The sequence below is a fragment of the Bradyrhizobium sp. SRS-191 genome (assembly GCF_024586915.1).
GTDB lineage: Bacteria > Pseudomonadota > Alphaproteobacteria > Rhizobiales > Xanthobacteraceae > Bradyrhizobium.
In genome coordinates, this window is sequence record NZ_JANBVS010000005.1 from 340526 (window position 1) to 398196 (window position 57671).

The window sequence follows — 57671 nt, forward strand, 5'->3', positions numbered from 1 at the left end:
TGGCGCTGGCGTTCGGCGCAGGCATCATCGGCTACACGACGCGACAGGAGCACGTCTCGCTCGCCGACATCTTCAACAAATGGCAGCGCCGTCACATCAGGACGGAGTTCGACGAGATCGACCGGGAAAACGTGCCGATCCAGTTCAAGAAGGCGCTGGTCGTCATCGGCACGAGCGTGCTGCACGCAGCCGCCCACATCGTCACCGCGCTGGCGGCCGCCATCTTCTTCAGGGAGATCAATGGCGATCCCTTTCCCGCGGGTCATCCCTGGTACAGCGTCTGGACATGGCTCGGCCTGCTCGCATTGGAAATGGGCGCGGTCGGCTCCGTGCTCGGCAGCAGCTATTTCGGCCTCAACATGCTCATCACCTGCCGCTGGCTGCGGATGAACCGCAACGACGCCTTCAGCGCGCTGCGCATCGGCCACTACAACAATTTCCTCCGGCTGCGCATCGAAGGCGACGACGTCCAGGTCCACGCCATCGGCCTCGAGCGCGTGCCTGCGCGTCATGAATGGAGGGCGAACCCCGCCTGCCAGGCCGGCAATCCTGCACAGCCGCAATGGATTGCGGCGACTCCCTTGCAGCCGCACCTGATCGAAAAATTCGTGGTCTCCGGCAGATCCGGGCCTGCGACGCGCCCCGAAGCCTGACCATGTCAAGGGCAATGGGACGAAATCAGCATGACGGCCGGCCCATCCCGCTCTATGCTGTGGCCGCTGCCGGTGGTAGCCGCGAGTTACGACTTATCTGTTCCGTGCTACGGCATGGAATACCGGCGCGCCGGCAGCACTTTAGTTTGTCTTGCGAGGTCGCGTCCCGACGGGGCGAGGTCGGCAAGAGGACGCCGCAGCGGCAAGCGGAGTGCGGTCCGCAGTTCCGTGACGGCATCCGGTTCGAGCGACCGGTCCGTGTAGCGGCAGTGCGCGAAGCCCTTCGTCACCCGGAGCTTCACATCCTTGATCCACTCGCCGAAGCATGGCCGCAGCGGACCGGCGATCGGGTCGCCCGCGATCAGCCCCGTATAGGGAAAGTACAGGTTCGTCCAGCGCGTCAGAGCGAACAGCCCGCCATGATGCGGCACCTGAACTGACCGGGTCCGACGCGGGCTTTGCTCGTCCTTGTAGGCATGGGTGAACGTGAACACCTTCCGAAAGATCCCTGCCGCCGGACTTGGAATTTGTTCGGTCTGCGGAGGACAGGTGGGAAAGGAACGCTCGCGAACAAGGTCGGCGAATTCGGTGGCCGCATCCAGGTTCAGCAGCCAGCGGGCATGCGCGAGCGGCGAGCCCGCGGTGACGAAATCGCTGACGCGCCAGAGAAAGCCGTTACGCCGGTACTCCAGCCATGCGGCATGCTGCATCGACTGCACCTGATCGACCCCGACGGCCCCGTCGTGAAGGGGACGCGGATTGAGAAGATCCTCGAGCGCCCGCAGCGCGCGGCTGCTGGTTGTCGGCACCGCCTCGCGGCTGCGGGCATGCCGTGCCCATGCATGGCTGAGGATGTCGTAGGCGATCACGCTGCCGAGGCTGTGGCCATAGACGATGATGCGCGCGTAGCGTCCGCCGTCGTGCAAGGCTTCGAGCAGCTTGGTGCCGGCCTCGCGGATTTCCTGCCGGCGCGCGATGTTCTCTGCCCGGGGCTCGAGGTAGCGCGCGGCGTCCCCGGCATAACCGACGACGAACTCGTCGCGCAACGCCTTGAGCGCGAAGGAACCTATGGCCGGCAGCGCGACCAGCGTGCCGCCCGCAATGCCCTTGAGCCAGCCGGACACATCCAGCGTCATCAGCCACGCGAACGCGATGATCACGGGGACCAGCAGGATGCGGATCAGCCAGACGAGCCGGATCAACGTCGGCGGAATCCGCGAGTCGCGCGACAGGATCAGTCGCAGCATCCAGCCGTAGACCTGCGCGACGGTGGTGTCGCGGATCAGGTGCGCCCAATATAGTTCGTAGATGTCGGTGGTCGGCCGCGCCGCGTCGCTGCGAGGCACTGTGGCCACCCGCATCTCGAACAGCGGCGAGACATAGTCCGGCTTCACGAAGTGCAGATCGCCCGCATCAGGATCGAAGATGTTCGCGACGAACCCGCGCAACAATTGGCCGGGGCGCTGCTCGCCGATGCCGTGAACGACGATGACCGCTTGCCGATCGCGACGGCGGCTGCGCTCGGCCTGCACCAATATGCGACCTATTCTCGTCAGCGCGCCCTGCCAGGCCTCTAGGCTGGCGCGCAGTTCGGCTTCGCTTTCGATCCCGCTGTGCTGGATGCGCAGCCGGGACGTGCCGTTCGGCCGCGGAGACAGCCGGAAGGCCACGCGTGCTTTGGCTGGCGCATCGTCCAATGCGACGATGATCTCGTAGCTGCGATGTGGCGGCTGCCCCGCCGCCCTGACCGGCGCCGGATGCCAAGTCAGCGATGTGACTTGTCCACGTCCGGGCCCACCAGAACCGATCCACTGCGACCGTCGGTGGACGGTCGCGTCCGGCAGGAGGACGATCGCGTTTGACGTAGGAGAAAGCGTGCATCCGTCACCAAGCCAATGGCCGACGACGGCCGGCTCGAACAGATATTCGGCGACTTCCGCCGTCGGATAAGGCAGTTCGAGCGCAACGCGGACCGACGGTCGCGGCAGAGCTGTCGTGACAGTCACAGCCAATCTCCCCAATCACCACGTCGCAGAACGGCACGACGGCGAGCCCACGACGGAGAGCCGCGTGCAGCAATACGGACGTTTGCAGCGCCGACCGCCATATCGCGGTCAGGGCGAGTTGCTACGAGACTACACCCAATGCAGGTCGGGCGGGAGCTTGCGGCGGAACTTTTTTGGCTCATGCCGTGCCATCGAGGTGGCAACGAACTCTTGCAGAGAATGACCATGGTCGCGACCATGATTGCGATGCAAACGACGCCGTTCACTCTGACCTGTTAGCGGCAACGTGATCGCACGCGAAGTATTGCGTATGTCGCCGATCGCTGACGCCATCGCGCGTCCAGGACGGACTACACTGCAGCGCGTCAGCGACAATGCTCGTAGGCGTGTCCGGAACCGCAGAGAGGCCGCCGAGTTGCAGAACAAGCGGAGGAGGACCACGCATTGAGCACCACGCGTCCACCACATCCCCGCTTCATTCGGCATGTCTTGGAAAGAGAGGCGACCATGAAAACATCCCTTCTTCTTGCCGGCGCGTTGATCGTCGGTTCCTTGGCTCCGGCGCTCGCTGACGAGTACTACGTCGTGCAGGGACCGAGTCACCGCTGCACCATCACCACCACCCGCCCCGCCGACCGCGAGGTCGTGACGCAGATCGGGCCGATGGCGTTCACCAGCCGCGTGGAGGCCGAGGATCGCATCAAGCAAACGAAGGTCTGCGAGGACGAAGGCACCGTCGGGAGCAGCAGCACCACCACGATCATCAAGGAGAAGTAGTCGGCGGCGGCTTCCTGGAATTCTCCGGGGATGTGAAAGGTCGTGCCCCTTCCAGGGGCGCGGCCTTTCTGATTCCGCGCGACACGTCAGAGACCACACTACTCGTCGCCCGGCGCGGTCTGCGCCGGATCATGCATCGATCTCCCTTCCTGCAACCCGGTCGCAGCAACAGAGAGGTTGCGTTCCATGGCCGCCTTGAGTACGTCGCAGCTCTCGGCCGGATCAGGACATCATGCTTTCGCAATCGCTCAAGCTCGCCGTCGGCAGTCTCGTGGTCGGGACCATCGTGCTCGGGCTGAAGTTTATCGCCTATTGGCTGACCGGCTCTGTTGCCCTCTACTCCGACGCGGTCGAGAGCATCGTCAACGTCGTCACGGCGGTGGTCGCGCTGCTCGCGGTGCGCATTGCCGCCAAGCCGCCGGACGCGAATCACCCTTTCGGCCACCACAAGGTCGAGTACTTCAGCGCGGTGATCGAAGGCGTCATGATCGTCGTCGCGGCGCTGCTGATCATCCACGAGGCCTACGGCAATTTCCGCGACCCGCAGCCGTTCTCGGCCCCGGTCGAGGGCCTGGCCGTCAATGGCTTCGCCAGCGTCGTCAATGCCGCCTGGTGCTGGCTGCTGATCACGCGAGGCAAGCGGCTGCGCTCGCCGGCGCTGGTGGCGGATGGCCGGCATCTCCTGACCGACGTCATCTCCTCGGGCGGTGTGGTGATCGGGCTCGGCCTCGCGGTGGTGCTGAAGCTGCCCATTCTCGATCCTGCCCTGGCCTTGCTCGTCGCGGTCAACATCCTGTGGTCCGGATGGCAGGTGCTGAAGGAATCGACCGGCGGGCTGATGGACGAGGCCGTCTCCGACGCCACGCTCGCGCGCATCCGCCAGATCATCAGCGAGCACGCCGAGGGCGCGCTGGAGGCCCACGACGTCCGCACCCGCCATGCCGGCAAGCTCACCTTCATCGAGTTTCACCTGGTCGTTCCCGGCGAGATGTCGGTCAACCAGGCGCATGAGATCTGCGACCGCATCGAAGCCGCCCTGCGCGAGGACGACGAGCACAGCTGGATCACCATCCACGTCGAGCCGGAAAACAAGGCCAAGCATTCCGGCGTGGTGGTGCTGTGACTGCGGCGCCCTGACATGGGCATCAGCCTCCATGAGCCTCGCGCGACAGCCGCTGGTCGCCCCCTGAAGGCTCCAGCCGCCCACTGATGCAGCGCCGTCTGCCCGCGACGGCATGGCCGCAAACGCGGCCTGCGACAGTCTGTGACGGGGTGTCGCCAAGACTGCAACATGTTGCGGCAACGCTCATTTTCGCCCATTTTTCCGATTGACGGCAACACGGGGCGCTGAAATGGTGCCCCGGTTTTTGAGAGCCTGCCGGGCCGGATAGGCCGCTGCGCCGCATGCCGCGCAGCCAAGAACGGGCCATGGGGCGGTCGCAAGACGTTGGCGGCCGTTAAGACATTGGGGGAGGATCAGCGTTGCAAGCGTTGCTGAAATTGAGCCGTGGGATCGATGGGTTTACCGCCTGGACCGGCAAGCGGCTGGCGTGGCTGATCCTGCTGGCCGTCATCATCTCGACCGTCAACGCCATCATCCGCAAGACGCTCGACACCTCGTCGAACTCCTGGCTGGAGCTGCAATGGGTGCTGTTCGCCGCAGTGTTCCTGCTGTGCTCGCCCTGGACCCTCCTCGACAACGAGCACATCCGCATCGACATCATCAATGCGATGATGCCGAAATGGCTGCGTGATACCATCGACGTCGTGGGTCACCTGCTGTTCCTGATGCCGCTCTGCATCGTCATGATCATCACCAGCGTGCCGTTCTTCCTGCGCTCGTTCGAGATCAACGAGCAATCCAGCAATGCCGGCGGCCTGCCGCAATGGCCGGCAAAATCCCTGATCATGATCGGCTTCGTTTTCCTGCTGGTGCAGGGCATCTCCGAGCTGATCAAGCGCATCGCCGTGATGCGCGGGCTCATTCCTGATCCGCACGCTGCGAAGTCCCACGGGATCGAAGCCGAGGTCGAGCACCTCGTCGAAGCGATCGAAAAGAAATAAGCGGCGGGCTGGGGGATACTTCAATGACTTCGTTTCTGATCGCCAATATGGCGCCGATCATGTTCGGCTCGCTGGTCGTCATGCTGCTGCTCGGCTATCCGGCCGCGTTCTCGCTCGGCGCCGTCGGCCTGTTCTATGCCCTCATCGGCATCGAGCTCGGAGAATTCCGGCCGGACTTCCTGCAGGCGCTCCCTGAACGCGTCTACGGCGTGATGAACAACGACACGCTGCTGGCCATTCCGTTCTTCACCTTCATGGGTCTGGTGCTGGAACGATCCGGCATGGCCGAGGATCTGCTCGACACCATCGGCCAGCTGTTCGGCACCATCCGCGGCGGCCTTGCCTATGCGGTCATCTTCGTCGGCGCGCTGCTCGCGGCCACCACCGGCGTCGTCGCGGCCTCCGTCATCTCGATGGGCCTGATCTCGCTGCCGATCATGCTGCGCTACGGATATGACCGGCGCCTCGCCTCGGGCGTGATCGCCGCCTCCGGCACGCTGGCGCAGATCATCCCGCCGTCGCTGGTGCTGATCGTGATGGCCGACCAGCTCGGCAAGTCGGTCGGCGACATGTACGAGGGCGCCTTCATCCCCGGCCTCGTGCTGTCGGCGCTCTACGCCGGCTATGCCTTCCTTGTCAGCATGATCTTCCCGAAGGCGGCGCCCGGCCTGCCGCCGGAAGCAATCGGCTTCCGCGAGGATTCCGGCAGCCGCGGCCTGACCTCGCTGGGCATGCTGTTCCTCGCCTCCTGCGTGTTCGGCTGGTACGTGATGCGCGGCTCCGAATATCACGGCGCCGATTTCGTCGTGCTCTGCATGTTCTCTGGCATCGTGTTCGCCTTCGCGGTCGCGGTGGTGAACTGGCTGCTGGAGCGCGCCACGGGATACCGCTTCCTGTCGCGCATGGCGCAGCAGACCACCTTCGTGATGGTGCCGCCGCTGTTCCTGATCTTCCTGGTGCTTGGCACGATCTTCATCGGCCTGGCGACCCCGACCGAAGGCGGCGCGATGGGCGCAGCAGGCGCCATCATCCTCGGCGCGATCAAGCGCCGGCTCAGCTTCGACCTGGTCCGACAGGCCGTCGAGTCCACCGCGAAACTGTCGGCCTTCGTGGTCTTCATCCTGGTCGGCGCGCGCGTGTTCTCGCTGACCTTCTACGGCGTCAACGGCCACGTCTGGGTCGAGCACCTCTTGACCTCCCTGCCGGGCGGCCAGGTCGGCTTCCTGATCTTCGTCAACGCCTTCGTGTTCGTGCTGGCCTTCTTCCTCGACTTCTTCGAGTTGGCCTTCATCATCATCCCGCTGCTCGGACCCGCAGCCGAAAAGCTCGGCATCGACCTGATCTGGTTCGGCGTCATCCTCGGCGTCAACATGCAGACCTCGTTCATGCATCCGCCGTTCGGCTTCGCGCTGTTCTATCTGCGCTCGGTGGCGCCGAAGGATTCGTATCTCGACCGCGTCACCGGCAAGCGGATGGAGCCGGTCACGACGGGCCAGATCTACTGGGGCGCGGTGCCGTTCGTGGTGATCCAGCTGATCATGGTGATGCTGGTGATCGTGTTCCCCTCGATGGTCATGCACTACAAGGGCACCGCCTCGACCGTCGATCCGAACTCGATCAAGATCGACATCCCGCAGATCGACGCGCCGCCGCTCGACTTCGGCCCGCCGCAGATCGATCCGCCGAAGCAGTGACGTCTCACGGCGCCTGATCGCCTCATCAACGAAAAACCCCGGCGCAAGGCGCCGGGGTTTTGTTTTGCGTTTACGCAGGAAGAGACGCGGCGCTTGCTCAGGCTAGCGGATTGCGCGCCATGAACGCGTCGTAGCCGATCTCGGCGACCTGGAACCAGGAATAGCCGTTGCCGGCGAAGGCGCTCAGCGATTCCAGCGTCTTCTTGAAGTCGGGGTTGGTGGCCGCGACCTCGGAATGCAGCTCGCGCGCCGCCTTGATGCAGGCCTGCATGATCTCCGGCGAGAAGCCGTGCAGCTTGGCGCCTGCGGCGAGCAGCCGGCGCAGCGCCGCCGGATTGCTCTGGTCGTATTTCGCCATCATCCAGTTGTTGGCGAAGTGGCCGGCCTGCTCGAGGATCTTCTGGTAGTGCTTGGGCAGCGCGTTCCAGCGATCCTGGTTGACGAAGGCGAGCAGCATCGGCCCGCCCTCCCACCAGCCCGGATAGTAGTAGTGCGGCGCGACCTTGACGAAGCCGAGCTTCTCGTCGTCATACGGGCCGACCCACTCGGCCGCATCGATCGTGCCCTTCTCCAGCGCCGGGTAGATGTCGCCGCCGGCGATCTGCTGCGGCACCGCGCCGAGCTTCTGCAGCACGCGGCCGGCGAAGCCGCCGACGCGAAATTTCAGGCCCTTGAGATCGTTGACGCTGGTGAGCTCCTTGCGAAACCAGCCGCCCATCTGGCAACCGGTATTGCCGGCGAGCAGCGAGACCACATTGTACTTCGTGTAGAACTCGTTGAGGATCTCGCGGCCGCCACCGAGCATGTACCAGGCCTGGTTGATGCGCATGTTCGGTCCGAACGGCACCGACGAGCCGAAGGTGAAGGTCGGGTCCTTGCCGAAGTAGTAGTAGGACGCAGTGTGGCCGATCTCGACTGTGCCGTTCTGCACGGCGTCGACAACCTGCAGGCCGGGCACGATCTCGCCGGCGGCGAACGGCTGGATCTGGAATTTGTTGTCGGTGGCCTCGCCGACCATCTTGCACATCATTTCGGCGCCGCCATACAGCGTGTCGAGCGATTTCGGCCAGCTCGTCGGCATGCGCCATTTCAGCTCGGGCATCGACTGCGCAATGGCCGGCGCCGCGATCGCTGCGGCTCCGGCAGCGCCGAGACCCGTGACCTTGATGAAGTCTCTCCGCTTCATAATTCTTTCCCCTCCCTTGGGTGATCGTGTTCGTTTCCTGGGCAGCCTTCTTTGTGAGGCTTCAGTTCCAGTGTGGATCAAAGTGCGTCGGAGTGCCATTGCGAAACGTTGTCGCAACGCAACGCAAAAAGCCCGGCCTCTTGCGAGGCCGGGCCTGATGTCGATCCGCCGATCTTGGTTAGCTTGCGATCAGCCGCGGGTGCGCGAGCGTATCATGAAGCTGTCATAGGTGTACTCGGCGACCTGCCACCACAGGTACTCATCCGAGCGGTACGCCTGCATGGCGTCGATCACCTTCTTGAAGTCGGCGTTCTTGGCCGAGATCTCGCCCCACAGCTCGTTGGTCGCCTTGAGGCAGGCTTCGAGCACTTCGTTGGTGAAGGGACGCAGCTGCGTACCGCCGGCGACCAGACGCTTCAGCGCCGCCGGGTTCACCTGGTCGTAGCGCGCGGCCATCCAGGTGTTGGCGTTGACGGTCGCGTTGGCCAGGATGTTCTGATAGTTCTTCGGCAGCTCGTTCCACTTGTCGAGATTGGCGAAGGCGTGGACGGTCGGACCACCCTCCCAGAAGCCCGGATAGTAGTAGTACTTGGCGACCTTCTGGAAGCCGAGCTTCTCGTCGTCATAGGGGCCGACCCACTCGGCCGCGTCGATGGTGCCCTTCTCCAGCGACGGATAGATGTCGCCGCCGGCGAGCTGCTGCGGCACGACGCCGAGCTTCTGCAGCACCTGGCCCGCGATGCCGCCGATGCGGAATTTCAGGCCCGAGAGGTCGGCGACCGTCTTGATCTCCTTGCGGAACCAACCGCCCATCTGGGTGCCGGTGTTGCCGCAGGGGAAGCCGATGACGTTGGACTTCTTGAAGAACTCATTGGCGAGCTCGTTGCCGCCGCCCTGGTACAGCCAGGAGTTCTGCTGCCGGGCGTTGAGGCCGAACGGCACCGAAGCGAAGATCGCGAAGGTCGGGTCCTTGCCGACGTAATAATACGACACCGTGTGGCACATCTCGACGGTGTTCTTGGAGGTGGCGTCGAGCGCCTGCAGGCCGGGGACAAGCTCACCAGCCTGGAAGACCTGGATCTGGAACTTGTTGTCGGTCATCTCGGCGACCTGCTTCGCCATGTACTCGGCGCCGCCATAGATCGTGTCGAGCGACTTCGGGAAGCTCGAGGTCAACCGCCACTTGATTTCCGGCATCGACTGCGCGATCGCCGGCGAGGCGATGGCGCCGGTCGCCGCGGCACCGGCGGCCGAAACCTTCAGAAAATCACGACGCTTCATATTGGGGCATCTCCTTGTTGGGGCGTTTCCCGTGAAAAACATTATCCGCCGACGCGATTGGCCGCGTACGGTCGAAGGCGATCCGGGCCGGGCTTTAGCACGGAACCGGTTAAGCGAAAACGCGACGTTGGGATGACAAACAGCCGAATGGTCGCATGCGCTTCGCTGCAGTGCATCAAGCCGCGGCGATGGCATCCTTGAGCTGATCGCGAACCGCAGAGGCAATCGTCCGGTAGATCGCCGCATGCGGTCCGCTGGGCTCGCTCTCGACCACCGGGTTGCCGGCATCGGAGGTCGAGCGGATATCCATGTGCAGCGGGATCTCGCCGAGGAACGGCACGCCGAGCCGCTCGGCCTCATGCCGCGCGCCGCCATGGCCGAAGATGTCGGAGCGCGTGCCGCATTCCGGGCACTGGAAGTAGCTCATGTTCTCGATGATCCCGAGCACGGGCACGTTGACCTTGCGGAACATCGCAAGGCCGCGGCGGGCATCGATCAGCGACAGGTCCTGCGGCGTCGAAACGATCACCGCACCCTTGAGCGGCACGTTCTGCGCCAGCGTGAGCTGGGCGTCGCCGGTGCCGGGCGGCATGTCGACGACGAGCACATCCAGCGTGCCCCAGGCGACGTCGCGCAGCATCTGGTTGATGGCCGACATCACCATCGGACCGCGCCAGACCAGCGCGGAGTCCTCCTCGACCAGGAAGCCGATCGACATGATCGACAGGCCGAAGCGCGACAGCGGGATCATCTTCTTTTCGGGCGTGAGCTGCGGCTTCTCCTGAAGGCCGGTGAGGCGCGGCACCGAGGGCCCATAAATGTCGGCATCGAGCAGCCCGACCTTGAGGCCGAGGTCACGCAGGCCGAGCGCGAGGTTGATCGCCGTGGTCGACTTGCCGACGCCGCCCTTGCCGGAGGCCACCGCGATCACGGCGGCGATGCCGGGAATCGGCGCCTGCCGGGACATCGGCGAATCGGCCGGGTTCTGGTGCTGGTGCGGACGATGCGCCGAGACCGGCTGCACGCCGCCCTGCCGCGGCGCCGGCGCTGCCGCCGCGCCTGCCTTGCGCTCGGCGGTCAGGGCGATCATCGCCATGGTCACGCCGGGGATGGCGCGCACGGCCGCCTCGGCCTCGGCGCGGGTGGTTTCCCAGGCACGCGCCTCGCTGGCCTCGACATTGATCGAAAAGAACACCTTGCCGTCATTGGCCGTGATCGGCGACAGCACGCCGGCGTCGGGCAGCGCCACGCCGCGTGGCGAGCGGACCCGCTTGAGAGCTTCGAGAACCTGCTGCTGCGTCACGCTCACGGCGCGTCTCCTGAAATGCTTCAGAACGCGCCACATCGTCGCGCCCTATCCTGTTGGCCGGACGCGATCTTCCGTCGTTGCCGAAAGGATCGCGCACGCCCCCTGTTGCGCTGCTTCATAATGAAGCCCGGCTCAAAACGCCACCATGGTTCCGATGTCGCCGGAGTTCTCGTCCGGTCCATCGCCGGCCTGCTCTTTCGCAGCCTCGTAATTCAACTCGATCATCACGCCGTTGGGGTCGCGGACGAAGATCTGCCACAACTCGCCGCCCGGCACCTGCCGCGCATCGAACGGCATGCCCTTGGATTCGAGCCGCGCCTTCATGCCGGCGAAGCCGCGGCTGACGAAGGCGACGTGATGCACGACTCCGGAATCCGGCTTCTGGGCCTCCGAGGTCGGCGAGATATCGACCAGATGCACCACCGGCCGGCCCTCGCTGTACATCCAGGCGCCGGGAAACGCGAAGTTCGGCCGGTCGCCGTTCTCGAGCCCGAGCACGTCTTCATAGAAGCGCACGGTCTCCTGGAGATTGCGGGTCCGGATGTTGAAATGATCGAGCACGCCGACGCTGACACCCATGCGAGACACTCCCTGGCTGTTCGTTGCTGGTCTGGATTTCGTTGCCGGATGACGGCTTTGCAAGCGGTGATGATGATGCCTCTTTAGCACGATGGCGCGCTTCGCATCCGTCACGAAGGCGTTGCCCCGGCGTCGCAAGCCGTTATGGTGCGGCGTCCAGCGGACCGCCGGAACCGGCCGGCTGCTGATGTTTTCCTTCAAGAACCGCCCGGCCCGCTCAAGGCCGTCGGCAGAACCCCCAAGAGAACCCCAAGGGCAAGGTCACTCATATGGCTAAAGTCGCTTTCATCGGTCTCGGCGTCATGGGTTTCCCCATGGCAGGACATCTCGTGAAGAAGGGTGGTCACGAGGTCACGGTCTACAACCGCACCGCGGCCAAGGCGAAGGAATGGGCCGACAAGTTCGGCGGCAAGACCGCCGCGACCCCGAAGCAGGCCGCCGAGGGCCAGGACTTCGTGATGTGCTGCGTCGGCAACGACAATGATCTGCGCTCGGTGACGATCGGTCCCGACGGCGCCTTTGCCGGCATGACCAAGGGCGCGACCTTCGTCGACCACACCACGGCCTCGGCTGAAGTGGCACGTGAGCTCGACGCCGCAGCCACCAAGGCCGGCTTCAAATTCATCGACGCACCCGTCTCCGGCGGCCAGGCCGGTGCCGAGAACGGCGTGCTGACCGTGATGTGCGGCGGCACGGCCGATGCCTATGCCGGCGCCGAGCCGGTCATCGCGGCCTATGCGCGGATGTGCAAGCTGCTCGGGCCGGCCGGCTCCGGCCAGCTGACCAAGATGGTCAACCAGATCTGCATCGCCGGCCTCGTGCAGGGCCTCTCCGAAGGCATCCACTTCGCCAAGAAGTCGGGCCTCGACGTTCCCGCCGTGATCGAGACCATCTCCAAGGGCGCGGCGCAATCCTGGCAGATGGAGAACCGCTACAAGACCATGAATGACGGCAAATATGACTTTGGTTTTGCTGTGGAATGGATGCGCAAGGACCTGTCGATCTGCCTGAACGAGGCGCGCCACAACGGCGCCCACCTGCCGGTCACCGCGCTGGTCGACCAGTTCTACTCCGAGGTCGAGAAGCTCGGCGGCAAGCGCTGGGATACGTCGAGCCTGCTGGCGCGTCTGGAGAAGTAGTCCAGGACTGGTCGACGACATCAAGCGGCCGCCGCTCGATTCGAGGGGCGGCCGTTCTGCATTGGGTTCGTACGGCGAGACTCGCGCCCCCGCCCCCTCGCAGCAATTGGCGCCGGACTTGTTGGCACGGCCTCGGACCTTCCATTGCGCGCCCAGCGACTCGCTGATACCCGTTGCAATCGCTAATCGTTCGCATGTGTTGCCGGATCGAGACACGCCGCAGCAGAATGCCCCATATGTGATGTTATAACATTACATATAAGGACATATCGGCTAACTCTCGTCCCGGTGATCAGGAACGTAAGGGGGGGCGCGGAGGCCGGCTGGCCGGACTCCGCGGTGGGATCGAAATGAGCGCGCGGGATTTCTGGGGTTCGGTAACGTTGGCGGGGCTGGTGGTGGCGGGCTGTTCAGCCATGACCACGGCCGGCGCGCAGGACAGGCAGCCAGCGAGCGACACGCTGCTGCCGGACGTGACGGTCGACGCGCCGCGCCAACGGCCAGCCGCCCGCCCGATGCCATCGTCGACGCAGGACGTCCGGCCAACGGCGCGGACGATGCCGCGGCGTCCAACCGCGCCATCGCAGGCGGCAGCGGGACCGTCGGCCCCGTCCTCCGCTTTGGCCGGGACGCCGCTCAACAGCAACACCACTCCGGCGGCCGCCAGCCGGCTCGGCCTCACGGCGCGCGAGGTGCCGGCAGCTGTTGACGTCATCGGCGCCGAGACCCTGCGCGAGCAGGGCTACCATACGACCGTCGATGCCGTGAAAGGCGCCGCCGGCGTCAGCGCCGGCGATGCGCCGAACGATGTCGGCTACGCGATGCGCGGCTTCCAGGGCAACCAGGTCAACGTCCTCTACAATGGCATCAACATCGGCCCGACCGGCTTCACGGCGCTGACAATGGAAACCTTCAATCTCGATCGCGTCGAGGTGCTGAAGGGCCCCTCCTCGCTGAGCTCGGGCCAGGGAGCGGTCGGCGGTACCATCAACTTCGTGACCAAGGCGCCGCAGTCCGGTCCGGTGCAGAACGAGGCCTTCATCGGCTTCGACCAGCGCGGCACGTTCCGCAGCGGCTTCGGCTCCGGCGGCAGCACCACCGTTCAGGGGCTCGACTATCGCTTCGACATCAGTCGGACCAGGGAGGTCGGCTTCATCGACGACACCGAGTTCAAGAACGTCCACGTCTCCGGACAATTGAACTATCGCCTGTCCGACAGCTTCAAGACCTTCTTTGCCGCCGAGTTCAAGGACTACAAGGCCAAGCCCTATGAGGGCACGCCGCTGGTGCCGGTGGCCACTAGCGGCGCGAACGCGACCAGCGGCATCGTGTCGGGCACCAAGATCTCGGCCTATAATGGCAGCGATCTCGGCGCGGTGACGATCGACGGCCGCACGCTGTCGACCAACTACAACGTCGTCGACGGCCACAAGACGATCAAGGAATCCTGGGTGCGTAGCGGGTTCGAATGGGACCTCAACAACACCGTCACGTTGCGGAGCCAGATCTACAACTACAATGCCAGCCGCGACTGGTACAACAACGAATGGTCATCGTTCAACGCGAACACCAACCTGGTCGACCGCGAGCGTTTCTTTGTCCATCACAACCACAACACGGTCGGCAACATCACCGATGTCACCTGGAACGCCAACCTGTTCGGCCTGGCCAACCGCCTCGTCGGCTCGGTCGAGAGTTCGCATACCGACTTCTCGCGGCCTGGCGCGGCAAACTTTCCGGGCGAGTCGGTCCCGCTGGTCGGGTTCGACCGCGGCACCTACGGTCTCCTGACGACGCAAATGCAGACCGCGACCATCAACAATGTCGCGCTCAACATCGAAGATCGGCTGAAGCTGACCGACACGTTCGCCCTGGTCGGCGGACTGCGCTACAACCCGTTCACGCTCGACCGCACCTGGATCCGAGACGGCGCCGAGCGGCCTGGCTTCCCCTACTCCAAGAGCTGGCAGCCGCTCACCGGCCGCATCGGCTATACCTGGGAAGCGCTGCCTGGCACGACGTTCTACAGCCAATATGCAACGGCGACCGACATCTCGGCCGACAGCATCTTCATTCTAACACCAACGCAGAATCTGACCCTCTCGGACTCCCGCAGCTACGAGACCGGCGTCAAGCAGCTGACGTGGAACGGCCGGGCGGAATGGACCTTCTCGGCCTTCGACATCGAACGCAACAACGTCTACAGCGCCCAGGCCGGCCAGCAGCTCAACCTCGCCGGCAAGGTGAAGTCGCAGGGCCTCGAATTTTCAGCCGCGGTGCGGCCGACACCGGAGAGCAAGCTGTGGGGCAACGTCGCCTATGTCCGCGCGCGCTATGCCGACTATGATCTCGCCGGCGGCGGCTCGTTCACCGGCAACACGCCACCGAACATCCCCGCCGTCATCGTCAATGGCGGCGGCTCCTACCGCTTCCTCAATCCGGGCTGGTGGCCGGTCGAGCTCGGCTTCTCCGTGCGCCATGTCGGCGACCGCTGGAGCACCGACGCCAACACGGTGAAGCTGCTCGCCTACACCACCGCAGACCTGTTCGCCTTCATCGACCTGCCGAAAGTGCCGATGTTCGCCACCGCGACCAGCACCCGCCTCGCCTTCCGCGTCCGCAACGTCACCGACAAGCGCTACGCGGCCTGGAGCGATCCGTTCTATCCCGACCAGATCTTCCTGGGCGCGCCCCGCACCTACGAGGTCGAAGCCTCGTTCAAGTTCTAGAGCGATATGATCCGGGCGCTGATCCTCACTCATCGCTGGCTCAGCATCCCCCTTGGCCCGCTGTTCGCGCTGTGGTTCGCCACTGGCATCGTGATGCACTTCGTGCCGTTTCCGGCACAGACCGAGAGCGAGCGGTTTGCCGGGCTGCTGCCGCTCGATCTCACCGCAAGTCTCCGCAGCCCAGCGGAAGCCGTCCTCGCGAGCGGCATCGATCGCCCCAGCCGCATTCGACTGTGGCAGCGCGCGGATGGTGCCGTCTATGTCATCTCCGCCGCCGACCGGAATGCGGCCATTCATGCCGACACGTTGGCAGCGGCCGATGTGACCGCCCCCGATCTCGCGCTGTCCATCGCCCGCCTGACGGCGCACCAGCGCGGGTTCGTCACCAATGGCGCCGCGGTCGCCGCGCGCGACGACTACGACCAATGGACCGTGCCGGACCGGTTCGATGCGCATCGCCCGCTCACCCGGATCGCGCTGAACGATGCAGATGAGACCGAGCTCTACGTTTCCTCCCGGACCGGCGAGGTGGTGCTGGACACGACCGGCTTCGAACGCCGCTGGAATTATCTCGGCAGCGTCATCCACTGGATCTATCCCACGGTGCTGCGCAAGGACTGGTCCGCCTGGAACGTGACGGTGTGGTGGCTGTCGCTCGCGGCGGTCATTGCTGCCGTGACCGGCGCCCTGCTCGGCCCGCTCAGGCTGCGGCTGCGCAAGGCGCGGCTTGGCTCGCGCTACCGCGGCTGGCACCTGTGGCATCATTGGGCCGGCCTCGTCTGTACGCAGTTCGTGCTGACCTGGATGGTCAGCGGCTGGCTCTCGATGGACCACGGCCGGCTGTTTGCGACCGGTCATCTCACGCCGTCCGAGAACGCCAGTTTCACCGGCGCGCCCGATTGGACGCAACTTTCTGCCGCCCCACTGGCCGCCGGCAGCGGCGAGGTCCGCGAAATCGAATGGTTCGCATTCGGCGGCCGCCTGCATCGGCGGACGCGCCGCGCGCTGAGCCAGCAGCAGATCTCGGTGCTCGATGGCTCCGCCTGGCGCGTCACCGGCCGTTTCCTGCAGCCGGCGGAGATCAACGCCGTCACCGCTCGGCTCCGCCCCGACTGCGCGCGATCGATCGAGGTCGAGCCCGGCGACGACTATCCGTTCTCATCCGACGTGCCGGGCGCCCCGATCCACCGCGTGATCTGCGGCGACACCTGGTATCACGTCGACTCTGCCTCGGGCGCCCTGCTCGAAAGGCTCGATCCGTCGCGACGCGCCTACCGCTGGCTCTATCAGGCGCTGCACACGCTCGACTTCCCGGCGCTGCTCGCACACGCGACGTTGCGCACCGTCCTCATCATCGGCCTGTGCGCGGCAGGCTTTGCCTTCAGCCTCACGGGGCTGGTGATCGGCTGGCGACGGCTGCGTGTGCTGGGCGTCGCTGCGCGCCGCAATGGTTAATTTTAACGCGCGGTTAACGCAAATTTTTCGTTGTCTATAATCCGTCTTAAGGATTTCGAGCCAGTTATAGAGGATGCAGAAAGCAGCCCGCGCGGCCCCGGGCAGGATTTGTGTTGTTGATGAGTAAACCCGCGGAAAAGCCCGAGATCGTCGAGCTTCCGGCCGATGCGCCGGCGCTCGCTCCGGCAAGCCAGCGCCGCGCCGCGCAGCAACGGGTGCGCGAGGCGCGCGACCGGTTAACGTCGACATCCGGAACGCGGCCCGCCTTTGATCGCGAGCTGCTGCGCCAATATGCGCAGACCCGCATCTCCGCATCCTACATCGTCATCCTGCTGGTCGTGGCGACCGGCCTCATGCTCAGCGTCTGGCTGCATGCCATCGCCGCCGGCGCCTGGACGCTCGGCGTGCTTTGTATCCATGTCGCCATCGTCCGCAACTGCTCGAACTTCCTCAACGACCAGCCGTCGCTGGCGGCAACGCGGCGCTGGCGCACGCGCTTCGTACTGCTCGACCTGCTCTACGGCGTGTGCTGGATGGCGATCCTGATCCATCCGGCATTGGCCGAGGTGTCGGGCACCCTGATGATGTTCCTGATGCTGCTGGTGATCGCCGTCTCCAGCATGCTCGCGGCGAACCTGCCGATCGCTGCCGTCGCGGTCACCGCGCCGGTGACGGTCGCCATCACGCTGAGCCTGGCGCTGTCAGGCAACTTCGACAACTATCTGCTCGCAGGATTTGCGATCGCCGCCGAAGGCTATTTCGTGCTGCTCGCCCATCAATTGCACGCAACCACGCTCGCGACCCTGGAAGCGCGCGCGGAGAAGGATGCGCTGATTGGCGAGCTCGAGCAGGCCAAGGCGATCTCCGACGAAGCGCGCTACCGGGCGGAGGCCGCCAACGTCGCGAAGTCGCGCTTCCTCGCGCAGATGAGCCACGAGCTGCGCACGCCGCTGAACGCCATCCTCGGCTTCTCCGAGGTGATGAAGAGCGAGATCTTCGGCGCGCATGCGGTCCCGGTCTACAAGGAATATTCCGCCGACATCCACAATTCCGGCGTCCACCTGCTGAATCTGATCAACGAGATTCTCGACCTCTCGCGCATCGAGGCCGGTCGCTACGAGCTCAACGAGGAAGCGGTTGCGCTGGTCCACGTGATTGCCGACTGCCATCACCTGCTGAAGCTGCGTGCGACCAGCCGCGGCATCACCATTCACGAGGTGTTCGAGCAGAACATGCCGCGTCTCTGGGCGGACGAACGCGCGATCCGCCAGGTGGTGCTCAACCTGCTCTCCAACGCCATCAAGTTCACGCCGCAGGGCGGCGAGATCTGGCTGAAGGCCGGCTGGACCGCGTCCGGTGGTCAGTATCTCAGCGTCAAGGACACCGGCTCCGGCATCCCCGAGAACGAGATCCCGATCGTGCTCGCCTCGTTCGGCCAGGGCTCGAACTCGATCAAGTCTGCGGAACAGGGCGCGGGCCTGGGCCTGCCGATCGCCAAGAACCTGATCGAGATGCATGGCGGCACGTTCACGCTGAAATCGAAGGTCCGCATCGGCACCGAGGTGATCGTCACCTTCCCGCCGGAGCGCGTGATGTCGGCGCTCGCCCCGCTCTCGGACGAGGCGCCGCCGCTGCAACCGGATCCTGCGACAGCACCCGCTCAGGAGAAGCGGCGCCTGCTGCGCAAACCGATCATGAATGCCGGAACGGGACTGTGAGATGATGGCACTTGCAAAGCCGGACGAGAACCTCTTCAACTCGCAGCATGAGCCAGGATACCCCCTGCATTGCCGTCTGCATGATCGATCCGAAGACCAAGCTGTGCTTCGGCTGCGGTCGCACGCTGCCGGAGATCGCGCGCTGGGGCCGAATGTCGCGCGACGAGCGGCTGGCCGTGATGGACGGGCTGCCCACACGCCTGCACGACGCCGGACTGCCCGCGATGGCGCGCAAGCGCGACTGAGCGCCGCTCTCATCGGAGGCCGGGCATGAACAAGGCGGTACTGGTTCTTGTCACCATGGTGGTCACCGCGAGCGCCGTGATCGTCTACAAGGATCCCGAGCAGGCCGCGCTCGCCAGCGACACCGTCTCGGAGATGCTGCGCAGCCGGGCCTTCAGGGCCAAGGCAAGTCCGCCGACCAACGCCGTCGAGATCGAGCGCACCAGAGGCGGCGAGTTCGCGCTGCGCGCCAAGATCAACGGTGTGACCGCGCCGATGGTCGTCGACACCGGCGCCACCTCGGTGGTGCTGACCTGGGAGACCGCCAAGGCCGCGGGCCTGCCGCTCGAGCTCTTGAACTATGACGTCGACGTCGAGACTGCGGGCGGCCACACCAAGGCGGCCCGGCTGACGCTCGATCGGCTGGCGATCGGCAAGCTCGTGGAGCGCTCGGTGCCGGCGCTGGTCGTTCCGCATGGCCAGATGAAGACGAACCTGCTCGGCATGAGCTTTCTCGACCGGCTCGAACGCTTCGAGGTCCGCTCCGACCGGCTGATGCTGCACGGCTACCCCGAGCGCAGCTGAGGCGGCGGCTGCGGCGAACGCTGCCTTGCACGCGCGGCAGATCCCGGCCTACGCTCCCGCCATGGCCGATACCCCGCAGATCAAGCTCGCCCTGAACGAGACTCCGTTCGGCCCCTCGCCTGCGGCGATCGCGGCCATTCAGGCCGATCTCGCCGGCCTCGCCCGCTACACCGGCCGGGAGGTCGATGATCTCACAACGGCGATCGCCGCGCGCGAAAACATCCCCGCCGACCAGATCGTGCTCGGCGAGAACCTCAACGTGCTCGGGCTTTATCTCGCCGCTCACGGCGGTCCCGGCGGCACCTTCGTCTACTCCGAGCCGGGCTACACGGCGCTGGTCGACGCGGTGGCGCTGGCCGGCGGCCGCGTGATCGGCGTGCCGCTGAATGCGGCGCTGGAGAACGACCTGCCGGCCATCGCGGCGGCCGTGGACGAAACAACGCGCGCGGTCTATCTGGTCAATCCGCACAATCCCTCGGGCACGGTGAGCGACGCCGCGCTGTTCATCGAGGCGGTTCGCGCCTTGTCGTCGCGCACGCTCGTGATCGTCGACGAGGCCTATCTCGAATTCCTGCCGGACTTCGCCGCCCGCACCGTCACGCCGCTGCTCCGCGAGGGTTGCAATGTCGCGGTGTTCAGGACGTTCTCCAAGATCTACGGCCTCGCAAGTCTCGCCATCGGGTATACCCTGGCGCCGAAGCCGCTGGCCGCAGGACTGAAGCAGATAGGCATCGGCGCCTTCTTCGGGCTGAACCGGCTCAGTCTCGTGGCCGCGTTGGCGAGCCTTGGTGAGCACGACTACATCGTCGATGTTCGCGCCAAGGTCGCGGCCGAGCGCGAGGCTTGGCATGCGCTGCTGCGCGATCGCGGCCGCGGCTTCAGCGCCTCGCATGCCAATTTCGTGTTCTTCGATTGCGGCCGGCCGCATGCGGATGCGGCCGCGGCGCTCGCCGCCCGCGGCATCGACATCGGCCGCGCACAGCCGGGTTTTGCGACATGGCTGCGCATCTCGATCGGACTGCCGGACGAAAACGCGGTCGCGCGCCAAGCCGTGGCCGACCTGCTGCCGGCGAACGAATAGGTCAGGCGAGCGCGGCCACCGGCTGACGCTGCTCGATCATCGCGACCGCCTCGCGCAACACCTCGATCCCGGCGTCGGGCTTCACGCCGCGCTCGGAGAGGTGACGGCGGAAGGCGCGCGCGCCAGGCACCGCGTGATAGGCCCCGACGAGATGCCGCGTGATCGCGTGCAGCCGCGTCCCCTGCCCGAGCTGGCGTTCGATATAGGGCTCGAGCGCCGCCAGCGCGTCCTTCATGCTCGAATGCGGCGCGGCCTCGCCAAACAGCACGGGATCGATGTCGAGCAATCGCCACGGCTCCTGATAGGCGGCGCGGCCGAGCATCACGCCATCGACATGAGCGAGATGAGCTTGCGCCGCTTCGATGCTGCTGATGCCGCCATTGATGATGATCGGCACGTGCAGCAGCCGCGCCTTCAGCCGGTACACCCTGCCGTAGTCGAGCGGCGGGATGTCGCGGTTCTCCTTCGGCGACAGACCGTTCAGCCACGCCTTGCGCGCATGCACGATCAGCGCGTCGGCGCCACTGTCGACGACCGCATCCGCCAGCGCATCGAGCGCGATCTCCGGATCCTGGTCATCGATGCCGATGCGGCACTTGACGGTGACGGGAATGCGCACCGCGCGCTTCATCGCTGCGACGCAGGCCGCAACGAGCGCCGGCTCCGCCATCAGGCACGCGCCGAAGCGGCCATCCTTGACCCGGTCCGACGGGCAGCCGACATTCAGGTTGATTTCGTCGTAGCCGAAGTCTTCGCCGATCTTGGCTGAGGTCGCGAGATCCGCCGGATCCGAGCCGCCGAGCTGCAGCGCCACCGGATGCTCGCTGGCATCGAAGCCGAGCAGCCGCTGCCGGTCGCCGTGAATGACGGCCCCGGTCGTCACCATCTCGGTATAGAGCAGCGCCCGCCGCGACAGCAGCCGATGGAACACCCGGCAATACCGGTCAGTCCAATCCATCATCGGCGCCACGGAGAAGCGGCCGGCTCCCACCGATCCATATTTCAACGTCGACTCAAGCACTTGGAGAGGGATCCCCGATCCGGATCGCAAAGGGACGCAGCCCCTGCTGTCTCATGATGTCCGCGGCGGCCGCCGCTCGAAACAGGCAGGTAATGCCAACGGTCCCCGCTCGCAAGCGCAAAGACGGCAAGACCGGGCGTCGCCGGTCTCACCGTGTGCGGAGACAGTTGTGTCGCAGGCTGATGCGGCGGGCCGCGCGTCTTTCCATGCGGGCGCCTCTCAGGCACCCGAACAGCCTTCGCAGGCCCCCGCGCGCGGAGATCAGAGCCGGTAGTATCGTTCCGCGTTGTCGTGAAACAGCTTGCGGCGGTCGCCTGAGGCGAAGTCCGACGTGATCTCCTTGAAGGCATCGAACAGTTTGTCGTAGCTGCTGAACAGCTTGTCGACCGGGAAGTTGCTGGCGAACATGCAGCGTTCGACGCCGAAGGCCTCAATGGCGGTGAGCACGTAGGGGCGGAAGGAGTCGACCGTCCAGGTCCAGTCGCCCATGCCGAGACCGGAGATCTTGCACGCGACGTTCGGAGCCTGGGCCAGCAGCTTCATGCCGGTCTTCCAGGCCTCGAAATGATCGGGGCCATCGACCTGCATGCCGGTGTGGTTGAGGATGATCTGCGTGTCCGGAAAATCTCGCGCGAGCTCATAGGCCTCCTGCATTTGCGGGTAGTAGAGCTGAAGGTCGAAGGACAGGCCGAGGTCACGCAGCATGGCAAAGCCGCGCCGCCACTCCGGCTCGCGACAGACGCCGGGCCGGTCGAGATAGGTCTTGGCCGGATCGGCGTGATAGTTCAGCGACTGGCGGATGCCGCGGAAATTCGGATAGGCCAGGTGTCGTTCGAGCACGTCGCGCACGTTCGGCTGCGCCAGATTGGCATAGCCGACGATGCCGTGAGGAAAGCCGTGCTTGTCAGCGACGCCCTGCAGCCACTTCGTCTCGCCGACCGGATCCTTGGGATCGAAGCCGACGTCGAGATGGACCGACTTGACGACGTTCTGGTTCTTGCAGTCGGCGAGGAAGTCCTCGATCAAATAGCTGTGGTTGATCGCGGTGTAGTCGCCGAAGGCCGAGGGCTTCACGCCGTCGCTGAGCCACGGGTAATAGTGGTTCTCGAGATCGTAGAGATGGTGGTGCGGGTCGATGATGGGAAAATCGGTCATGGTGGCATCCTCGATCAGGGATCGTCCGGACATGGGTGCGGGCGCCCGATGAATCAGGCGCCCGCTGCGATGCCTTGCGCGATCAGTAGTCGCCGGCGGACGGCGGATAGACGCGCTTCAGCTTGGCCTGGGCTTCCGGCGTGCCGACATTGCTGGAGGTCACGAGCGACAGCGGCAGCGGCAGGCTCTGAGTCACGGCCGCGCCGGTCAGGGCGTTGTAGACCTGCTGCACGCCCTCGATGCCCTGCCCGCCGGCCTCCTGCAGGAACAGGCCCTGCACGACGCCTTCACGCAACAGCTTGACGGTGGTCGGGCTGCCATCGGATGTGGCGAGGCCGACCTTGCCGACGAGGCCGCGGGTCTGCAGCGCCTTGGCCGCGCCGGTCGCCGCCTCATCATACATACCGTAGATCGCCTTGACGTCGGGATGCGCGGTCAGGAGGTCGTTGGCCTGGTCGACGGCTTCGCGGACGGTCAGGCCCTTGGTCTGCAGAATCTGCACCAGCTCGCAACCATCCGCCTGGAACGACTCCTTGGCGCCGGCGAGATATTTCTGCGCATTCTCGCGATCCTGCGGCAGTGACAGCATCCCGACCTTGTTGCCGCCGCGCTCCTTGGCGAGCGCGCAGACGAACTTGCCTTCGGCCTTGCCGCCGTCGAAATTGTTGGCGGTCACCGCCGACGTATAGTCGGTCTCGCCCGGCTGCGGGCCGATGCCGGCAAACGCGATCGGGATCTTCTTCTCCTTCAGCAGCTTCAGCACCGGCGGCGTGCTGGTCGAGCTGACCGGACCCATCACGATGGCGTCGACGCCGCGGGTGATCGCGGTGCGCACGTTGGTCATCTGGTCGGCCGGCGAATTGTGCGAATCCATCTCGATATAGGTCATGCCGAGCTCGGCCGCCTTGGTCTTGGCGCCGTAGCCGACCCACTGCCAATAGGAGATGTCGAGCGACGGCGCGATATAGGCGACCGTGAACTTCTTCGCGCCCTCGGCGGCAGATGCCGGCTGCAGAGCCGCGGCCATGACGGCTGAGACAGCGATGGCGAACAGGCCTTGAGATCGTCTTTTCATGCTTTCCTCCAAGTGTTTTATGAACGTTTCGTGGGTGGTGCAGCTATCTCAGCTACGGACCTTCGTGGCGCGGTCGATCAGGACCGCGACGAGGATGACGGCTCCCGTGACGGTTCCTTGCCAGAAGCTGTTGATGCCGATCAGGTTGACGCCGTTCTGGATGACCGTGATCATGATCGCGCCGAGCATGGCGCCGATCGCCGAGCCGGTGCCGCCGAACAGGCTGGCGCCGCCGATCACGCAAGCCGCGATCGCCTGCAGCATGAGGTTGGCGCCGGCGGTCGATTCCGAGTTGCTGATGTAGGACAGGCTCAGCAGGCTGGCGAAGGACGCCGCCAGGCCGGACGCGACATAGACGCCGAAGCGCACGCCGTGCACGGGAATGCCGAGCAGACGGGCCGCCTTGTCGTTGCTGCCGATGGCGAACACCCAGCGGCCGACGACGAGCTTGCGCAGCACGAATTCAAGGGCGATCACGGCAATGGCGCAGAACAGCACGAAGTTGGTGACGCCGGGGATCAGCTCGCCGCCATTGAGCTTCCAGAAATTCGCATCCGCAATCGCGATCGAGTGACCGTCGGTGATGACGAAGGAGAGACTGGCGCCGATCGCGTAGGTGATCAGGGTGACGACGAACGGTGCGAGGCCGACGATGGTGACGAGGCCGCCATTGATCGCGCCGACGGCCGCGCCGACGCCGAGGCTGATCAGGCAGGCGATCGGCCACGGCAGGCCGGCGGAGAAGCACAGGCCTGCGACCATGCCGGTCAGCGAGAAGGTCGAGCCGACCGACAGATCGATGCCGCTGGTGGCGATCACCAGGAACACGCCGAGCGACATCAGGATCAGCGGCGCAGCCGCCTGGGCGATGTTGGCGAGATTGCCCCAGGTCAGCACGTAAGGCGACCAGAAGCTGATACCCACGAGCAGAACGACGATAGCGATCGCGATCGCGATCTCCGAGCGATAGGTGCGCGTCAGCCGGACGGCCAGTGAGGCGCGCTTGCCAGGCTTGGGCCGCTGGGCCGCGCGCTGATCGATCACCACTTCCGTCATGTTATCCTCTTGCTTGCTCATGCGCCGGCAGTCACGCCGCCATTCCGGTCGCGCGCGACAGCGAGACCTCGTCGAGCTCGTCGTGCCCGAGAATGCCGCTGACCTGGCCGCCGAGATCGAAGGCGATCACCCGGTCGCAGACCGCGATCAGCTCGGTGAACTCGGTCGACCACCATACCACGACGCAGCCCGCGGCGGCGGCATCGCGGATCATCGCGTAGATCTCGCGCTTGGTGCCGATGTCGACGCCGCGCGTCGGCTCCTCCAGCACCAGGATCTTCGGCGCCGGCGCGAGCCAGCGCGCCAGCAACAGCTTCTGCTGCGTGCCGCCGCTCACGGTCTGCGGCAGCGCGTCGATCGAGCTCGCCTTGATCGACAGCGTATCGAGCGCGGTCTGCGCGGCCGCGGCTTCGCCTGATGAGGCCAGGATATGGCGGCCGGCGACCCGTGCGGCCGCGACGATGTTGTCGAGGATCGGCAAGGTCGCGAGGATGCCCTTCTCGGCGCGATCGCCGGAGACGTAGCCGACCCCTGCCCTCACGGCTTGCGCGGGACTTGCGAATGTCACGTCGGTGCCATCGATCGTGAGGCGCCAACCGCCGGACCGCCGCGCACCGATCAGGGTCTCGATGACGCCGGACGGCCCGGCGGGCGCACCGGCAAGCCCGAGCACCTCGCCCGAGCCGACGCTCAGGGAGACGCCCGAACCGCGGAGCACAATCTGCGTGCGTGCCGAGGTAGCGATCGTGCTGCGCGGCGCAGCCTGCGGCAAGGCGCTGCTCTTCTGCCCCATCGCCTCCACGATCGCCTCATCGCTGATCTCGGAGAGCGACGCGCGGTCGAGCACCGAGCGCCCGTCGCGCAGCACGGTGCAGACGTCGGCGAGCGCGCGGATCTCGCCCATGCGATGCGACACCAGGAGCGTGCTGATGCCCTGCTGCGCCAGGCGGCGGAGAATGCCGAACAGCCGCTCGGTCTCGGAGAACGTGAGATTGGCGGTGGGCTCGTCCAGCAGCAGGACGCGTGCGCCGGAGCTCAGCGCCCGGGCGATCTCGACGAACTGCCGCTCGTGCAGGTCGAGCTGCGCCACCGGCCAGTCCAGCGCCCGCTCCGCCAGCTCCTGGTCGACCAGCGCCAGCGCGGCATGCGCCTCCTCGAAGCATTCAGCCTCGCTCAGCCGCGCAAGAGCGCGCTTGCGATGCGGCAAGGTGATGTTCTCGGCCACCGACAGATGCGGCAGCAGCGCCAGCTCCTGGAACACGACGGCGATCGCATTGGCGTCGGGATCCTCGCGGCCGTCGATGCTGATTGATCCGCCATCATGGCGGTGCGAGCCCGAGATGATGCGGATCAGGGTCGACTTGCCCGCACCGTTGCCACCGAGCAGCGCGTGAATCTCGCCGCGCCGGATCCGCAAATTGGCGCCGCGCAGCACATGCGTGGCTCCAAAGCTCTTCTCGATGGCCTTGGCTTCGAGGACGAACGAAGTGGCGTTCGTCTCGCCTTGGGTCTCACGCACCGCTGACATGTCAGAACTCACGCTCACCTGCTTCATCCCGATGCTCAGAGGAATCCGATCGACAGCCAGGGGATGAAGGCCACGAGCAGCAGACCGAGCACGAGCGCTCCGAGATAGGGCCAGATGCGCGTCAGCCCGGCATTGGGATCAATCTGACCGATCGAGCACGCGGCGTAGTAGCCGAGGCCGAAGGGCGGCGCGAACAGGCCGATGCCCATCGCCAGGATGATCACCATCGCGTAGTGCACCTCGTGCACGCCGAGCAGCTTGGCGGCCGGGAACAGCAGCGGCCCGAACAGCACCATCGCCGGCAAGCCTTCGAGAATGCTGCCGAGCAGAATGAACACCCCGATCGAAATCAGCAGGAAGCCGTATTTGCCGCCGGGCACCGACGTCATCATCGCCGCCAGCGCGTGCGAGAAGTTCGATTGCGTGAGCGCCCAGGCCATCGCAGTCGCCGCGCCGATGATGAAGAGAATCGCGCCCGACAAGGCCGCGGTGTGGACCAGCGCCAGATAGAGCTTGCGCCAGTCGAACCGGCGATAGACCAGCAGGCCGACGATGATGGCGTAGGCGATGCCGATGGTCGACACTTCGGTGGCTGTCGCCACGCCTTCCGTGACGGCGGTGCGGATCAAGACCGGCAGCAGCAGCGCGGGGATCGCGGTGATCAGCGCCGCGCGGATCGTAGCCCAGGACGCACGCTCACGGATGATCCCCTCCGGCTCGACCATGCGGCGCTTGGCGACGATCGCCAGCGCCACCGCCAGCACCAGGCCCGGGACGATGCCGCCGGTGAACAGCGCAGAGATCGAGACGCCGGCGACAGAGCCGATGATGATCAGCACGATCGAGGGCGGGATGGTCTCGGCCATCGCGCCGGAGGCCGCGAGCAGCGACACCAGCTCGCCGTCATGGATGCCGCGCCGCTTCATGTCGGGAAACAGCACCGGCGCAACCGCGGCCATGTCGGCCGTCTTGGCGCCGGAGATGCCGGACACGAGCAGGATCGCGCCCAGCAGCACATAGGACAGGCCGCCGCGGACATGGCCAACCAGCGACACCAGGAAGCCGACCATCGCCTCGGCCATTCGCGTCATCACGATGAGATGACCAAGCAGGATGAACAGCGGGATGGCGAGCAGCACCAGCGAGGAGACACCCTCGTCGATGCGGCTGGTGACGACCTCGAGCGGTGCGGTGGTGACCGTCAGCAGATAGGCAACGGTGGCGAGGCCGAAGCAGAATGCGATAGGCACGCCGGCGAGCACGGCCGCGCCGAGCAGCAGCGCGAAGAAGACGATGAGATTCCAGTTGCCGAGCGCCTTCAGCGCCGGCGCGGCGCCCCACAGCACGAGCGCAATGGCCGCGAGCAGCACCAGCGTGATCGCGAGATCGCGCGAGGCATGGCGGGTCATGCGCAGCAACGCGGTCGCGAGCATCAGGCCGATGCCGACCGGCACGGCGCCGGCGCGCAGGCTGTCGGACAGCCCGAGCGCCGGCGTCTCGACGAAAGACTGGCCATGGGCGTAGTCGATCGCGGGATGCAGCAGGATGCCCAGGAACAGCGCCGGGGCCATCAAGGCAAGGCTCTCCAGCACCGCGCGCACGCGCGGGCTGACGCGGTCGACCAGCGCGGTCATCCGCATGTGCTCGCCACGGCTGAGCGCAAGCACCGCGCCGAACATCGCGAGCCAGAGAAAGGTGATCGACGCGAGCTCGTCGGCCCAGGTCAGCGGCCGGTTGAAGACGAAACGCGACGTCACACCGGTGAACAGGATCCCGACTTCCGCGACCAGGGCGATCACGGCCGGAATCTCGATCAGCTTCGTCAGGACCCGTTCGAGCCCGTCGACGACGCCGTGCTTCGTGGAGGCTGCCAAGGACGCGTCGACGCTGTTCATCCGAGCTCTCCGACGTTGGACTGCAGGATGGTCCAGGCCTCCTCGCCGAACTTGCCGCGCCAATCCTTGTAGAAGCTGCTCTTGCCGAGCGCGGTGCGGAACGCGTTCTTGTCGACGTCGACGAAGGTGAAACCCTTGGCGGCGAGATCGGCGCGCAGGCTCTGGCTGAGCGCGGCGATGTCGGCGCGCTCGTCGTCGGCCGACTTGCCGAACTCGCGGGTGACGATCGCCTGCAGGTCCGACGGCAGCTTGCCGAAGGCGGCGCGGTTGCCGAGGATCCAGTAGGCGTCCCAGACATGGCTGGTGAGCGAGCAGTATTTCTGGACCTCGTAGAGCTTGGCGGTCGCAATGATCGGCAGCGGGTTCTCCTGCCCCTCGACCACCTTGGTCTGAAGCGAGGTGTAGACCTCGTTGAAATTGATCGGGGTCGGACCGGCGCCGAGCGCCTGGAACAGGCTGGTCAGGATCGGCGCGGCCGGCACGCGAATCTTGAAGCTCTTGAGATCATCCGGCGTCTTGATCTCGCGGGTCGACGACGTGACCTGGCGAAAGCCATTGTCCCAGGGTTTTGAGAGCGCGATGGCGCCGGTCTTCTCGATGTCCTTGCGAATGTGATCACCGAGGCTGCCGTCCATCGCCTTCCACACCTGATCGTAGGACGAGAAAGCGAAGCCGGTGTTGACGATGCCGGCGAGCGGCACCCGCGTGGCGAGCACGGAGCTCGCGATGTTGATCGCATCGACCGCGCCGACGCGAACCTGCGAGATCAGGTCCGTATCGGAGCCGAGCTGATTGGCGGGATAGAGGTTGATCTCCAGGCGGCCGCCGCTGGCTTCCTTGATGCGGTTGGCGGCCTCTTGCGCCCGCTTGTTGACCGGATGCGACGGGTCCTGCCCGGTCGCAAGCTTCATCGTGAACTCGGCCGCGTTCGCATAACGCGAGATCGCGAATGTGAAAGGCAGAGCTGCTGCTGCCGTGATCAATTGCCGACGCGTCGTCCCCTTGGTCCCCTTGCGCATTTCCATCCCTCCAGTATGAAATTATTTTTATGGGCCGGCGCCATGGCGCCGGCGATGAATGAGAGCGGTTGGCCCGCTATGTGAGCCAGCCCTTCACCTGCCTTGCGACCTCCGAGAGCGAGATGCCGTAGCGGTCGTGCAGCGTCGGCAGCGCGCCGGCGTCGAGGAATTCGTCGGGTATCCCGATCTGCCGGAACGGCACGTGCACCCCCGAACGCATCAACACCCCGGCGACAGCCTCGCCGAGACCGCCGATCAAGGTATGGTTCTCGGCGACCACCACGAGACGCCCGGATCGGCCGGCCTCGCGCAGGATGGTCTCGGCGTCCAGCGGCTTGATCGTCGGCACGTGCAGTACGGCGACATCGACGCGATCATCGGATAGCGCCTTGGCCGCCTCGAGCGCGCGCATCGTCATCAGGCCGGACGAGATCATCAGCACGTCCCGGCCGTCGCGCAGCAGCTTGGCCTTGCCGAGCTCGAATTTGTAGTCGTACTCGTCGAGCACCAGCGGCACCTGGCCGCGCAGCAGGCGCATGTAGACCGGCCCCTGATGGGCGGCCATCGCAGGCACGACCTGCTCGATCTCATGCGCGTCGCAGGGATCGATCACCGTCATGTTCGGCATCGCGCGCATCAGCGCCAGATCCTCGGCCGCCTGGTGGCTCGGGCCGTAGCCGGAGGTCAGGCCGGGCAGCGCGCAGACGATCTTCACATTGCGATCTTCCTCGGCGATCGTCTGATGGATGAAGTCGTAGGCGCGGCGCGAGGCGAACACGGCGTAGGTCGTCGCGAACGGCATGAAGCCTTCGGCGGCGAGGCCCGACGCGGCGCCGAACAGCAGCTGCTCGGCCATGCCCATCTGATAGTAGCGATCGGGAAACTCCTTCGCGAAGATGTGCAGATCGGTGTATTTGCCGAGGTCCGCCGTCATACCGACGATTTCGGGCCTGTGGCGCGCCAGTTCGACCAGCGCGTGGCCGAACGGCGCCGGCTTGGTGCGCTGCCCCTCGGAGGCGATCGAGGCGATCATCGCCGAGGTCGTCAGGCGCGGCTTGCTCAGATCCGGAGCGGGTCTTGTCGATTTCATCAGGGCCTCCCGGCGTCGAGCGCGGCGATCGCGAGCTGCCATTCATACGGCTCGACGCGGATGAAGTGGTTCTTCTCGCGTTGTTCGAGGAAGGGCACGCCCTTGCCCATCAACGTGTCGGCGACGATCATGCGCGGCTTCGGCGCTTCGAGCATCTTGGCCGCGTCGAAAGCGGCGACCACGGCGTCGAGATCATTGCCGTCGACGCGCTGCACGAACCAGCCGAAGGCTTCCAGCCGGTCCACCAGCGGCTCGAAGCTCATCACCTGGGTCGAGGGGCCGTCGGCCTGCTGATTGTTGACGTCGACGATCCCAATCAGGTTGTCGAGCTTGTAATGGCTGGCGGACGAGATCGCCTCCCACACCGAGCCCTCGTCGAGCTCTCCGTCGGAGAACAGCGTGTAGACGCGCGAGGACGATTTCTTCCGCTTCAGCCCAAGGCCCATGCCGACGGCGATGCTGAGGCCGAGGCCCAGCGAGCCGCCCGACATTTCCATGCCCGGCGTGTAGGACGCCATGCCGGACATCGGCAGCCGGCTGTCGTCGCTGCCGTAGGTCTCGAGCTCGGCCTCAGGCACGATGCCGGCCTCGATCAGCGCGGCGTAAAGCGCGATGGCGTAGTGACCGTTCGACAAAAGAAAACGATCGCGCTCCTCCCAAGTGGGATCCTCGGGCCGGTAGCGCATCGCGTGAAAATAAGCCGTCGCCAGCACGTCGGAGATATCGAGCGCCTGGGCGATGTAGCCCTGCCCCTGCACCTCGCCCATGCGCAGCGCATGGCGGCGGATATTGTAGGCGCGCTGCGCCAGGGTCGGCGCGTTGACGAGCCGGTTGGTTGCGGTGTCCATGATCTCAGACCTTGCTAGTGGATCAGCATGCCGCCGTTGACGTCGATCACCGCGCCCGTGACATAGGCGGACAGATCCGACGCCAGGAAGGTGTAGATGCCGGCGACATCGTCGGCGGTGCCGAGACGGTTCAGCGGAATGCCCTCGAGGATCTTGGCCTTCATCTCATCGGTCAGCTTGCCGGCCGTGATGTCGGTGCCGATCAGGCCGGGCGTCACGCAGTTGACCCGGATGCCGTCATTGCCGAACTCGCGCGCCATCGCCTTGGCGAGGCCGAGCACGCCGGCCTTCGCGGCGGAGTAATGCGGGCCGCCGAAAATGCCGCCGCCGCGCTGTGCCGAGACCGACGACATGCAGGCGATCGAGCCCGATTTGCGGGCGCGCATATGCGGGATCACCGCCTGCGACAGGAACAGCACGCCCTTGAGATTGACGTCCTGGATGCGATCCCAATCGTCCGGCGTGATGTCGAGCAGCTTGACCGGCTGGGTGATGCCGGCATTGTTGATGAGGATGTCGATGACGCCGAACTTGGCGACGACCTGCGCGACGGCGTCATTGCAGGAGCTCTTGTCGGCGACGTTGCAGCCGAGCCCGAGATGCTGATCGCCGAGCGTCGCAGCCGCATCGGCTGCCGCAGCTGCATCGATGTCGAGGATGGCGACGCGCGCCCCTTCGGCGGCGAACCGTCGCGCGGTAGCGAGCCCGATGCCGCGCCTCGAAGCTGCGCCCGAGATGATCGCCGTTTTGCCGCTGAGCAGCATCCTTAGGTCCTCCCAAAGTGTCGTTGTGTTGGGCTTGACCATGGCGGGGCGGAGAGGCGACGACAAACGCACAGTTGTCACGGATAAATGAATCTGGTTCACTCATGGCATGCTGTCCAATATCCCGATCTCGTCAATCAAGGCGTTTGAGGCCGCCGCCCGGACCGGTTCCTTTCGCGATGCAGCGAATGAGCTTCACCTGACGCCGAGCGCGGTGAGCCACGCCATCCGCAAGCTGGAGACCACCCTGCGCACGGTGTTGTTCGAGCGCACGGCACGGTCCGTGCGGCTGACGCCGGCCGGCGAGAACCTGATGCGCCATGCCGGCGCCGCCTTCGACCAACTGCGCCGAGGCCTCGAAGAGGTCGCCGCACGCGGTCCGCAACTGGTCCGCGTGCATTCGGCGCCGAGCTTCGCGGCGCAATGGCTGACGCCACGATTGGCGCGCTTCCTCGCCGCCCATCCGAAGCTCGAGGTGCGGCTGTCGGCCAATACCGACTATGCGCGTTTCAAGAACGACGATTTCGACATCGACATTGTCTACGGCCAGCCGCATGCCGAGGGCGTCGAGGTCGTTCCGCTCGCGGAGGAGACCGTGACGCCGCTATGCGCGCCGGCGCTGGCGGCGACGATCAAGCGGCCGGCCGACCTGCTGGACCGGACGCTGATCCGCTCCGATGTCAAGCAGGTGCAGTGGCACCAATGGTTCGCCGCCAACGGCCTCGAGGCTCCTGCCCTGCACGGCATGCGCTTCGACCGCAGCTTCCTGGCGCTGGCGACTGCCGCCGAAGGCCTCGGCGTTGCGCTTGAATCAACCCTGCTGGCCGAGCGCGAGCTCGCCGCAGGACGTCTCGTGGCGCCGCTCGCGGGCCGTGCGAACGACGTGCGCTACGTCGGCCATCGCCTGGTGTTTCCGCGCAACGCTCACCAACGTACGGCCGTACGCGCCTTCGCGGACTGGATTACATCCGAGCTCAGTTCAAATGGCTGACGACGCTCGTTCTCGACGGGCCGGCATCACACCCGCGCGTGATCATCGCTTCCTGGCCGTCGAGCGGCCCGCCGCTTCATCGCCTGCTGCTCCAGCATTCGAGGCACGCGCGCCGTTCCACTTGCCCGTCGCGACGAGCGTGAGCAGCGTCGCGCGGCAGAGGGCGTGGACACTGGACACCGCGTGGCTGAGCGGCCGGTCGACCGGATGGGCGAGGTGTACCGAACGCTTGATCTCCGGCTGCTTGATCGGCCACGCCAACAGGCGTTCGCTCTGCACGTCACGTGCAATCGCGTTATAGGGCAGGATCGAATAGCCGATCCCCTCCTCGACCAGTCCCTTGATGTTGGCGTAGGAGTCGACCTCGATCACCGGCTCGAGCGACAGCCCGCGCGCGGTCGCCTCGCGCTCCAGCAGCATGCGCAGGCCATGGTCCGCGCTCGGCAGGATCAGCGGAAGCTGGGTCACGTTGGCGTAGGCGACGGCGCCCGATGCGGGCGGCTTGACGCCGGCCAGAGGCACCGTCGGGCCGAGCAGCCAGAGCTCCTCGGTGATCACTTCCGACGAGTTCAGCGCGTTGTCGCTGACGGGCTGATAAAGCACGGCGAGATCGATCCGGCCCTCGCGAATCCACTCGGTCACGAAGCCGCTCATCGCCTCGGCGACGCAGAGCTTGATCTTGGGAAAGCGCTTGCGCACCTCGATGATCAGCGGCACCGACAGGATCTGGCTGATCGTGCCGGGCAGCCCGAGCCGCACCTCGCCGGACGGCTCCGCTTCCTGGCCCTTGATCTCATGCCGCGCGATCGAGAGCTGATCGATGACGATGCGCGCATGGCGGATCAGGATCTCGCCGGCCTCGGTCGCGACGACGCCTTGCGGGCTGCGAAACAGCAGCGCCGAGCCGAGCTCGGCCTCCATGTTGCGCACATGGAGGCTCAGCGCGGGCTGGGCGACATTCAAGGTCTCGGCGGCCTTGGAAAAGGAGCCCTGCTCGACGATCGCAATGAAGTAGCGAAGCTGCCGCAGGTCCATTCCCGTGCCAACATTCCTATATGTCCGCCATAACTTTTCGATATGGCGAGCATTCAACTGATCGAACAACGCTATAGATCAGCGGCATCGGGACAGTGTCAAGCGAACGCGCCGCAAACGCCCATCGCTGAATGAGCATCTGCCGTGCAGAGACGCCGGCATTCCGCGCTCATCGCGACGACATTCCGCCGGGCGGACGCTTCAATCCTGCGACCTCGGCTGAAACTCGCGGCGCAGCCGCTCGCCATGCGCATCGAGCGCCGGGATCGGTCCGAATGCGGGCATCTGCCCGTCGGCAATCGCACCGGGCGCCATCAGCACCACGGGCCCTGTCGGCGTATCGATCTCGATATAGCGGTTCTGCGGATGCTCGGCGAAGTCGGCCAAGGTCGAGACGCGCCCGAAGGCGAGCCGCGCGTCGCTGAGCAGCTTCATCGCGCCGTCGAGGTCCATGCTGAGCAGGATCGGCCCGATCTCGGCATCCAGCGCGGCGCGGTTCTTGACCCGCTCGCCATTGTTGACGAACCGCGGATCGGTGGCGAGGCCCGGGCGCTTCAGAACGTCGCGGCACAGGATCACCCATTCGCGCTCGTTCTGGATCGCGATCAGGATCGAGCGGCCGCCGCCGCAGGCGTAGCTGCCGTAGGGCGCGATGGTCGGATGATGCAGCCCGACCCGGCCGATCGGCACGCCGCCGTAGGCATATTGCAGATACGGCACGTTCATCCAGTCGGCCATCGCGTGAAACAGCGATACCGCGATGTGGCGCCCCTGGCCGGTGCGCTCGCGCGCATACAGCGCCTGGAAGATCGCCTGCGTCGCCGTCATCCCGGCATTGATGTCGCACACGGAGACCCCGACGCGGGCCGCGCCATATTCATTGCCGGTGATGTTGGCGAGCCCGCTCTCGCCCTGCACGAGGAGATCATAGGCCTTGGCGTCGCGCAGCGGCCCCTCGTCGCCATAGCCTGATATGGCGCAGGTGATCAGCCGCTCGTGCTTGGCCCGCAGGCCCTGCATCGAGAAGCCGAGCCGGTCGATGGCGCCCGGCGCGAGGTTCTGGATGAAGACGTCGGCCTGCGCCAGCATCGCCGCCAGCACCGCCTTGTCGGCGTCGTCGGCGAGGTTCAGGCAGATCGATTCCTTGCCGCGATTGAGCCAGACGAAATAGGCGCTCTCGCCATGCACGAAATGATCATACTCGCGGGAGAAATCGCCCTCGGGCCGCTCGATCTTGATGACGCGCGCGCCGGCGTCAGCCAGCTTGCAGGAGGCGTAGGCTGCCGCCACCGCCTGCTCGATCGAAACAACCAGCAGTCCCTCGAAGTCGGCAGCCATCGTCCCTCATCGCTTCCGGTTGCGGCGCGCTATCGCATCACGAACGGGTTCGGCACATCCTTGCCATAAGACATCCAGACACATTTCGTTTCCAGATATTCCATGATCGCCTCCTGCCCACTCTCCCGGCCGATGCCGGAGGCCTTGAAGCCGCCGAACGGCGCCATGTAGCTGACGGCGCGATAGGTGTTGGTCCACACCGTGCCGGCGCGCAGCCGCTTGGCTGCTGTAAACGCGCGGCGCTGATCGTTGGTCCAGACCCCGGCGGCAAGGCCATAGGCCGTGTCGTTGGCGATCGCGAAGGCCTCGTCGTCCTCCCGGAACTTGATGACCGAGAGCACCGGCCCGAACACCTCCTCCTGCGCGATCCGCATGTCGTTGGTAACATCAGTGAACACCGTCGGCTCGACGAACCAGCCCTGGCCGCATTCCGGACGGTTGGCCGGTTTGCCGCCCATCACGCATTCGGCGCCCTCCTCGCGCGCCATCGCGATGCAGGACAGCACGCGCTGATATTGCGGCTGCGTCGTCACCGGCCCGACCTGGGTGTCCATGTTCATCGGATCGCCCATGCGCGCGGTCTGCGCGAGCGCGACGAACTTCTCCAGGAACGCGTCGTGGATGCTCTCGTGCACGAGGAGGCGTGAGCCCGCGATGCAGGTCTGGCCCGTGGCGGCGAAGATGCCGGACACGACGCCCTTCACCGCATTGTCGAGATCGGCGTCGGGAAACACCAGCTGCGCCGACTTGCCGCCGAGCTCCAAGGTGGTGCGCTTGAAGGTCTGCGCGGCGCTGCGCAACACGTGACGGCCGGAATTCTCGCCACCGGTGAAGGCGATCTTGTCGACGCCCTTGTGGCTGGTCAGCGGCTCGCCGACATCGGCGCCGAAGCCGGTGACGACGTTCAGCACGCCGGGCGGGAAGCCCGCCTCCTCCACCAGCCGCATCAGTTCGAGCGTCGAGGCGGAGGTGAACTCCGACGGCTTGATGACGATGGTGCAGCCGGCCGCGAGCGCAGGCGCCAGCTTCCAGGTGGCGAGCAGCAGCGGCGAATTCCACGGCGTGATCGCCGCGACCACGCCGACCGGCTCATGGCGCGTGTAGGTGAACATGTCGGGCTTGTCGATCGGCACGACCGCGCCCTCGATCTTGTCGGCGAGCCCGCCGAAGTAATGAAACCATTGCGGGATGTAGCCGACCTGGCCGCGCATCTCGGCGTAGAGCTTGCCGTTGTCCTCCACCTCGACGGCCGCGAGTCGGTCGGCGTCGCGCGCGATCAGGTCTCCGAACCGCCGTAGCAACTGACCACGCTGGGAAGGATGCATATTGGCCCATTCGCCGTGCTCCAGCGCACGGCGCGCCGCAGCCACGGCCGCATCGACGTCACGCGCATCGCATTTGGGGATCAAGGCCCAGGGCTGGGCAAGATAAGGATCGAAGCTTTCGAAATAGTCGCCGGACGCCGGCTGGCGCCATTGGCCGTCGATGAAACATTGATAGCGCCGCATGGGTCCAATTCTTCTCATGTCAAAAATCTCTTACTTGAACTCGACGACCTGGCGGATCGCACTGCCATCGGCAAGGCGATCGAAGCCGGCGTTGATGTCATCCAGCTTGATGCGATGGGTCAGCAATTTGTCGACCGGGAGACGGCCGCGGTGATAAAGGCCGAGGAAGCGCGGGATGTCGCGCGACGGCACGCCGGAGCCGAGATAACTGCCCTTGAGAGTCCGCTCCTCCGCGACCAGCGACACCGCCGGCAGCGACAGTACCGCCTTGGGGTTCGGCAGGCCCGCGGTCACCGTGGTGCCGCCGCGCCGCGTGATGGCGTAGCTCATCTCCAACGCCTTCACGGAGCCCGCGAATTCCAGCGCGGCATCGACGCCGCCCTTGGTCGCTTCCTTGACCTTCGCAACGAGATCGGGATCGGCGCCATGAAACGTGTGCGTCGCGCCGAGCTCGCGCGCCAGCGCGAGCTTCGGCTCGAACATGTCGATCGCGATCACAGTCTCCGCACCGATCGCGACCGCGCCCATGACCGCGGCGAGCCCGACGCCGCCGAGGCCGATGATGGCGGCCTTGCCGCCCGGACCGACGTCGCCGCCGTTGAACACCGCGCCGGTCCCGGTCAGCACGGCGCAGCCCATCAGCGCCGCGATGTGCAGCGGCACCTCCTTCTGCACCTTCACCAGCGAGCGGCGCGACATCGTGGCGTATTCGGCGAAGCACGATACACCGCAATGATGATGCACCCTCTCCTCGGCGCGATGCAGCCGGAAGCCGCCGCTGAGCAGATCGCCCTTGCCGTTGTGCTCGGCGCCCGGCTCGCACAGCGCCGGCCGCCCCTGCGCGCACGGCGCACAATGGCCGCAGCTCGGCACGAACACGCAGACGACGTGATCGCCGCGCACGAGATCATCGACGCCGGCGCCGACCTCCTCGACCACGCCCGAGGCTTCGTGCCCCAGCACCATCGGCAACGGGCGCGGACGATCGCCATTGATCACCGAGAGGTCCGAATGGCACAGGCCGGCGGCGGCGATGCGCACCAGCACCTCGCTGGGACCGGGACCATCGAGCTCGACGTCCTGAATCCGCAGGGGACGCGAGGCGGCATAGGGTCCGGCGAGGCCCATGTCCTCGAGAACGGCGGCCCTGATCTTCATGACTTCATTTCCCTGAAAGCTACGCTGCGGCCGATCAGTGAACGGCCGCGTACATGATCTTCTCCTCGGTCGCCTCGTCGGCCGAGAATTCCTCGACGACGCGGCCCTGGCGCGACACCAGGATGCGATCGGCGAGGTTGAGAATTTCCGGCAGATAGGACGAGATCACGACCACCGCGAGCCCGGCATCCGCCAGCTCGTTGATGACGTGATGCAGCTCGGCGATGGCGCCGACGTCGACGCCGCGCGTCGGCTCGTCGAAGATGACGAGCTTCGGCTCCTGCACCAGCGAACGCGCGATCACGACCTTCTGCTGGTTGCCGCCTGACAGCTCGACGACGCGCGCCGCGTTGCTGATCGCGCGCACGTTGAGCCGCTTGGTCCAGGTCGCCGCCAGCTCCATCATCTCCGCATAGGAGATCACGACGCTCTTGTTGAGATCGGCAGCGAGGAGGTTGAGATAGATGTTCTCGGCGATCGACTTGGTCTCGAAGAAACCCTCGATCTTGCGGTCCTCGGTGACGTAGACGATGCCGTCCTGCACCGCCTGGCGCGGCACGCGGTAGCGCACCGAGCGGCCGTCCAGCTTGACCTCGCCGCCATGGAAGAAGTCGCGCTTGACCACGCCGGAGATGATCTTGGCGGTCTCGGTCCTGCCCGAGCCGATCAGCCCGAAGATGCCGGTGATCTGCCCGGCATAGACCGAGAACGAGTTGTTGCGGACCATGCGGCCTATCGACAGGTTCTGCACGCTGAGCATCTTGCGGCCGTAGGGCCGCGTGGCATGCTCGTCGCCCGCCTTGCCATACAGCTCGTCCGACAGTGTGCGGCCGACCATGGCGGTGATGATCTTGTCGCGGTCGAAATTCTTCGCGTCGTCCGTCACGACATGCTGTCCGTCGCGCATGATGGTGATGCGATCGGAGATCGACAGCGCCTCTTCCAGCGCGTGCGAGATGAAGATGATCGAGACGCCGTCGCGCTTCAGCCGCTTCACCAGCGCGAAGAAATGGTGCTTCTCCTCGGGCGTCAGGGTCGCCGTCGGCTCGTCGAAGATGATGACGCGGGCCTTGTGATGCACGGCGCGCGCGATTTCGACCATCTGCTTCTGCGCCGCGCCGAGCTGCGACACATACATCGTCGGATCGACGCCGAAATTGAGCGACTGCAGGAACTGCTGGGCGGCGATGTAGATGCCGCGCAGCCGGTTCAGGAACTTCTCGTTGCCGAGATAGATGTTCTGCGCCACCGTCAGCGACGGCACCAGGCTGGTCTCCTGGAACACCATCGCGATGCCGTTGCGCAGCGCCTCCGCGGGCGTCTTGAACGAGACCTTTGCGCCGTTCACCAGAAGCTCGCCGCTGGTGACCTCATAGACGCCGGCCATGATCTTGGTCAGCGTCGACTTGCCGGCGCCGTTCTCGCCGAGCAGCGCATGGACCTCACCGGGGCGGAGATCGAAGGAGATGTTGCGCAGCGCCGGAATGCCGTGGAATTCCTTGGTGACGTTCTTGAGCTCGACGACCGGCTGCATCACTTCACCTCCCCGACCGCACGACCGATCGCGACGATCTCGTCGCCGCCCTTGGCGCTCAGCCACAGCCGTCCATCGACATCGATCGCAGACGTGATGCCGTGGCGCCTGCCGCCGGCCCGGCTGTGCAGGCTCTGCAGCGGAACGAAATCGGCGTCGAGCTCGATGACGAGGCCATATGACAAGGTCGGCGCCCACGGCTTGAGGATGCCCATCTGCTTCAGCGCGCCGCCCTGCATCGGCTCATGGAACGAGACGCCGCTGCGTAGCGCCGGCGCGATCCAATAAGCCGGCGGCACCTGCGCCAGCATGGCGCGGCGATAATCATCCTCGCGCAACACGAACTCGATCAGCGGGCTGCGCGGCGCGAACACCGTGAGCCAATAGCCGCCGCGCGCGGACGGCGTGATGCGGCCGGGATAGCCGGGAAGATCGTCGACGACGACGGCGAGCTCACGACCGTCGGGCGCGCGGCGCACCAGCCTGACGTCCCAGGCCTCGCTCACGATCAGCGACTGATCGGCCGCGACCACGACGCCGTTGGGATAGCCGAGCCCTGCGGCAAGCCGCTTGGCCTCGCGCTTGACGAGAGCGAGCTTCCACACTTCGCCGGCGCGGCGATGCTCCATCAGGTCGCGCTGCCACGCCTCCAGGCCGGTCTCGACCGAGCCGACGCAGACGACGAGGCTCGCCTCGTCGACGAACGTCATCGCGGTGATGCACGCGGTCGGCCAGCCGCTGCGGCGGCCGGCATTGGTAACGGAACCATCGCGCGCCAGGATCGAGATGCCCTTGCCCTCGCAGGCCACGGCGATCTGGCCGCGCGGCGACACCGCAAGGGCCGAGATCACGCCATCAAGCGTCGCCACCGCCTCGGGCTCAGCGCCGTCAGCAAGGCGAAACAGCCTGACACCGCTCGACCAGAACACCGCGCCATCGCACACGACCAGATTGTCCGGCGCATCGCTCGCGATCCCGCGCGGCGCATCCTCGAGACGATTGTTCGGCTTCAGCGCGCCGTCCAGCGGCGGCACCGTGACCGCGGCACGGCCGCGTCCGAGGAAACGTTCGAGCCAGCTTCCAACCAACGCGCTCATGCCCGCTGCCCCCAATAGCTCCGCGTACTGCTCCAGTTCGGATCAGCGCGATCGAGCTTGATACGGCCGATCCGGTTGTTGGTGATGCCGCCGAGATAGAGGTATCCGCGGTGCTCGCGCATCGAGGTGATCATCGGATGGTTCTTGGCGCCCTGATCCCACAGCGACTCCAGCACCTCGCCCTTGTCATTGAAACGGATCACGCAGCCGATGTTGAGGTTGGGATACAGCCACTGGTCCGGCGCGATGCGGCGCGCCATCCGGCGGCGGAATCCGGGCATGCGCAGCGCGAGGTCGAGCGCGGGCGAGCGCATGCCCATGATCGCACACCAATAGGAGCCGTCGGAGGCGCGGTTGATGTTGTCGGGATAGCCGGGCAGCGAATCGAGCACGCGCTCGACCTGCCCCGCCTTCGGCCCCGAGATCCACAGACGGCTGACCCGGCAGGCCCAGCTCTCGGCGAACAGCATGGACTGGCCGTCATGGGCCAGGCAGACGCCGTTCGGGAAGATCAGGTTGCGCAGCGCCGTATGCGTCTTGCCGCTGTTCGGGTCGTGGCAGATGATGCGGCCGTTGCCGCGGCTCTCCAAGGCATCGACCGGCCAGTCGTGCATCTCGTAGCGGATCGTGGCCTCGCTGAAATAGATTCGGCCGTCCGGCGCGATGTCCAAATCGTCGGCGAGCCGCAGCCGGGAATCGTCGACCACCGAGAAGGTCGAGCGGTTGGTCTCGTCGGTGACCTTGCTGACATTGCGCGCGCGATCGATCTTGTAGAGGCCCATGCCGCCGACACAGACGTGAAGGTCTCCTGCCCGGTCGAAGGCCATGCCGAGCGGCGAGCCGCCGATATGGGCGTAGACTTCCCAGGTCTTGTAGTCCGGCGGCGCGAAGCGGACGATGTCGCCGTGACGGGTGCCGCAATACAGGTAGTCCTCGTCGTCGAGGATGACGTCCTCGGGCGATTCGACCTCGCCGAGGCCGATGATCTCGACGGCGCCGAGCCGGTCGTTGAGCGCAAACGCCCCGCCGGTCTCAGCCGAGGTCGAACGTGGCGCAGGCAGCTCGACATAGGTCGGCGACACGTAGACCTTGGACAGCAGCTTGTCGCGGTTCTTGAGCCAGCGCACGTCGATGAACACGGCGAGCAGCAAGGTCAGGCCAAGCACCATCGGCCCGGAGCCGCTGTTCAGGCCGATGCGCAGCACGCCGTTGGTCATGACCAGGACGATGACTGCGCCGATCAACGCTTTCGCCACCGAGCCACGGCCGCCACCGAGACTGTTGCCGCCGAGCACGGCCGCGGTCAGCGCCGAGATCTCCAGGCCCATGCCTGTGTCGGTTCCGGCGCCGCTGAGCCGCGCCGCATAGAGCACGCCCGCAAGTCCGCACAGCATGCCGGAGATCGTATAGGCGGCGCAGACCATGCCGCGGACGGAGAGGCCGATATTGTGCGCCGAGCGGCGCGAGCCGCCGATCGCCATCATGCGCCAGCCCGGACGGCTGCGCGTCAGCAGCACATGGCCGATCAGCGCCACGACGACGAGGATGATGAAGCTCGACGGCACCTCGGCGACGCCGCCGAGCCCGATCACGTCCCAGACATCGGACTGGTAGAAGCTGACCGACATCGCCTGCGCGTATTTCAGCAGCAGCATGTCGACGATGGCGCGCACGATGATCAGGGTCACCAACGTGGTGAGGAAGGCGCGCAGCCGGAGGAAGCCGATCAGATAGCCGTTGAGCAGCCCAACGCCGCCGCAGACCAGCACCACCGCGGGGATCGCGAGCCCGACCGGCCAGCCGCTGAGGTTGAGCAGCGCAAGGGTCAAGAAATTGCCGAGCGCGAAATTGGAGCCGACGCTGAGGTCGATGCCGCCGACGATGATGACGATCATCATCGCCATGCAGACCAGGCCGAACTCACCTAACTCACGGGCGCTGATGGCGAGGTTGGCGCCGGTGAAGAAGTTCGGGATCAGCGAGCCGAAGACAGCGATCACGCACAGCAGCACCAAAAACGGGATCGCGTTGTCGATCCACTTCTTCGAGAGCAGCTCGCCGATGACGTGGTCCGGGATGAAGCGATATCTCAGCTTCGTAAAAGTACTGGTCGACGCCAAAGGAGCCTCTGCACGCAGTCGCTTGAAATCAAAATCAAAGAGAGCGCGTGGCCGCCGCACCCGGCGGCCACGCAAGGGTGATGCGGATCAGCGCAGCAGCTTGGCGTACTGCTCGGGATCCCAGCAGGTGCCGGCCTTGACGTCGGCCTTGGTCATAACGCGGGTCGGCGAATACAGCTGGAACTTCACCGTGCCCGCTTTCTGCTTGCCCTGCAGCACCGCGCTGATCGCGGTGAAGGCGTCGCGGCCCATGCCCGGCGCGTCATAGTTGATCGCAGCCGAGAAGGTGCCGTCGGCGAGACGGTCACACATGCTCTGCGCGCCGCCGCCCGAGGTCACGAAATAGACCTGGTCCTGCTTGCCGGCCTGCTTGATCGCAGCACCCGTGCCGACGCCCTGGCCATCCCAGACGTCGATCACGCCGCAGAGATCGGAGTTCTGCTGCAACACCGTCTCGGTGATGGCGCGCGCCTTGGACGCATCCCAGTCGGCCGCCTGGCTGGAGACCACCTTGATCTCCGGATTGGCATCGAACACCTTCTTGATGCCCTGCACCTGATAGTAGCTGACGCCGCCCGTGAGCACGCCCTGCACGATCGACACCTTGTGCGAGGTCTCGGTGCCCTTGCCGCACTTCGCGACCACCATCTTGGCGGCCTGCTCGCCCATGGCGATGAAGTCGGGGCCGACGAAGGCGTCGGTCTGCACCGCGCCCTGCATGTTCATCTGGATGACGACGATGCCGGCCGCGTTGGCCTGCTTGAGCAGCCGCGCCAGCGACTGCAGGTCCGGGTTCTGCGTCACGATCACGTCGGGCTTCTCGGCGATCAGCGACGTCAGGCCCTGCGCCATCGCGCCGGTGTTCCAGTTCGGGTCCTGCGACTTGAACTTCATGCCGTAGCGCTCGGCCTCGGTCTTGACGACGCCGCCCCAGGCCTGGGCGAGGTCGAAACCGATCGAGATCGGCAGATAGACGATCGACTTGCCCTTGAGCGCGTCGAGCGCCGGCTGGCGGTAGGGATCGTTCATGTCGTCGGCACGAGCGCCGACGGCGGCCGCGGCAATGCCGACGAAAGCGGTGGCCGCAAGGGCCAGGCGGTGCATGGTATTCAAGATGGTCTCCTCCGATTTTGTTGATTGAGGCGTATTGACCTGGGCTTCAGATATCGCCCTGTTGTCCCGTCTGCTCGTCGCGGGGATTGACGATGCTGTCGACGACGATGGCGAGCAGCAGGATCAGGCTCTTGACGACGTTCTGGATCGTGTACTGCACGTCCATGATCGTCATGCCGTTCATCAGCACACCGATGAGAAGCGCACCGACGATGACGTTGCGGACGTTGCCGCGGCCGCCGGACAGTCCGACGCCGCCGAGCACGACCACGAGAATGACGTCGTAGATCATGTTGGAATTGACGACGCGGGTGTTCATCGCCTCCGCCGAGGTGGCGGTCACGAGGCCCGCAACGAAGGCGATGCCGCCGGCGATGACGTATTGCGCAACGAGAATGGGACGCACGGGAACACCGCCGATGCGCGCGCTCGCGAGATTGTCACCGATCGCATAGATGAAGCGTCCGGGCTTGGTGTAGCGCAGGAACAGATAGGCGATCAGCGCGACCACAGCGGCCACCACGATCGGCATGGGAATGCCAAACAGCGCGCCCTGCCCCAGGCTCGCGACCGCGCCGATATTCGGCGGCAGATAGACGACGTCGGTGCCGGTGATCAGATGGGCGCGGCCGAAGCCATAGACGAAGGTGGCCATCGCCAAGGTCGCGAACAGCGACGGGATCTCGGCATAGGCGATCAGGATGCCGGTGACGAGGCTCATGCCGAGCGCGAACAGGAAGCCTGTGCCCATTGCGCTCGCCATCGACATGCCGCTCGCCGCGAGCTGCAGGCTCCACGCCACCGAGATCGCCATCGTCGCCACCAGCGACAGATCGATGCCGCGACCGAGCACGACGATGAGCATGCCGAGCCCGAGAATGCCGAGCACGGCAACGCTACGGACTAATGACAGCAGATTGCTGGGCGCCAGGAATTTCGGCAACGTCAGCGCGAAGACGATCAGCAGCAGCACCGTGAGCGTGAAGACGATGCGCTCCTGGTTGAAGTAATGAGACCACGCGCGCATCCGCTGCCTTAAGCCCTTGTCGCTTCACCCCGGCTCGATCGCGGCGGCAGATCTGATCTGCGCGCCTTCTGTCCGGCACGTCGGAGCTGGAGGTCCGCATGCCGCGTTCGAGCGTATTTTGGAGCCTGAAGCTAGGTGAGGGCCTGCCGTGAGCGGAAATACGGATTTGAGCTAGCGGCTATATCATCCGGTTATCAGCAGGTTGCGACGCAAGTGCGAGATGACGCGAGCTCACGGCTCGAAGGGTTCAAGCCTGCTGCGGAGGAGCGACAGCGGGTGCAAGAATCCGGCCTGAGACGAGCAGCCAGATCGTCCGTAGCACCAGCGCCCCGATGACGAGGTTGACGACCACGAACACGATCGGCGCCAGCGTCGCGGCAGGTCCATGATCGCCGCGGATCACCATCTTCAGTAACGAGCTGGCAAGCGCGGTCAGGCCGAACGAGAAGCCCCAATAGGACGCCGAGAGCCGATGCTCCAAGATCCATGGCAGCAGCCGGACGAGCAGCAGCAATTGCAGCATGCCATAGCCGATCAGCGCGCTGACCACCATGTCGGGCTGCCCCTCGGTCACGCTGAGATAGGCCAGCGCACCGACGGTCGGCGGCGCCAACTGAATGCCGAGGGTCGGGCGGATCGCGGCCGGCAGCGCATCGGCCGTGTACAGCCGGTGCAGCAGGACCGACTCCACCGCCAGCCAGGAAAACAGTCCGGCGCCGAAGGCGAGACGACCCCAATCAGGAAAGCCGAGTGCCCCTGCCCCGATCGCCGTGACGAAAGATCCTGCCACGGTCGGCAGGTACAGCACCGGCGTCGAGGCCGCGGGATCGCGGCCGCCGCGCCACAATTGACCGGTACGCCACAGCGCGAAGCCGAGCGTGAACACGAGACCTATCGCGTAGATGACGAGCGCCCCGATCCGACTATAGGGCTGTGCTGCGATCGCGACCAGCATGGTCGAGACGCCGGCAAGTCCAATGAAGCAGCACTGGATCGGATGCAGCGCCTCGGACAGAGCCGCATCGGCGGAGAAGATCCACTTGGCCACATAGAACAAGACAATAACGGCCCAGACGACAATGCCCACCGCCATCAGGACTTCGCCGACGGCAGCCGGCAATCCCCACAGCTGATGCGCCGCGCGCCAACTGTTGCCGAGCCCGATGATGCCCAGCACGATGCCGAAGAAGGACGCCGGAACCAGCGGAAGCTTGACGATACGCGCGGTCATCGATCACTCCGGCCGTTGGCGCGAAAGCCCGTCGCGCTCCGATCCAGGCTCAGGAGATCCGTGGGCCGCAGCGTCATCCCGGCATCGGCGGCGCCGGCCGCATGATCGATGTGGGCGAAGATCGTCATGCCCTTCGCTTTGACCACGTCCTGCAGCTTCCGCATCGTCGTGCCTGGATCGTTCTGGCTTGGCAGCGTGATCAGCCCTTGCGGGTCCATGGCGTTTGCTCCGATCGTTGTCGATAGTGTCAGGAAGACCAGCAGGGCGAACGTCTGCGCGCACGTCCGACGCAGGGCCCGATCATTTCGGCGCCCGGACGTTGCTGAACTCCGGCACGGGAATCAAGCCGTCGCGGTTCGGCATCTTCACCTCGGGCAGCGACGTCTGGTCGAGACGGCCGTCCGGCCGCACGATGCCATTGAGGCTCAGAATGTACGCAAACAGCGCGTAGCAGTCCTCGACACTGAGTGAACCCGGAGCCTGATAGGACCTGGCGCGAGGGATGTCGTCGAACAGGGGCGCCGCATAAGGCCAGAAGCTGCCGACGGTCTTCACCAGGTTGTCGGTTGGGCCCAGCGCGTGGCTGAGCCCAGCTCGCATCAGGCGCGATAGCGCTCGGCGACCACCGCGCTCGACAGATGCGGCAGCATGGCCTGACGCGCGGTTTCCCAGGCGTCGAACTCGGCGCCGTCGGCGAGCGAGGGCACGGTGGCGAACTCGCCGCGATCGAGCCCGCGCAGCGCGGCGTCGACCAGATCGGCTGCACTCATCACCCATTCCTTCGGCAGGTTGCTTGCCGGCAGGCCGGCGATGTCCCAAAACTCGGTGCCGGTCGCGCCGGGCAGCACCACCTGGACATGCACGCCGGTGCCGGAGAGCTCCTTGCGCAGCGACTGGCTGAAGGCGAGCACGAAGGATTTGGTACCGCCATAGACGCCGTTCAAAACCTCCGGCCCGATCGCGACGATGGAAGCGATATTGATGATGGTGCCGTGCTTGCGTGCGACGAATTGCGGCACGGCCGCGTAGGTCAGCCGCAACGGCGCCGTCACGTTGATCGCCACCATCTTCTCCATCTCGTCGACGGAGGCGCTGGCAAGCGGCGCGGCGCTGCCGAAGCCGGCATTGTTGACGAGGTGGGTGATCGAGGCATCGGTCGTCAGGACCGCCTCGACCTTGGCGAGATCGTCGCGCGCGGTGAGATCGGCGACCAGCGGCTTCACCTTCACGCCGTGGCGCGTCGACAGCTTGTCGGCGATCCCGTTCAGGCGATCCTGGTTGCGGGCGACCAGGATGAGATCATGGCCGCGCGCGGCGAACCGCTCGGCATAGACGGCGCCGATGCCTGAGGAAGCGCCGGTGATGAGGACGGTGCCTTTGATCTGGCTGGTCATGGCTGAATTTCCTTCTCCTGTCCGCCGGAAGCGGAGTTTGCTGCATTGCGAGAAGGTAGCGCTGGACCCATATGTCTCAAATGACATATAAGCGGCAAATCAAGACATGAGGGGTATCGCCTTGCGCCAGATCGGCTTCATCATGGAGGACGGCTTCCAGATCATGGGCGTGGCGGCCTCCACCGCCTTCGAATTCGCCAACATCCAGAAGGGCGAGCAGATCTATCGCGTGACCATCATGTCCGAGCACGGCGGCCCGATCCGCTCGACGCTCGGCGTGCGCATCGACACCCAGCCCTTGGGCGATTTTCCCGACACGCTCATGGTCGTCGGCGAATTGCTGCCGCGGCCGGCGAGTCCCGCGCTCCGCTCCTATATCGCGCAGGCCGGCGAAAAATCCCGGCGCGTCGCCGGCGTCTGCACCGGCGCATTCCTGCTCGCCGAGGCCGGCCTGCTCGACGGCCGCAGCGCGACCACCCATTGGGCCCATGCGAGCGAGCTGCAGCAGCGCTTTCCAGCGGTCAGGGTCGACGACGACCGCATCTTCGTGTCCGACGGCAACATCTGGACATCGGCCGGCATGACCGCGGCGATCGACCTCGCGCTCGCGCTGATCGAGGACGACCACGGCGCCGAGCTGTCGCGCGCGGTGGCGCGGCGGCTCGTGGTCTATCATCGCCGCCCTGGTGGGCAGTCGCAATTCTCGGCGTTGCTCGAGCTCGAGCCGCGCTCCGACCGTGTGCGCCGAGCGCTGACTTACGCCAAGGAAAACCTGCGCAATCCGCTGAGCGTCGAGGAGCTCGCCGAGGCCGCGAGCCTCAGCCCGCGCCAGTTCAGCCGCATCTTCCGCGAGGAGACCGGACAATCGCCGGCCAAGGCGGTCGAGCGCCTGCGGCTCGAGGCGGCCAAAGCCATGCTGGAGGATGGTCGCCATTCGATGGATGTGGTGGCGCGCGACACCGGCTTTGCCGATCGCGACCGCATGCGCCGCGCCTTCCTGCGCTTTTTCGGCCAGCCGCCGCAGAGCCTGCGCCGCAGCCTGCGACTGATCGACGGCGAGCCCAATGAAGCGGCAGGTGACGTGTCCTGAACTAACGCCTCGGCTTCGTTTGAAGCGCGGCTCGCCTCTCAGGCTCTCTGCTCATAGAACGTCCCGACGAGACGCATCCCGGCACGGTCATGCCGGGATGCTGTGCTGTCCCGCCTCAGACGCCGAGCTTCGCCTTGGCCAGCGGCAGGCTGCGCACGTGCCGACCGGTCAGCGCAGCGACGGCGTTGACCACCGCCGGCGCGATCCCGGGCAGGCCCGGCTCGCCGACACCGCCCATCGGCGCGCCGCTCTCGACGATCTCGACGGCGACCTTCGGCATCGCGCTGCGCGACAGGATCGGATAGTCGTCGAAATTGTGCGACTGCCGGACGCCGTCCTTGTAGACGAGCTCCTCGAACAGCGCAGCCGACAGGCCGAGCGCCGCGGCCGACTCCACCTGCGACTTGACGATCGCGGGATTGACGATGCTGCCGGGATCGAACGCGATCCAGAGATGGTGGACGCGCACCTCGCTTTTCTCGAGCGAGACCTCCGCGATGGTCGCGGTCTCCGAGCCGAACGGCGAGGCCAGCGCCACGCCGCGGGCGCGCTTGCCACCGTCGGCCTCGTACGGTCCGCGTTTCCACCCGCCCGACATCTTCGCCACCGTCTCCAGCAGCTTCAGATGCCGCGGCCTGTCCTTCAGCAACGCGAGGCGCAACTGATAGGGATCCTGCTTGCCGGCATCGGCGATCTCGTCGAGGAAGCCCTCGTAGAAGTAGTCGTTCATGGAGTGGCCGACCGAGCGCCAGAACGCGATGGTCACGGGATGCGCGAACCTCGCATATTCCATGCTGCGATTGGGAATGGCGTAGGGCTTTTCGACGATGCCCTCGACGGCGGAGCTGTCGACCTTGCTGCCGGCCGTGACACCGAACCAGCGGCCCATCGGCCCTTCGCCGACGGTGCGCACCTGGATCGCGGTGGGCCTTCCGTCCTTGTCGAGCGCCGCCTTGAAGCGGCTGAAGCTCAAGGGGCGCAGCGCGTCCATCTTGAACTCCTCCTCGCGCGACCACAGCACCTTGACCGGACGCTGCGTCGCCTTGGCCAGCAGGATCGCCTGCTGGAACGGATTGGACGAACCATAGGCGAAGTGGCGGCCGAAGAAGCCGCCGAGCATCGGCGAATGCAGGATCACTTTGTCCGGTGTCAGGCCGGCGACCTTGGCGGCGATGCCCTGGAACAGCTCCGGCATCTGGTTGGGCACCCATAGCTCGAGCGATCCGTCGGCATTGAAGCGCGCCATCGAGGACGGCGGCTCGAGCTGGCCATGGGCGAGATAGGGCGCGTCGTACTCGGCGTCCACGATGGTGGCAGCGCCGGCAAAGGCCGCCGCGACATCGCCGTCCTTCTCCGCGGAGACGCCGCTCGCATCGGACGCTTTCAGCGCGGCGAGCAGGCCTGACGAGGAGTAGTCCGCCGCGACCGCCTCGAAGCCGCTCGCCGGCGCCTTGGACCAGGCGACCTCCAGCGTCTCGACCGCCTTGCGCGCGCGATACCAGCTGTCCGCGGTGACCGCGACGGCGCCCGGCAGCCTGTGCACGGCGTCGACGCCCGGCATCGCCTTCACGGTCGCTTCGTTGCTGATGCCCTGCGGCTCGGTGCCGAGCACCGGCGCATGCTGGACAGCAGCGTAGAGCATGCCCTCGACCTTCTGATCGATCGCATAGACCGCCTTGCCGGTCGATTTCGCACGAACATCGAGCCGCGCCATCGGCTGGCGGATGTAGCGGAAGGTCGCGGGATCGCGCAGGGGGACGTTCTCGGCCGGCGTCAAAGCGAGCGCCTGCTCGGCCAGCTCGCCATAGGCCAGGCGCCGGCTGGATGCAGCATGCACGACCTGCCCGTCCTCGGTCGTCAACGCCTCTGGCTTGACGTTCAGCCTGGCCGCCGCGGCGCGGATCAGCATCTCGCGCGCGCTCGCCCCGAGCTTGCGCATCACCTCGTAGCTCGAGCGAGTCGAGAAGCTGCCGCCGGTCAACCGCAGGCCGTTGATGATCGCGTAGTCCGGACCGGGCGGCGCGCATTCGACCTCGAAGCGGCTCGGATGGACGTCGAGCTCCTCGCCGACGATCTGCGCCAGGCCGGTGTTGATGCCCTGCCCGCCCTCGACGAACGGGCTGAGCAGCTTGACGGTATTGTCCTTGCCGATCACCAGGAACGCCGGTACGCGCGTGCCGGGCTTCACGGACACAGCATTCTGGGCCTCCGCGCGCAACGCCGGCAACAGCGTGCCGAGCACGAAGGCGCCCGCGCCGAGCCCGAGCAGGCGGCGGCGCGACAGGTTGGTGACACCCTGCGCCGAGATCAGCGGCAGCGCGGCGGACAAGTCGGTCTTGAGGAAAGCATTCATGACGAAGTCTCCTCAGGCCTGGGCCGCACGACGGATCGCGGCAGCAATGCGGTTATACGTGCCGCAGCGGCAGAGATTGGTCATGGCGTCGGCGATGTCGGCGTCGGACGGCTTCGGATTTTGCTTGAGCAGCGCGGTCGCCGCCATCACCTGCCCGGACTGGCAATAGCCACATTGCGGCACCTGGTCGGCCACCCAGGCCTCCACCACCTTGCGGCCGATGCCATCCTGTTCGATTGCATCGATCGTGCGGATATCGGCCGAGCCGATGCTGTCAAGCGGCACCTGGCACGACCGCGTCGCCTGGCCGTCGATCATGACCGTGCACGCGCCGCATTGCGCGATGCCGCAGCCATACTTCGTACCGGTCAGCCCAAGCGTATCCCTGAGCACCCATAGCAACGGCGTATCGGCCTCCGCCGCGACGTCGTAGTCGCGGCCGTTCACGTGAATTTTCGTCATGACGGTCTGCACCCTGATCTGAAGCGATCAGGCTACAGGCCATCGGGCCGTTGTCGCATGACAAAAGTCCGGCAATTCCGGACATCCCGGCGTGACGGACAGTCGCGGCCGCGCCGCGAACGCCGTCAGGACCCGGCCCGAGCCTTGCTGGCTGCGATCTGATGCAGGGCCCATCTGGCGTTCTTGCGCACGTCCGGATCGAGATCGTCGGCGACGAGCGCCAGAAACGGCTCGCCATCCGGCGCGGCGATCTCGCCGAGCGCAGCGGCCGCCTCCTTGCGCAGATTGGCCTGCTCGTGGGTGATGCAGTGGCCGATCGGCCGCACGGCGTGGGCGATCTTCATCCGGCCGAGGCTGCGGATCGCCTTCAGCCGCACCTGCCAGAACTCATCCGCAAGGCACGCAATCAACGGATCGGCGGCGACGGCGCCATTGACATTGAGGCCGAGCGTCTCCGCCGCCATCTCGCGCACCATCCAGTCGGAATCCCTGAGCGCCCGGGTGATGGTCTCGGCGGCGATCTTCAGATGCGAGAACGCCAGCGCGCTGACCGCAGCGCGCCGCACATGCGCGTCGGGATCGCCGATCAGCGCCGTCAGCGCGGGAATCGACTCCTCGAGCTTGAGGAAGCCGATGACGCCGATCGCCTGCACGCGGACCGCGGCATCGGGATCCTGCAGCGCCTCCAGCGCAGGCTTCAACGTATCCTTGCGCCTGAGCTCCTTCAGGGCGCGGAGCGCCCCCATGCGGACGAAGGCGTGGGGATGCTTGACGAGCGGAAGGATGGCGTCAGCCGACGCTGGATCCTTGAACTCCGCGAGGCTGTCGGCCGCGGCTGACGCCACGATCCGCTCGGGATCGACGAGCAATCTGACCAGCGCGTCCGCCGCATCCGGCCCGTCGAACTCACCGAGCGCCATGGCCACCTGCTGCCGCACGCCGGCATCGGGATCGGCCACCATCTTCGCCAGATGCGCAACCGCAGCCGGATCGCCGGAATGTCCCAGCGCGATGATCGCGACCCGCCGCTCCGCCGGATCGGCGGCGCCGAGGCGCTCGTCGGCGTCGTCGAGATCGTCGTAGGATTCGAACGGGCTCGGCATGATCACCTCAGCAAATAGGGAATGTTGACGGTGACGGCGCCGGTCGGGCAATCCGCCTCGCAGGGCATGCAGTACCAGCACTCGTCATAGGCCATGAAGGCCTTGCCGGTCATGTCGCTGATCCTGAGCACGTCGAGCGGACAGACGTCGACGCACACCGTGCAGCCCTTGTCCGCGATACATTTGGCGTCGTCGACCACCACCGGAACCGACGTCTGATAGGTTGCAAGAGGCATGTCTCGTTCTCCGTCTGATCGTCAGGCGCTGGCGCGGATGCGCTGCTTGTCGTAGAGGTCCTTCTCGTCGTCCGCGATCGGCACGACATAGGGCTGCACCTCCCGCTTCTCGCTGGTCATCCTGCCGTCCTGCTTGCTCAGCAGCGTGTGGCAGAACCAGTTCTCGTTGTCCTTCTCCGGGAAATCCGTGCGCCAATGGTAAAGGCCCCAGCGGCTCTCCTCGCGGAACAGCGAGGCGTGGGCGGCCATGTCGGCGCAATCCATGATCGACTGCACCTCGAGCGCGCGCAGCAACTCATGCGCGTTGCGCGCGATCATGCGCTCCTGCATGTCCTCGCGAACCTCGGCGAGGCGGCGCATGCCGAGCTCGTATTTGCGCGTCACCTTCGGCGGCTGCAGGTAGTCGTTGACCAGCCTGCGCGTCTTGTACTCGATCTGGTTCGGCGGAATGCCGTCCTCGCGCTTGGTCGGCGCCATCACGCGCTCGCGCTCCATCGCGATCTCTCCGGCGTCGATCTCGCCGAAATCATGATTGTCCGCGAACTCCATCGCGTCGAGCCCGGCGAACGAGCCGTTGGTGAAGGCGCCGAGCATGTAGTTGTGCGGCACGCTGGCCATGTCGCCGGCCGCATAGAGCCCGGGAACGGTGGTGCGGGCGTTGTCGTCCACGAACACGCCCGACGCGCTGTGGCCGGAGCAGAAGCCGATCTCGGAAATGTGCATCTCGATCGACTCCTTGCGGTAGTCGACGCCGCGCCCCTCCTGGAACAGCCCCCGCGTGGGGCGCTCGACCTTGTGCAGGGTGTGCTCGATCTCCTCGATGGTCTTGTCGTGCAGATGCTTGAGCTGCAGGAACACCGGCCCCTTGCCCGACAGCAGCTCGTTGTAGAACTCGAGCATCATCTGGCCCGACCAGTAGTCGCATTCGATGAAGCGACGATCCTCGTTGTTGGCAGTGTAGGCGCCGAACGGACCGGCGACATAGGCGCAGGCCGGGCCGTTGTAGTCCTTGATCAGCGGGTTGATCTGGAAGCATTCGAGATTGGCCAGCGCCGCGCCCGCATGATAGGCCATGGCGTAGCCGTCGCCGGAATTGGCGGCATTCTCGTAGGTGCCGAACATGTAGCCGGACGTGGGCAGGCCGAGCCGCCCGGCCGCGCCCATGCACAGGATCACGGCCTTGGCCTTGATCACCAGGATCTCGGCGGTGCGGGTGTTAACGCTGACCGCCCCGGCGATACGGCCGTCGCTCGATTTGAGCAGCCGCGTCGCCATGTAGCGGTTCGAGATCAGGATGCGCGCGCGGCGCAGCTGGCGATACAGCGCCTTCTTGACCGTCTCGCCGTTCGGCATCGGCAGCACATAGGTGCCGATATGGTGCACCTTCTTGACGGCGTAGTCGCCGTTCTCGTTCTTGAGGAAGCGGATGCCGAAGCTGTCGAGCTCCTCGATAATTCCGTAGCAGCTCTGGGCGTATTTATAGACCGCCTTCTGGTCGACGATGCCGTCATTGGCGATCGTGATCTCCTTGGTGTACTGCTCCGGCGTGGCGTAGCCGGGGATGACGGCGTTGTTCAGGCCGTCCATGCCCATCGAGATCGCGCCGGAGCGCTTGACGTTGGCCTTCTCGAGCAGAACGACGTTGGCCTTCGGATTCTTCATCTTGGCTTTCAGGGCGGCCATCGGACCTGCCGTGCCGCCGCCGATCACCAGCACGTCGCAGGACACCTCCGAGAGGCCGTCGACGATTTCATCCATTGCCATTCTAAGCTCCTGCTTGGCCGGGAACACACCGGTCCGGGTCAGAGTTGTTCAGCGGGACGGCCGGCGATAGCAATTAGTTGTCGCCGGAGCGCATTTCTTCGCGGCCGGCGGTCAGCGCTCGACGAAGGCCTTCTCGACGACGAAATGACCGGGCGTGCTGTGATTGCCTTCGGTGAAGCCGCGCGTTTCCAGCATGGTCTGCAGCTCGGCCAGCATCCCAGGGCTGCCGCACAGCATCACCCGATCGGTCTCGCGGTCGAGATCGGGCCCAGCGATATCGGCGAACATCTGCCCCGATGCGATGAGGTCGGTGATGCGGCCGCGGTTCCGGAACGGCTCGCGAGTGACGGTGGGATAATAAAGCAGCCGGTCCCGGACCAGCGGGCCGAAGAACTCGTGACCGCGCAGCTCGTCGACGAGCTGCTCGCCATAGGCGAGCTCGGAGACCTGCCGGCACCCATGCGTCAGCACGACGGTGTCATAGGTCTCGTAGATCTCGGGGTCCTTGATCAGGCTGGCGAACGGCGCGAGCCCGGTCCCGGTCGACAACAGCAGCAGCCGCCGCCCCGGAATCAGGTTGCCGGCGATCAGCGTTCCCGTCGCCTTGCGTCCGACCAGGATGCTGTCGCCTTCCCTGATCTTCTGCAGCCGGGACGTCAGCGGGCCGTCGGCAACCTTGATGCTGAAGAATTCCAGCGCCTCCTCGTGATTGGCGCTCGCCATGCTGTAGGCGCGCACCAGCGGCCGGCCGTCGACCTCGAGTCCGATCATCGCGAACTGGCCGTTCTGGAAGCGGAAGCCCGGATCTCGTGTGGCGGTGAAGCTGAACAGCGTCTCGGTCCAGTGCCGGACCGACAACACCGTCGCGGTCTGAAAAGCGCTCATCTCGTCTCCTCGCGGCGTCTGGCGCCATGCGTCGGTTGATGACGACGATGTCGCGGAAACGAGCCGATACGGCAATTTCGAAAGCACCGCGCCGGTCGATTAGTTGCAAAGTTTGCCCGTGGGACGTTTCAAAGCGCGCCGATGAGGACGAGGAATAGAGATTCGGCTGCCGCTGGCAATTAGTTGCTGGGTGCCCCCGCGCCGCAAGCTTAAGCTGACCCGAAGGTCTCGGCACAACCAGGAGACAACATGGCCGTATCGGACGTCGCGGAGTGCGAGGTCAGCTCCGATCTGACATCCTTGCTGCTGCGGGAGGCGAGCCGGCCGCCCGCCGTGCTGTCGGCCGAACGGCTGCGCCTGTCCTGCATGTGCGCACATTGCCGGCGCGCGCGCTTCGACGGCCGCTTCCCGGCGCAATTTCCAGCCATCGGCATCGTCGGCATCGGAGACCTTGGTTACGGACTGAACATCGCGTTCTCCGACGGCCACAATCGCGGCATCTATCCGAAATCATACCTCTGGGAACTTGCCGCAAGCTGAGCCCGGGCCGCCCCGTGCAGGATGGCACGAACATTGCTCCGCCCCTGATCAACGTGATCAATGCGGAGGCAAGACATGTTGCTGCAGGCGGCCAAACCGGAAGCCGTGCCCTCGCCCCTGACATCCGCACGCGCCGTGACCAGTTCATCGCTCCTGCTCAGCGAAAGCCAGCAATCCATCGGCGGGCCGCCGTCGCTGATCGACAGGCTCAGCCTGCGTGAGCGTGAGCAGGTGCTCAAGCAGGGGCGCCGCAAGGTTTTGAACCGCGGCCAGACACTGTTCAGCCAGGGCGCCAAGCACGACGGCATCTTCCTGATCGAAAGCGGCCGCATCCGGGTGTTCTACACCTCGCCACAGGGACGCGAGATCACGCTGGCCTATTGGCATGTCGGCAATTTCGTCGGCGGCCCGGAAGTGTTCGACACCGGCGTGCATCAATGGTCGGGCGTCGCGGCCAGCAACGCCAGCGTCATTCAGCTTCCAGGCAAGGAGCTGCGCGCGCTGGTCGCTGACATCCCCAACCTCGCGATCGGGCTGATCGAAGGCCTGAGCTTCAAGGGCAAGTGCTACTCCGCGCTGGCGCAGATGCTGGGCACGCGCTCCATCACCGAGCGGCTCGCGCATCTCCTGCTGCATCTGGTCGACCTCTACGGCGTCGATGATCCGGACGGCAAGGTCATCGCGGCAGCCTTCACCCACGCCGACATCGCCCACATGGTCGGCGCCACGCGGCAGTGGGTGACGATCAGTCTGAAACGGATGCAGGAGAAGAACATCGTCCGAACGAAGCGCTCACAGATCGTGGTCTGCCGCCCCGATATCCTGGACGAGATGCGCGGCCAGGCCGCCGACTAGCCGGCCTGCTCATGCAAGCGGCTGTCAGGAGCAAAGTTGCCCAAGGAGTACGCAACCGGGATTTGACGGCAACTAATCGACCCCAAGCCGAAGTCCGGATTTGCGCTCGCGCACGCCGCCTTCATCATGGCGCCATCAGCCATCCAACCGAACGGGGATGAGAATGGTCCGCCGCCTTGAAGCGCTCATATTGTCCGTCACCTGCCTGTCATTCATCGCAGCGCAGCCCGCCGCAGCAGAGACGGTCACGATCGGAATCGGCACCCAGGACACGACCACCAACACGGTGACCGCCGGCACCGTCGTGCGGCAGCTCAAGCTCCTGGAGAAGTATCTCCCTAGGGACGGCAAATACGCCAACATCAAGTTCGAGATCGAGTGGCAGAACTTCACGTCAGGCCCGCCGATCACCAACGGCATGATGGCGAACAAGCTGCAATTCGGCATGATGGGCGACTACCCGCTGATCGTGAACGGCTTCACCTTCGAGACCAATCCCGAGAGCAAGAGCCGGCTCATTGCGGTCGCCGCCTACAGCCTGTCGGGCTCGGGCAACGGCATCGTCGTTCACAAGGACTCCCCCTACTACGAACTGTCGGACCTCAAGGGCAAGCTCGTCAGCGTGCCCTTCGGCTCGGCCGCGCATGGCATGGTCCTCAAGGCGCTGCAGGACGGCGGCTATCCCTCGGACTTCTTCCAGCTGGTGAGCCAGACCCCGGAGGTCGGCTCGACCAACCTGCAGGAAAGGAAAATCGACGCCCATGCCGACTTCGTGCCGTTCGCCGAGCTGCTGCCGTTCCGCGGCTTCGCTCGCAAGATCTATGACGGCGTCCAGACCAACCTGCCGACCTTCCATGGCGTGGTCGTCCGTACCGACTTCGCGGAGAAATATCCGGAGGTCGTGATCG

At 65.7% G+C, this 57671-nt stretch carries 51 protein-coding genes (2 of these 51 running past the window's edge); 17 read left to right on the plus strand and 34 right to left on the minus strand.

From position 1 onward, the window contains the following. Positions 1-653 carry the 3' portion of a metallophosphoesterase gene (locus tag NLR35_RS12355; RefSeq protein ID WP_257166801.1) on the plus strand. It extends 1189 nt beyond the left edge of the window, so the window shows 653 of its 1842 coding nt (coding positions 1190-1842); its start codon lies off the left edge, out of view; it ends in the stop codon at positions 651-653. 107 nt (positions 654-760) lie between these two features. On the opposite strand, the gene NLR35_RS12360 is transcribed toward NLR35_RS12355, so the two are convergent. Beyond that, complete coding sequence (locus NLR35_RS12360; protein ID WP_257166802.1) at positions 761-2659, minus strand: SRPBCC domain-containing protein; 1899 nt, start codon at positions 2657-2659, stop codon at positions 761-763. A gap of 507 nt (positions 2660-3166) precedes the next feature. Here NLR35_RS12360 and NLR35_RS12365 point away from each other — a divergent pair. From NLR35_RS12365 to NLR35_RS12380, 4 genes are all read left to right on the plus strand, one after another. Continuing rightward, positions 3167-3436, plus strand: a complete 270-nt coding sequence (locus tag NLR35_RS12365; RefSeq protein ID WP_257166803.1) for a hypothetical protein — start codon at positions 3167-3169, stop codon at positions 3434-3436. 232 nt (positions 3437-3668) lie between these two features. Next, a complete protein-coding gene (locus NLR35_RS12370; RefSeq protein ID WP_257166804.1) occupies positions 3669-4559 on the plus strand; it encodes a cation diffusion facilitator family transporter in 891 nt (296 codons plus the stop codon). A gap of 359 nt (positions 4560-4918) precedes the next feature. Beyond that, a complete protein-coding gene (locus NLR35_RS12375) occupies positions 4919-5500 on the plus strand; it encodes a TRAP transporter small permease subunit (RefSeq protein ID WP_257166805.1) in 582 nt (193 codons plus the stop codon). A gap of 23 nt (positions 5501-5523) precedes the next feature. Continuing rightward, positions 5524-7194 (plus strand): TRAP transporter large permease subunit, encoded by a 1671-nt coding sequence (locus NLR35_RS12380; RefSeq protein ID WP_257166806.1) that lies wholly within the window; start codon positions 5524-5526, stop codon positions 7192-7194. A 97-nt stretch (positions 7195-7291) separates the two neighbouring features. On the opposite strand, the gene NLR35_RS12385 is transcribed toward NLR35_RS12380, so the two are convergent. The 4 genes from NLR35_RS12385 to NLR35_RS12400 form a co-directional block, all read right to left on the minus strand. Beyond that, positions 7292-8380, minus strand: a complete 1089-nt coding sequence (locus NLR35_RS12385; protein ID WP_257166807.1) for a TRAP transporter substrate-binding protein — start codon at positions 8378-8380, stop codon at positions 7292-7294. A gap of 189 nt (positions 8381-8569) precedes the next feature. Further along, positions 8570-9703, minus strand: coding sequence for a TRAP transporter substrate-binding protein (locus NLR35_RS12390; RefSeq protein WP_374940807.1), 1134 nt, complete (start codon positions 9701-9703; stop codon positions 8570-8572). Positions 9704-9836: 133 nt separating this feature from the next. Further along, positions 9837-10970, minus strand: a complete 1134-nt coding sequence (locus NLR35_RS12395) for an Mrp/NBP35 family ATP-binding protein (RefSeq protein ID WP_257166809.1) — start codon at positions 10968-10970, stop codon at positions 9837-9839. A 132-nt stretch (positions 10971-11102) separates the two neighbouring features. After that, a complete protein-coding gene (locus NLR35_RS12400) occupies positions 11103-11549 on the minus strand; it encodes a VOC family protein (protein ID WP_257166810.1) in 447 nt (148 codons plus the stop codon). Positions 11550-11818: 269 nt separating this feature from the next. Here NLR35_RS12400 and NLR35_RS12405 point away from each other — a divergent pair, with 269 nt between their 5' ends. The 7 genes from NLR35_RS12405 to NLR35_RS12435 all read left to right on the plus strand — a co-directional run bounded on the left by NLR35_RS12405 (position 11819) and on the right by NLR35_RS12435 (position 20478). Next, on the plus strand, positions 11819-12688 hold the full coding sequence (locus tag NLR35_RS12405) for an NAD(P)-dependent oxidoreductase (RefSeq protein WP_257166811.1): 870 nt from the start codon (positions 11819-11821) through the stop codon (positions 12686-12688). A gap of 350 nt (positions 12689-13038) precedes the next feature. Continuing rightward, complete coding sequence (locus NLR35_RS12410) at positions 13039-15417, plus strand: TonB-dependent siderophore receptor (RefSeq protein ID WP_257166812.1); 2379 nt, start codon at positions 13039-13041, stop codon at positions 15415-15417. A 6-nt stretch (positions 15418-15423) separates the two neighbouring features. Next, complete coding sequence (locus NLR35_RS12415; protein ID WP_257166813.1) at positions 15424-16872, plus strand: PepSY domain-containing protein; 1449 nt, start codon at positions 15424-15426, stop codon at positions 16870-16872. Positions 16873-16991: 119 nt separating this feature from the next. Beyond that, positions 16992-18590: a HAMP domain-containing sensor histidine kinase gene (locus NLR35_RS12420; protein ID WP_257166814.1), complete on the plus strand. Its 1599-nt coding sequence runs from the start codon at positions 16992-16994 to the stop codon at positions 18588-18590. Positions 18591-18637: 47 nt separating this feature from the next. Next, a complete protein-coding gene (locus NLR35_RS12425) occupies positions 18638-18835 on the plus strand; it encodes a DUF1289 domain-containing protein (RefSeq protein ID WP_257166815.1) in 198 nt (65 codons plus the stop codon). 25 nt (positions 18836-18860) lie between these two features. Further along, positions 18861-19397, plus strand: a complete 537-nt coding sequence (locus NLR35_RS12430) for a TIGR02281 family clan AA aspartic protease (RefSeq protein ID WP_257166816.1) — start codon at positions 18861-18863, stop codon at positions 19395-19397. Between the two features lie 61 nt (positions 19398-19458). Continuing rightward, positions 19459-20478 (plus strand): histidinol-phosphate transaminase, encoded by a 1020-nt coding sequence (locus NLR35_RS12435; protein WP_257166817.1) that lies wholly within the window; start codon positions 19459-19461, stop codon positions 20476-20478. A 1-nt stretch (position 20479) separates the two neighbouring features. Here NLR35_RS12435 and dusA read toward each other — a convergent pair whose 3' ends face one another. From dusA to NLR35_RS12485, 10 genes are all read right to left on the minus strand, one after another. Next, positions 20480-21469, minus strand: coding sequence for a tRNA dihydrouridine(20/20a) synthase DusA (dusA, locus tag NLR35_RS12440; RefSeq protein ID WP_257166859.1), 990 nt, complete (start codon positions 21467-21469; stop codon positions 20480-20482). Positions 21470-21760: 291 nt separating this feature from the next. Then, positions 21761-22654 (minus strand): amidohydrolase, encoded by an 894-nt coding sequence (locus NLR35_RS12445; protein WP_257166818.1) that lies wholly within the window; start codon positions 22652-22654, stop codon positions 21761-21763. Positions 22655-22736: 82 nt separating this feature from the next. After that, positions 22737-23729 carry a substrate-binding domain-containing protein gene (locus tag NLR35_RS12450; protein WP_257166819.1) on the minus strand — a complete coding sequence of 331 codons (993 nt, stop codon included), beginning with the start codon at positions 23727-23729 and terminating at the stop codon, positions 22737-22739. A 48-nt stretch (positions 23730-23777) separates the two neighbouring features. Continuing rightward, entirely contained in the window at positions 23778-24785 is a 1008-nt protein-coding gene (locus tag NLR35_RS12455; protein WP_306577409.1) for an ABC transporter permease, read from the minus strand. 31 nt (positions 24786-24816) lie between these two features. Beyond that, on the minus strand, positions 24817-26313 hold the full coding sequence (locus NLR35_RS12460; protein WP_257166820.1) for a sugar ABC transporter ATP-binding protein: 1497 nt from the start codon (positions 26311-26313) through the stop codon (positions 24817-24819). Positions 26314-26348: 35 nt separating this feature from the next. After that, entirely contained in the window at positions 26349-28208 is a 1860-nt protein-coding gene (locus tag NLR35_RS12465; protein ID WP_257166821.1) for a TRAP transporter large permease subunit, read from the minus strand. Beyond that, positions 28205-29233, minus strand: a complete 1029-nt coding sequence (locus NLR35_RS12470; protein ID WP_374940808.1) for a TRAP transporter substrate-binding protein — start codon at positions 29231-29233, stop codon at positions 28205-28207. Before NLR35_RS12470 ends, NLR35_RS12465 begins: the two co-directional genes overlap by 4 nt. Positions 29234-29303: 70 nt before the next feature. Further along, complete coding sequence (locus tag NLR35_RS12475; RefSeq protein ID WP_257166823.1) at positions 29304-30317, minus strand: transketolase family protein; 1014 nt, start codon at positions 30315-30317, stop codon at positions 29304-29306. Continuing rightward, complete coding sequence (locus NLR35_RS12480; RefSeq protein ID WP_257166824.1) at positions 30317-31165, minus strand: transketolase; 849 nt, start codon at positions 31163-31165, stop codon at positions 30317-30319. Before NLR35_RS12480 ends, NLR35_RS12475 begins: the two co-directional genes overlap by 1 nt. Before the next feature lie 14 nt (positions 31166-31179). Next, complete coding sequence (locus tag NLR35_RS12485; protein WP_257166825.1) at positions 31180-31929, minus strand: SDR family NAD(P)-dependent oxidoreductase; 750 nt, start codon at positions 31927-31929, stop codon at positions 31180-31182. 109 nt (positions 31930-32038) lie between these two features. Between NLR35_RS12485 and NLR35_RS12490 the strand changes: the two genes are divergently transcribed. Then, positions 32039-32920, plus strand: coding sequence for a LysR substrate-binding domain-containing protein (locus tag NLR35_RS12490; protein ID WP_257166826.1), 882 nt, complete (start codon positions 32039-32041; stop codon positions 32918-32920). 42 nt (positions 32921-32962) lie between these two features. Here NLR35_RS12490 and NLR35_RS12495 read toward each other — a convergent pair whose 3' ends face one another. From NLR35_RS12495 to NLR35_RS12555, 13 genes are all read right to left on the minus strand, one after another. Then, entirely contained in the window at positions 32963-33955 is a 993-nt protein-coding gene (locus NLR35_RS12495; RefSeq protein WP_257166827.1) for a LysR substrate-binding domain-containing protein, read from the minus strand. 201 nt (positions 33956-34156) lie between these two features. Continuing rightward, positions 34157-35293, minus strand: a complete 1137-nt coding sequence (locus NLR35_RS12500; protein WP_257166828.1) for a CaiB/BaiF CoA-transferase family protein — start codon at positions 35291-35293, stop codon at positions 34157-34159. A 29-nt stretch (positions 35294-35322) separates the two neighbouring features. Beyond that, complete coding sequence (locus NLR35_RS12505) at positions 35323-36801, minus strand: aldehyde dehydrogenase (RefSeq protein ID WP_257166829.1); 1479 nt, start codon at positions 36799-36801, stop codon at positions 35323-35325. A gap of 30 nt (positions 36802-36831) precedes the next feature. Next, complete coding sequence (locus NLR35_RS12510) at positions 36832-37959, minus strand: zinc-dependent alcohol dehydrogenase family protein (protein WP_257166830.1); 1128 nt, start codon at positions 37957-37959, stop codon at positions 36832-36834. A 34-nt stretch (positions 37960-37993) separates the two neighbouring features. Continuing rightward, positions 37994-39493 (minus strand): sugar ABC transporter ATP-binding protein, encoded by a 1500-nt coding sequence (locus NLR35_RS12515; protein WP_257166831.1) that lies wholly within the window; start codon positions 39491-39493, stop codon positions 37994-37996. Continuing rightward, positions 39493-40590: a strictosidine synthase gene (locus tag NLR35_RS12520; protein ID WP_257166832.1), complete on the minus strand. Its 1098-nt coding sequence runs from the start codon at positions 40588-40590 to the stop codon at positions 39493-39495. Before NLR35_RS12520 ends, NLR35_RS12515 begins: the two co-directional genes overlap by 1 nt. Further along, positions 40587-42710: an SMP-30/gluconolactonase/LRE family protein gene (locus NLR35_RS12525; protein WP_257166833.1), complete on the minus strand. Its 2124-nt coding sequence runs from the start codon at positions 42708-42710 to the stop codon at positions 40587-40589. The genes NLR35_RS12520 and NLR35_RS12525 overlap by 4 nt, the downstream gene beginning before the upstream one ends. 87 nt (positions 42711-42797) lie before the next feature. Next, entirely contained in the window at positions 42798-43814 is a 1017-nt protein-coding gene (locus NLR35_RS12530; RefSeq protein WP_257166861.1) for a sugar ABC transporter substrate-binding protein, read from the minus strand. 55 nt (positions 43815-43869) lie between these two features. After that, a complete protein-coding gene (locus tag NLR35_RS12535) occupies positions 43870-44850 on the minus strand; it encodes an ABC transporter permease (protein ID WP_257166834.1) in 981 nt (326 codons plus the stop codon). 247 nt (positions 44851-45097) lie between these two features. Then, a complete protein-coding gene (tehA, locus tag NLR35_RS12540; protein WP_257166835.1) occupies positions 45098-46081 on the minus strand; it encodes a dicarboxylate transporter/tellurite-resistance protein TehA in 984 nt (327 codons plus the stop codon). Beyond that, on the minus strand, positions 46078-46299 hold the full coding sequence (locus tag NLR35_RS12545) for a hypothetical protein (RefSeq protein WP_257166836.1): 222 nt from the start codon (positions 46297-46299) through the stop codon (positions 46078-46080). The genes tehA and NLR35_RS12545 overlap by 4 nt, the downstream gene beginning before the upstream one ends. An 82-nt stretch (positions 46300-46381) precedes the next feature. Continuing rightward, a complete protein-coding gene (locus tag NLR35_RS12550) occupies positions 46382-46636 on the minus strand; it encodes a hypothetical protein (protein ID WP_308773840.1) in 255 nt (84 codons plus the stop codon). 44 nt (positions 46637-46680) lie between these two features. Beyond that, positions 46681-47475: an SDR family oxidoreductase gene (locus NLR35_RS12555; RefSeq protein WP_257166837.1), complete on the minus strand. Its 795-nt coding sequence runs from the start codon at positions 47473-47475 to the stop codon at positions 46681-46683. Between the two features lie 121 nt (positions 47476-47596). Here NLR35_RS12555 and NLR35_RS12560 point away from each other — a divergent pair, with 121 nt between their 5' ends. Next, positions 47597-48565 (plus strand): GlxA family transcriptional regulator, encoded by a 969-nt coding sequence (locus tag NLR35_RS12560; RefSeq protein ID WP_257166862.1) that lies wholly within the window; start codon positions 47597-47599, stop codon positions 48563-48565. Positions 48566-48680: 115 nt separating this feature from the next. On the opposite strand, the gene NLR35_RS12565 is transcribed toward NLR35_RS12560, so the two are convergent. The 6 genes from NLR35_RS12565 to NLR35_RS12590 all read right to left on the minus strand — a co-directional run bounded on the left by NLR35_RS12565 (position 48681) and on the right by NLR35_RS12590 (position 55368). Then, positions 48681-50918 (minus strand): molybdopterin cofactor-binding domain-containing protein, encoded by a 2238-nt coding sequence (locus tag NLR35_RS12565; protein ID WP_257166838.1) that lies wholly within the window; start codon positions 50916-50918, stop codon positions 48681-48683. 12 nt (positions 50919-50930) lie between these two features. Beyond that, positions 50931-51380, minus strand: a complete 450-nt coding sequence (locus tag NLR35_RS12570; protein WP_257166839.1) for a (2Fe-2S)-binding protein — start codon at positions 51378-51380, stop codon at positions 50931-50933. Between the two features lie 125 nt (positions 51381-51505). Next, complete coding sequence (locus NLR35_RS12575; protein WP_257166840.1) at positions 51506-52483, minus strand: HEAT repeat domain-containing protein; 978 nt, start codon at positions 52481-52483, stop codon at positions 51506-51508. A 2-nt stretch (positions 52484-52485) separates the two neighbouring features. After that, complete coding sequence (locus NLR35_RS12580; RefSeq protein WP_006609939.1) at positions 52486-52719, minus strand: ferredoxin family protein; 234 nt, start codon at positions 52717-52719, stop codon at positions 52486-52488. A gap of 21 nt (positions 52720-52740) precedes the next feature. Then, on the minus strand, positions 52741-54483 hold the full coding sequence (locus tag NLR35_RS12585) for a fumarate reductase/succinate dehydrogenase flavoprotein subunit (RefSeq protein ID WP_257166841.1): 1743 nt from the start codon (positions 54481-54483) through the stop codon (positions 52741-52743). 111 nt (positions 54484-54594) lie between these two features. Beyond that, the gene (locus NLR35_RS12590; RefSeq protein WP_257166842.1) at positions 54595-55368 is read right to left on the minus strand and encodes a ferredoxin--NADP reductase; all 774 of its coding nucleotides are present in this window, start codon (positions 55366-55368) and stop codon (positions 54595-54597) included. 249 nt (positions 55369-55617) lie between these two features. Here NLR35_RS12590 and NLR35_RS12595 point away from each other — a divergent pair, with 249 nt between their 5' ends. The 3 genes from NLR35_RS12595 to NLR35_RS12605 all read left to right on the plus strand — a co-directional run. Then, positions 55618-55908, plus strand: a complete 291-nt coding sequence (locus NLR35_RS12595) for a gamma-butyrobetaine hydroxylase-like domain-containing protein (protein ID WP_257166843.1) — start codon at positions 55618-55620, stop codon at positions 55906-55908. Positions 55909-55983: 75 nt separating this feature from the next. After that, positions 55984-56763 carry a Crp/Fnr family transcriptional regulator gene (locus tag NLR35_RS12600; RefSeq protein ID WP_006609935.1) on the plus strand — a complete coding sequence of 260 codons (780 nt, stop codon included), beginning with the start codon at positions 55984-55986 and terminating at the stop codon, positions 56761-56763. A 163-nt stretch (positions 56764-56926) separates the two neighbouring features. Then, a protein-coding gene (locus tag NLR35_RS12605; RefSeq protein ID WP_257166844.1) for an ABC transporter substrate-binding protein crosses the window boundary here: on the plus strand, positions 56927-57671 show its 5' portion. The gene runs 671 nt beyond the window's last position; only the first 745 of its 1416 coding nucleotides appear in the window; it begins with the start codon at positions 56927-56929; its stop codon lies beyond the right edge, outside the window.

Bases quoted from the DNA above. Each gene is read 5' to 3' on its own strand.
- NLR35_RS12365 (WP_257166803.1), top strand. From the start codon at position 3,167: ATGAAAACATCCCTTCTTCTTGCCGGCGCGTTGATCGTCGGTTCCTTG.
- NLR35_RS12370 (WP_257166804.1), top strand. From the start codon at position 3,669: ATGCTTTCGCAATCGCTCAAGCTCGCCGTCGGCAGTCTCGTGGTCGGG.
- NLR35_RS12380 (WP_257166806.1), top strand. From the start codon at position 5,524: ATGACTTCGTTTCTGATCGCCAATATGGCGCCGATCATGTTCGGCTCG.
- NLR35_RS12385 (WP_257166807.1), bottom strand. From the start codon at position 8,380: ATGAAGCGGAGAGACTTCATCAAGGTCACGGGTCTCGGCGCTGCCGGA.
- NLR35_RS12390 (WP_374940807.1), bottom strand. From the start codon at position 9,703: ATGTTTTTCACGGGAAACGCCCCAACAAGGAGATGCCCCAATATGAAG.
- NLR35_RS12400 (WP_257166810.1), bottom strand. From the start codon at position 11,549: ATGGGTGTCAGCGTCGGCGTGCTCGATCATTTCAACATCCGGACCCGC.
- NLR35_RS12405 (WP_257166811.1), top strand. From the start codon at position 11,819: ATGGCTAAAGTCGCTTTCATCGGTCTCGGCGTCATGGGTTTCCCCATG.
- NLR35_RS12410 (WP_257166812.1), top strand. From the start codon at position 13,039: ATGAGCGCGCGGGATTTCTGGGGTTCGGTAACGTTGGCGGGGCTGGTG.
- NLR35_RS12415 (WP_257166813.1), top strand. From the start codon at position 15,424: ATGATCCGGGCGCTGATCCTCACTCATCGCTGGCTCAGCATCCCCCTT.
- NLR35_RS12420 (WP_257166814.1), top strand. From the start codon at position 16,992: ATGAGTAAACCCGCGGAAAAGCCCGAGATCGTCGAGCTTCCGGCCGAT.
- NLR35_RS12425 (WP_257166815.1), top strand. From the start codon at position 18,638: ATGAGCCAGGATACCCCCTGCATTGCCGTCTGCATGATCGATCCGAAG.
- NLR35_RS12430 (WP_257166816.1), top strand. From the start codon at position 18,861: ATGAACAAGGCGGTACTGGTTCTTGTCACCATGGTGGTCACCGCGAGC.
- NLR35_RS12435 (WP_257166817.1), top strand. From the start codon at position 19,459: ATGGCCGATACCCCGCAGATCAAGCTCGCCCTGAACGAGACTCCGTTC.
- NLR35_RS12445 (WP_257166818.1), bottom strand. From the start codon at position 22,654: ATGACCGATTTTCCCATCATCGACCCGCACCACCATCTCTACGATCTC.
- NLR35_RS12450 (WP_257166819.1), bottom strand. From the start codon at position 23,729: ATGAAAAGACGATCTCAAGGCCTGTTCGCCATCGCTGTCTCAGCCGTC.
- NLR35_RS12455 (WP_306577409.1), bottom strand. From the start codon at position 24,785: ATGACGGAAGTGGTGATCGATCAGCGCGCGGCCCAGCGGCCCAAGCCT.
- NLR35_RS12460 (WP_257166820.1), bottom strand. From the start codon at position 26,313: ATGTCAGCGGTGCGTGAGACCCAAGGCGAGACGAACGCCACTTCGTTC.
- NLR35_RS12465 (WP_257166821.1), bottom strand. From the start codon at position 28,208: ATGAACAGCGTCGACGCGTCCTTGGCAGCCTCCACGAAGCACGGCGTC.
- NLR35_RS12470 (WP_374940808.1), bottom strand. From the start codon at position 29,233: ATGGAAATGCGCAAGGGGACCAAGGGGACGACGCGTCGGCAATTGATC.
- NLR35_RS12475 (WP_257166823.1), bottom strand. From the start codon at position 30,317: ATGAAATCGACAAGACCCGCTCCGGATCTGAGCAAGCCGCGCCTGACG.
- NLR35_RS12480 (WP_257166824.1), bottom strand. From the start codon at position 31,165: ATGGACACCGCAACCAACCGGCTCGTCAACGCGCCGACCCTGGCGCAG.
- NLR35_RS12485 (WP_257166825.1), bottom strand. From the start codon at position 31,929: ATGCTGCTCAGCGGCAAAACGGCGATCATCTCGGGCGCAGCTTCGAGG.
- NLR35_RS12490 (WP_257166826.1), top strand. From the start codon at position 32,039: ATGCTGTCCAATATCCCGATCTCGTCAATCAAGGCGTTTGAGGCCGCC.
- NLR35_RS12495 (WP_257166827.1), bottom strand. From the start codon at position 33,955: ATGGACCTGCGGCAGCTTCGCTACTTCATTGCGATCGTCGAGCAGGGC.
- NLR35_RS12500 (WP_257166828.1), bottom strand. From the start codon at position 35,293: ATGGCTGCCGACTTCGAGGGACTGCTGGTTGTTTCGATCGAGCAGGCG.
- NLR35_RS12505 (WP_257166829.1), bottom strand. From the start codon at position 36,801: ATGCGGCGCTATCAATGTTTCATCGACGGCCAATGGCGCCAGCCGGCG.
- NLR35_RS12510 (WP_257166830.1), bottom strand. From the start codon at position 37,959: ATGAAGATCAGGGCCGCCGTTCTCGAGGACATGGGCCTCGCCGGACCC.
- NLR35_RS12515 (WP_257166831.1), bottom strand. From the start codon at position 39,493: ATGCAGCCGGTCGTCGAGCTCAAGAACGTCACCAAGGAATTCCACGGC.
- NLR35_RS12520 (WP_257166832.1), bottom strand. From the start codon at position 40,590: ATGAGCGCGTTGGTTGGAAGCTGGCTCGAACGTTTCCTCGGACGCGGC.
- NLR35_RS12530 (WP_257166861.1), bottom strand. From the start codon at position 43,814: ATGCACCGCCTGGCCCTTGCGGCCACCGCTTTCGTCGGCATTGCCGCG.
- NLR35_RS12535 (WP_257166834.1), bottom strand. From the start codon at position 44,850: ATGCGCGCGTGGTCTCATTACTTCAACCAGGAGCGCATCGTCTTCACG.
- tehA (WP_257166835.1), bottom strand. From the start codon at position 46,081: ATGACCGCGCGTATCGTCAAGCTTCCGCTGGTTCCGGCGTCCTTCTTC.
- NLR35_RS12545 (WP_257166836.1), bottom strand. From the start codon at position 46,299: ATGGACCCGCAAGGGCTGATCACGCTGCCAAGCCAGAACGATCCAGGC.
- NLR35_RS12555 (WP_257166837.1), bottom strand. From the start codon at position 47,475: ATGACCAGCCAGATCAAAGGCACCGTCCTCATCACCGGCGCTTCCTCA.
- NLR35_RS12565 (WP_257166838.1), bottom strand. From the start codon at position 50,918: ATGAATGCTTTCCTCAAGACCGACTTGTCCGCCGCGCTGCCGCTGATC.
- NLR35_RS12570 (WP_257166839.1), bottom strand. From the start codon at position 51,380: ATGACGAAAATTCACGTGAACGGCCGCGACTACGACGTCGCGGCGGAG.
- NLR35_RS12575 (WP_257166840.1), bottom strand. From the start codon at position 52,483: ATGCCGAGCCCGTTCGAATCCTACGACGATCTCGACGACGCCGACGAG.
- NLR35_RS12580 (WP_006609939.1), bottom strand. From the start codon at position 52,719: ATGCCTCTTGCAACCTATCAGACGTCGGTTCCGGTGGTGGTCGACGAC.
- NLR35_RS12585 (WP_257166841.1), bottom strand. From the start codon at position 54,483: ATGGCAATGGATGAAATCGTCGACGGCCTCTCGGAGGTGTCCTGCGAC.
- NLR35_RS12590 (WP_257166842.1), bottom strand. From the start codon at position 55,368: ATGAGCGCTTTTCAGACCGCGACGGTGTTGTCGGTCCGGCACTGGACC.
- NLR35_RS12595 (WP_257166843.1), top strand. From the start codon at position 55,618: ATGGCCGTATCGGACGTCGCGGAGTGCGAGGTCAGCTCCGATCTGACA.
- NLR35_RS12600 (WP_006609935.1), top strand. From the start codon at position 55,984: ATGTTGCTGCAGGCGGCCAAACCGGAAGCCGTGCCCTCGCCCCTGACA.